Genomic DNA, 57,671 nt, shown 5'->3' with positions numbered 1-57,671 from the left:
CCTAAGTTGCTGTTCAGAATGATTTATCATGCGAGAGAGCATCAAAGGAACCAGCGTAACAACTTCAATCTGATATTTCGCAATCATATGACAGGCAATTTGCGTTTGAAAACGCTTGGTAATAAATATCGTTGCCCCTAATAACGTAGAGAAACATAACGTTGCCAGACCAAAGCCATGATATATAGGCGTTGCTATATACACTTTATTGTAATGGCTAAGTTTGAGTTTAATCAATAACTGACAAAAAGGAGTGATAAAATTTTGCGCATGGCTTTTTCGTGTGGCTAGCTTAAAGCGTTGTGTCGTACCACTGGTTAGGACGGTAATTTTTGAAAAGTGCGTCACTTTAAGTTTTATTGTTTGATTAAGCAATGGGCTCTTTAAAAGTGAACTGATACAAACTTGATTATCTTGTAATGTTGCTATCTTGCTGATTGCCAGTGAAGAGGCAATTTCTGATACTTCTGGATCATATATTATTAAATCAAAATCGATATTATGATTGATATTTTTAAGCTGCTCGGACGATAATTCAGTGTTAATTAGATAGATATCTGCACCTAATCTTGCCAACGCAAAAAGCGTTTGTATTAGAAGTGAATGATTATTAGCCATCATGGCAATTTTTTGACCTGGTTGGATATTACAGTAAGCTGCCAATTGCTTTGCTAGATGTTGAACTTGATTATAGAGCGTCTGATAATCAAGTTCGTTACCATTTTCGTTAATAGCTATCTGTTGCGGACATAGTTGGTGACGAATATAAAGTAAAGCCATTAAATTCATGCCGACAGTTGGTATACTTTTTAATAGCAACCATATTCCTTTAAAGGTTAATAATTTCGTTTTAATAAGTGCTAGAATAATATTAATCATTTCTTATGCTTTATATAGTATGTAGTTAATTTAAGCCAGATTCCAGAAAACAACACTGATGTTATTTGTCCTATAATTATCCACCATGGTTTATACTGGCGTTTTTTAGTTTGTAGTAAACGACAGATGATGGTTGCGGCTTGAACTGGTGTTAATGCTGGAAAATTTTGATAAGCCTTTGTTGGCAAAATCATACGCGTTTTAACTAACGGTAAATAGACTGTTGAGACATGGATATTTTGATTTCTAAGTTCTGGTGTTGCACATTGTAACCACTGATCAAACGCTGTTTTTGACGCTTGATAAGCCGCCCAATTTACGGTTGGAGCTAACAAAACATTAATCGCCGAAACATTTATAATTTGTCCGTGTGATTGTGCCAATTTAGGTATCAATGCTAAGCATAAGCTCACTGGTGCCAAATAGTTTAATTTGATCGTTCTCTCAAAATCATGCCGACGATCAAGCGATTGCATAATTGATCGACAAATCGATATCCCGGCATTATTAACAAAAATATCAATGTGATAGGATTGAATAAAATTTAAAAAGTTATCTAATTGGTTAACATCACGCAGATCAGCTGCATAGAGTTGAATGGTTGCTTTTTGGCTAGATAAAGATATTTGGATCTCTTCTAATTTCTCTTTTGTTCTGGCGACTAAAATAAGATGGCAATCAATGTTAGCGATGAGTTTGCAAAGTGATTCACCTATTCCATAGCTTGCTCCAGTAATAATAATCGTTTTTTTAGATAACTGTTCTTCGAGTTTTTGAAAATCTGGTTTAATTATCGGAAAAAGAATTTTATTAAGGAAATTAGTTAAGACAGCCATTTATTGTTCGATTAAAACTAAATATTCTACTAGTTTAAAACAGTTATCAAAAAAAACAACATATTAAGCTTAATCGATGGTGTTGTATGTTTTGTTCGCAATTAACCAATTTTGAGTATCTCATCGGTAAGTTCCATTTGGGCATCTTCTTTGGCTTGGTTAATGATAGCTTTAGCTATCCATTGCACCAGTGTGATGACTTGCTGGTTTTCTAAGTTCCAAATATCTTTCAATACCATAAAAATTTCAGAACCATATATAATCGAGATTGAGTATATAACATTATTATAGATCTCTTCAGGTAATTGCTGCTTGAGTGGCTGTAATAATCTAGACAGAATCTCTTTACGATTACCACGAACAAGTTTTTGTGATTGTTCGACAATTTTTGAGCGTTCCATCGCCCATTGTTGCAATGAAAGTCTTAGTGCCGCACGTAATACTCCTTCATGTTTTAACATTTGCGGAAATGCAAATACTAAAAAGTCATTTATTCGATCTTCAACTTTTTCTTTATCGGATGTCCAGAAAAATATAGGGCCAAGAGATTGTTCCACCACTGCTGATATCAAATCACTTTTGGTTGGAAAGTAACGATAAGCTGTTGCTCTGGAAATACCACATATGTCTGATAATTGAGTAATGGATATATCTTTACCGTGTTCTAAAGCCTCGATAGCAACATTAATTAGCTTATCATAAGTGCGTTTTTTTGCACCAGTGTACTTTTTCACGCTTGATGAATTATTTATATTCATAGTGTTATTTTTTATATAAATGTCTGTATATTATACATCTTTTATGAAAATAACTAAATTTTTAAAAAAACTTAAAAATAATGAGACTTAAATCTCATTTTTAGCATATAATTAACAATGTAGTTGTTTACAATTTAAATTAGAGTATTAGTTCTATTTTATCTGTTAAGGAAAAATGAATGGTATCGCATAAATTGATTTACTTGGTCGCTACACTAGACACAAAAGGAGAGGAAGTTGTTTTTATCAAACATTTACTGAATCGACAAAATCTTAACAGTAAAATAGTTGATATCTCTACTAAACAACCACATTCTTTTAATCACATTGCTGATATTAGCGCCAGCACTGTTGCTAAATATCATCCCGAGGGTGAAATAGCTGTTTTTGCCACCGATAGAGGAACGGCTATCGTTGCAATGGCTAATGCATTTAAACAATTTTTAATAGCGCAAAATGATGTTGACGCTATCCTCGGTTTAGGTGGCTCAGGTGGTACCGCATTAATCACTCCAGCTATGCAAGCACTGCCTATTGGCGTACCAAAGTTGATGGTTTCAACCATGGCTTCAGGTGATATATCAGGATATATCGGTGCAAGCGATATTGCGATGCTCTATTCCGTTACCGATATTGCTGGCGTAAATGTTATATCAAGAAAAGTACTCTCCAATGCAGCTAATGCTATTGCAGGTTCAGTGTTATTTAAAACCCAAGAACAAGTCGAAGATAAACCAGCAATTGGATTAACCATGTTCGGTGTTACTACTCCGTGTGTTCAATCACTTTCAGCAAAATTAAATGATAAATATGATTGTTTAGTTTTTCATGCAACGGGTAGTGGCGGTAAAGCAATGGAAAAATTAGCTGATAGCCATCTCTTAAAAGGTGTACTTGATATTACTACAACGGAAGTTTGTGATCATCTGTTTGATGGAGTACTTGCTTGTGACGATGACCGATTTGAAGCCATCGCAAGAAGTCAAGTTCCATATATCGGATCATGTGGCGCCCTTGATATGGTTAATTTCGGTAGTCCGGATACTATTCCAGAAAAATATCGAGATCGTCTGTTTTATCCTCATAATCCACAAGTTACTTTAATGAGAACCACGCCAGAAGAAAATAAAATCATGGCAAATTGGATCGCTACTAAACTAAATAAATGTCAAGGTGAAGTAGTTTTTATTATTCCTGAAAGTGGATTTTCTGCACTTGATATTGAAAATGGGCCTTTTTGGTCACCACAAGCAGATCAAGCTTTCATAGATGAGTTTGAAAAAGTCTTTATTCAAACTGAAAAACGACGATTAATAAAAACTTCGCATCATATTAATTCACCAGAATTTTGTAATTTAGTTATTAACGAATTTAAAAATATAATTAAATAAAGTAATGGAGAAAATTATGAGTAGTAAACGTGCTCAATTATTAAAAAAATTCCATGATATGATTGCTAAAGGTCAACCAATCATAGGTGGAGGAGCTGGTACAGGATTATCGGCGAAATGTGAGGAAGCTGGTGGTATTGATCTGATTGTAATTTACAATTCTGGTCGCTATCGTATGGCGGGTCGTGGATCATTAGCCGGCTTATTAGCTTATGGCAATGCCAATGAAATTGTTATGGATATGGCAAAAGAAGTATTACCGGTTGTAAAACATACCCCTGTGTTAGCTGGCGTTAATGGCACCGACCCCTTCTGCCAATTCGATCAGTTTTTAGATCAAATTAAAGCTACCGGATTTGCTGGCGTACAAAACTTCCCTACTGTCGGTTTAATTGATGGTAATTTTAGAGCTAATCTTGAAGAAACGGGTATGGGCTATGCGTTAGAAGTTGAGATGATTCGCAAAGCACATGAAAAAGATCTGCTAACGACACCATATGTATTTAGTGAACAAGATGCTATTGACATGACCAAAGCAGGTGCGGATATTTTAGTTCCACATATGGGCTTAACCACTGGCGGTAGCATTGGCGCTCAAACTGCTTTGAAACTTACAGATTGTGTTCCTTTAATCAATCAATGGGCCAAAGCAGCGAAAGCGATTCGTCCAGATATTATTATACTTTGCCATGGCGGACCTATTTCAACACCAGAAGACGCAGAATATATTTTACAAAATTGTCCTGATTGTAATGGTTTCTATGGTGCAAGTTCAATGGAACGTTTGCCAACCGAAACTGCTCTTAAACAAACGACAGAAAAATTTAAATCTATCAAACACCAACAATAAGTAAGCAATAACAGTGCGACAATTCAATGTCGTACTGCTATTTTTTAACCTATCTTCAATTAGCTGTACCATTTAGTAAATAAATATCGTTATAAAACTGAAGTTAATTTTATGTTACTTTACTATTAATTGCTAATTGTGAGACAATCGCACACGCAATATCCTATGTTTCAAATAAGTAATAGCTTTTGTAATAGATCTATATGATTTTTTTATAATTAGTATTTTGCTAACATAATATAGGAAACACAATATGAAAGAATATCAAACTGATGTAGCTTCATTTGTATTACGTATTGCTTTAGGTATGATGTTTTTGGCCCATGGTTTTACCAAATTACTTGTTTTAACCCCTGAAGGAACTGCTGAGTATTTTCATACTCTTGGTTTTCCTGGTTTCTTTTCTTATATTGTTATCACTTTTGAAATTGGCGGTGGTGCACTGTTATTATTAGGTATTTTAACCCGTGCGGTTGCATTAATTGCTTTCTTTCAACTAGCAATAATAACCATTGTACATTGGGCTAATGGTTGGTCATTTACTAATCCGGGGGGTGGTTGGGAGTATCCAGCTTTTATGTCTTTAACCGCATTTAGTCTTGCACTCTTAGATACCGGTCGATTTTCTGTTTTATCAGACAAAAAGTATCAACACTCATTAGATCATTAATAGGTTAAATTTTAGGGAAGGTAAAAGCGAACGATGAATTACCTTTCCTAAAACTTTGATATTATAACTATTTGATAATATGAAAATTAGTTATTAATTTCAATGACTAGAAGATCACCTTTATCTTTTAAGAAATATTCGTCATCTTGTGGGGCTCGCAGTGACATCATACGATTATCACCCATCTCCATCGTATCACCAGGTTTCATTGTCGCTTGACTTTGGCGTAAATAATTTAAAATATTATTAAACATATCAAAATAATAGCCACTTTCCTCATAACTATTGGCTAATGCAGCAAAATTAGGTAAACCAAATATATGCGCGCCATAAGTACGCATCCAAATCCCTTTAGTATTTTCTATTTCATATTTTACAAAACCACAAAACAATATAGGTAAACATTGCCCTAAAGTGGTTAAACCATCTTTTTCCGTAACCATTCCATGAATAGCGCTAACTGGCAATGAAGTATGTGCACTCTCATTAATTACCGCTAATGCATTAAATTGTTCAAAGCATGCCGCTAAACGTGTTAAAGCTAAGTACTGCTCTAATACATCTTGGTCATAGCCGACATAATATAATAACAAATGACTATCACTTTCATAAACTTGTTGTTTTATTTCCTGACTATAACTAGCTGGAGCAACACATAATTCTAATACATCTTTAGGATAAGGCGCATTGAGACCAATTATTCTAATAATATGTTTTCCCCAACTCACTAAAATACAGATGCCCGCTTCAAGTTGTCCATACGGTATTTCATATCGGATATCCTTTATAGTCGGATCAATCGATTTAAGTTTGGTTAATAATTTATCATTATCAATATTAAGTTCACCTTTAAACACAATACTTAAGCTAGCGGCACTATCAATATCAGGATTTGGAACAATCGAACTATCCATCTGTTTTGCTTCTGTTTTTTTGCCAAAAAAACGAGAAAATAAACCCATTTTATATTCCTTATTACAACTATTTTAAATTAAATCAAATTTAGTGCATTTTATAGTAATTGAAACTATAAAACTGAACCAATAATATCTACTTACCTATATTAAGTAAATATTTTATTTATTATTTTTTACCATTGTAAACTTTTTAATTCAATAATTAAAAAATCAATTAAACATCGATTCCTAAGTGGTAATAATTTGCGACTTGGGTAAATAGCATAAATATTTAAATACTCTTAACTAATAAATATTACAACATCAATGGTTTAATCAAATGCTAATAATGGTTTATTATTTCTATAGGGTTGTCGATAAGTTTTTATCGCCGCTTGCCAATCATTAAATGCAAATAAATTTGCTACATTTAAATCATTTGTATCTAGTAAGGGCCATATATCATCAAACATCTTTAGCCATTGATGTTGACTTATTTGCTTTAAATAGTGGCGAATATGAAACCAATGAACTTTAGGTAATCGCTTTTTAGGTTGAAAAAAAGTACCAGAAAGCAGACCATAAGAGACAAATTCACTTGAATCAGGCATATGATCCAAAATTGTTTCCGCAAGCTTGCCACCAACAGCGTCAAAAACAATATCAGCTTGTCTAGCAAAATATTCGATAGTTTGCTTATCATCTTGCTTTATATGTTTGATTGCATATTTATTATAATATTGCGCATGATTATCAGAACGACAGATAACTGTAACAGATAAAGCTGCAAATTTTATTGCCAATTTGCATAGTAATTTTGCACAATCACTACCTGCCGCTGTAACAAGAATATGCTTTCCTTTGGGTGAAAACTGTTTAATCATCAGCCATGCTGCAACAGGGTTAATATATGCTCGTGCTGCAATCTTATCTTCAATATAATCGGGAACGGGTATAGCATACTCGGCTGGTGAATCAACCAAAGATTGCCAAGTACCCTCACCTCTTAACGGTAAAACTCGTTTGCCAATAAGTTGCTGGTAAGATTTTGGCGCTTGAATGACTTTACCTATCCCTTCATAACCCGCAATTTGTGGCAGAGTGATACGATGCTGATAAGCGCCAGTAATTGGAATAAGATCGGAAGCATTGATGGGTGCATATAACATTTGAACTCTAATACAGTTCTCTTTTATAGTTAATTTATTTAAACATTCAAGCGTCAATACTTGTTCTGGCCGTCCAAATTTTCTATAAAATAATGCTCGATTCAATTATCTATATCCCTATTCAAGGTCGTTTTTCATTGAAGTTTTTATCATTTGGTCATTTTATTTTGCTGATTTTAATGACAAAAAAATGACTTTTTCAAATTTGATTTAAATAAAATGCACATTTTATTAGTTAACTTAATATTCATTAATTACCAACAAACTCCTATATAAGCCAAACTTAAAATATATGATAACTATTCCTTACCATTAAAAATGGCATAATTTCAATCTTCAAAAAATCCAATAATTAGAAAACTGATTAGTTTCAATCAGCATTTATTATACGCTTTATTGAATCGGGTAAAGGATAAACTTTTTCAATAGGCAGCATTTCGCTTGCTTTTTCTATTTGATTATTGAGAATAAATTGATGAATTGTCTTTGCATAGTCAGTAATGTCGTCAATTTGAATAATCCAATCTTCAACATACTTTTTAACCGCTTCATTTTTTAAACCAATTTGTATAGATTTGAAATCCAAGTTTTCAAGTCGAATATTTTTTTCTGGATCCCATTGTACACGCACAGGAGTCTGGCTTAATTGTTCTTGCCAACTTGTATAATCGCGATAAACAGAATCGTTGAAAGTGGATAAACATGCCCGCTTTAAAGCCCATTCAAAACCTTCACGTTTTAATTTAATAGCTAAAATATGCTCTTGTTCCTCTTTTTGTGCCCATCCTGATCGATACATCATCCAAAGAAAAGAAGGTTTAATCCATGTCATTCTCTCTATTTTAAATGGTGGCACAAATGTTTGAGCTTTTATTGCCGATAAAGCTATCTCTTTTCTGTATGCTTGATAAACTGTTATTGTTTCTTCATCAAATACTGCTCTTATTTCTCTCTCTTTCATGCAATTCCTCGCAAAACATTTCCATCATCCTACTTCTCTATGACCTGCACAACAGGCTAGCGAAGCAAACGGTGCTATTAGATACCAATAATCGGCATAGAAGCAAAGCTATGATTTGATACCTAAAATATTCGAACGCTAATATAATTCTCTTTTTAAGAGGATTTGATTGAATATTTAAGTATCAATACTCGTTCCGATATACCAAATTTTCTATAATTTATAACCGCGCTCCGTTCAATTTTACTTATTACCATTTTCCATATTAATGATGACTTAAAAATTATAATATTAATTCATTTCACACTCAGACCTTCAATAAAATCTTCAACTATTTGATGAGCTTTTTGTGCGCCTTCTAAATTCATATTAATGAAAGCTTGATCATAAATTGGCATATTATCATCATCGTCATTTTCATTTTCGATACTGTCGCCAATATTGAATATATAGAAAACTGATACATTCCAATCTTGATTATACTCATAATTATAACTACACCTTAAAACACTTTTACGATAGCAATTAATTTCTAAAGCTTCTGTTTGCGGTGGCAACCAATCTACTTGAGGAATGATTAGTGTGTTTTCATGTTTATAAAATCTATGTAATTCTATGCCATTGTTGAATTGTTTTGTCTCAAGCCAATCTCCATAACTCCAATCTTTTGAATTTCTACTTCTCTTCATCTCCTTTACATCTTCTAATCTTTTTTGAAATGATTCAAGTCGAATACCACTAACTTCATCTTTATTTTTTTTCACAAATTCGATATCTAATCTATCCAATTTTAAAAGTTCATTTTTTATATTACTGCAATAAGCCATTATTGCTTTAGATGTTGGATGAATGCATAAATTTCTTGAATTAATTCTAATTTCACTGATTTCGTCAATTTGATAGGCTTGAGCATGAGAAAAATGTTCACAAAATTTTTTTTCAGAAGTATTTACAAGAGTAGAATCAACTAATTTTCTAATCCAAAATGGTGAATATGTCGAATTAGGATAAATACGCAACATGGTATCTTTAGACAATTCAATTAAACGTCCATTTTCCCTACATTCACTACTTGGTCTACTTTCTACATATTCGATAACTACAGGTGCTATTATATAGGCAGGCCAAAAGAAAGTACAAAATAATGGTAATAATACATAACTGAATGTATAAGCAAATTTACGTTTTATACCATGAGATTTTTTCACTTGTGATTGACATAGTCGCAGTATTATTGGAAAAACAGCACCGGTTAACGAAAATAAAAAAATAATAATGTTAGTAGAATCAATAGACATTAAGCAGAAAATTAGCCAAATAATCACTGGAACTGTGAAAATTGCTTTAATAATCCAATGCATCGGTACAAAAACAAATATGAACGAATACCCATAAATGCCATAAAAAAATATTATCATAAAGAGCAAGTCAAAAACGTAACTATCAACATGATGCATATAAAATCCTAATTACTAAGTTGTTTATAATTAAATTCCTTTTAATTAGGATTATCACGAATAGCTACTTCTGTCAAAAAATGAGGATTTTTTATTCATCTTCAAAGGTTAAGAAAAGTGCTCAAACATGTTAAATTGTTTCAATAAATGATTCAAAACTCATCACTGTCGCAAACCGCATCAATGCTGACATAAAACTATTATGAACCAGTTGTGATGGGATAATATTGCCATTAAAATCAAGATCCCGCGTGGTGCAAGCATCATGGATAAGAATTGGTTGATAATTAAGTTCGCAGGCACAGCGGGTAGTAGAATCAACACACATATGACTCATCATGCCACAAATCACTAATTGTGTTATCCCTTCCTGTTGTAACCTTTGTTGTAATTGTGTTTGATAAAAACTATTTGGATAAGCCTTTTCAATTACAAATTCATTATGTTGCTCAACAGGAAGCAATTTGGGATGTAACTGACAACCCGCACTGTTCTTAACAAAAAAGAGAGCATTAGCATCTTGGTTAACATGTTGGATATAAATAATCGGTAATTGCTGTTGTCGGAAATAATTTTGGAGCTTTAAGGTACATTGCAATGTCTGTTCGGTATTGTTTAATGGGTATTTGCCATTGGGGAAATAATCATTTTGTACATCAATAATCATCAATGCTTGAGTCATTTTGCTCTCCTTTGTAATGTTTCGTGTTATTATTTTCAAATAATCAACCTTTAAATGACATAGCAAATTGAAGTAATAAACCTCAGTCTGCTTTCAAATTGAAACTATGGATAAAAAAGATCGCGCTATATTAAATGAATTAAGAAATAACAGCCGACAATCTTGGCGAGAGATCGGCGAAAAAGTATTTTTGTCTAGCCAAGCTGTTGGGCAACGTGTGCAAGAATTACTCAACAATCATATTATACAAAGATTCACTATTAAAGAACAAAGGGATCAATTACAATTTATTACTATTTATATGAACACAAATCAATTTGAATCATTTGAAAAGTTAGTAAAATCTTTTACTGAGGTAGCCGAATTTTATAAGATTACTGGTGATGGTTGTTACCTGATCGTTAGTCAATTTGATAGTAATGCTTTAAAATTATTCTTAAATAAAATTGAAAATTTTGCCCGTTATAAAGTCAACCATCAATTGCAATAAATTTTATAATCCTGCTGATTTGCAGTGCTTATCTAAATATCAATTAAGCAAAAATCATTCAGTTGAAAATTAACTTATTTACAATTTTTTAATAAATCATCAAAAAATAGTTGCTCATTAATCATTTATGTTATATTTTGTACAACAGTTAAATTTAAAGGTTTTATTTTTTATGAATTGTTTTTGTGTTTTCGTTACTAAACATCATCATCACCATCATTCCTGAATAGTCTTCGGGCGATTGGTGCTGGAAGACAAATGGTCTTCCGGTGATATCGCAAAAGCAAATAGAGAACCCTCGGAAGATCAGACTTCCGAGGGTTTTTTGTTTGTGGTTAATAATTTTATTTGGATAAGTTGGAGAATAATATGTTGGATAATTCACGTTTACGTATAGCAATGCAAAAATCAGGACGCTTAAGCGATGAGTCAAAAAAATTACTAGCTCAATGTGGAATCAAAATCAATTTGCAAGAGCAACGTTTAATTGCTTTTGCCGAAAATATGCCAATTGATATTTTACGCGTTCGCGATGATGATATACCCGGACTAGTCATTGATGGCGTTGTTGATATTGGTATTGTCGGTGAAAATGTTTTAGAAGAAGAAGTGCTAGATAGACAAGCTGAAGGCGAAAATCCACAATACAAAAAATTACGTCGACTTGATTTTGGCGGATGTCGTTTATCGATTGCCGCCCCTCGTGATTTTAATTACACCGGTCCTGAGTGTTTAAATGATTTACGTGTCGCCACCACTTATCCTCACCTGCTCCGCCGTTATCTTTCTCAATATAATGTAAGTTTTAAAACGTGTTTACTCAATGGTTCAGTTGAAGTCGCTCCTCGAGCAGGTCTAGCCGATGTAATTTGTGATTTAGTCTCAAGTGGTGCAACCCTTGAAGCTAATGGGTTACAAGAGATTGAGGTCATATATAAATCTAAAGCTTGCTTAATTCAACGTGAAGGCGAAATGTCTGCCACCAAACAGGCGTTAATCGATAAAGTAATGACTCGTATTCAAGGAGTGATTCAAGCTCGCGAATCTAAATACATTATGTTGCACGCGCCAACCGCAGTTTTAGATCAAGTCGTATCTTTATTACCAGGCGCTGAAAACCCAACCATTTTACCATTAACCGGCGAACAAAATCGGGTAGCACTACATATGGTTAGTACTGAGTCATTATTCTGGGAAACTATGGAAAAACTAAAAGCATTAGGTGCAAGTTCAATCCTTGTATTACCAATTGAAAAAATGATGGAGTAAGCAAAATGAAGCTTTCATATTGGCAACAATGTTCTAAAGAAAAACAAGCAGAATTATTAACTCGCCCGGCAATTGCAGCTTCCGATACTATTAGTCAAGCGGTTAACGATATCTTGGTGCAAGTTAAACAAAATGGCGACGAAGCACTTAAAATGTTAAGTAATAAATTTGATAAAGTGCAAATCGATCAAATTAAATTATCCCAAGATGCGATAAAAACAGCCACGAGTCGCGTTAAACCTGATTTAAAACAGGCAATGCAATTAGCGGTAAGCAATATTGAAAAATTTCATCAAGCTCAAGTTAAGCAGACCATAACAGTTGAAACCATGCCTGGCATTCAATGCCAGTCAGTAACAAGACCGATAGACTCTGTAGGCCTGTATATACCGGGTGGTTCAGCCCCATTGCTATCAACCGTATTAATGTTAGCCATTCCAGCTAAAATTGCCGGTTGTCGTAAAGTGATTTTATGTTCACCTCCACCAATTGCTGACGAAATTTTATATGCAGCAGAACTTTGTGGTGTAACAGAAATTTATCAATTGGGTGGCGCACAAGCGATTGCGGCAATGGCATTAGGTACTCAATCAGTTCCTAAAGTCGATAAAATATTTGGTCCCGGCAATGCTTATGTTACCGAGGCGAAACGCCAAGTTAGCCAACGATTGGATGGCGCAGCAATAGATATGCCAGCCGGCCCATCAGAAGTTCTGGTCATTGCCGATAGTTCCGCTAATCCGGCGTTTATTGCAGCGGATTTACTTTCTCAAGCTGAACATGGTCCTGACTCTCAAGTGGTACTACTGACACCCGATGAGAAGATCGCCCAAGCAGTTTCAGTCGAAGTTGATAAGCAACTTGCTCAACTTGCACGTCAAGGAATTGCTGAAAAAGCGTTACAAGAGAGCCGACTTATCGTTACCAAAGATTTAGATGAATGTGTAACTATCAGCAATCGTTATGGTCCTGAACACTTAATTATTCAAACCGAAAATGCCGATCAACTGGTTGATAAAATTAATAGTGCTGGTTCGATATTCTTAGGGGATTGGTCACCAGAATCTGCTGGAGATTATGCCTCTGGTACAAATCATGTATTACCAACTTATGGTTATACCGCAACTTATTCAAGCCTAGGATTACCTGATTTCCAAAAACGTATGACAGTGCAAAAATTATCGGCTGAAGGGTTAAAAGCAATAGGTAATGCAGTTGAACTAATGGCACAAGCAGAACAACTCACTGCCCACAAAAATGCCGTGACTATTCGCTTAGCTAAACTTAACGCTGATACTAAACAATAGGTGGTTAAAATGGATATTAATCAATTAGTCAGAAAGAACGTACAAAAATTGACACCCTATCAATCCGCTAGACGCATTGGCGGCAACGGTGATGTGTGGCTAAATGCCAATGAATACCCAGTGGCACCCAATTATCAGTTAACCGAGCAAACGTTAAACCGCTATCCAGAAGCACAACCTCAGCAAGTTATAGATAGTTATGCGCAATATGCTGGTGTCACTCCAGAGCAAGTGATTGTCAGTCGTGGTGCCGATGAAGCTATAGAGCTGTTAATGCGTGCTTTTTGTGAGCCAGATACCGATACGGTGCTTTACTGCCCTCCAACTTATGGTATGTATCATGTCAGCGCTGAAACTTTAGGAATAAAAACTAAAACCGTACCAACAAAATCTGATTGGCAACTTGATTTAGAGGGTATTAAACAAAATCTCGATAATGTTAAGTTAATCTATGTCTGTTCACCAAACAATCCAACTGGGAATTTAATCAATCCCGAGGATATTAAAGCATTACTTAATTTAGTCAAAGATCGCGCATTAGTTATTATTGATGAAGCCTATATTGAGTTCTCTCCAAACTCAACCGTGGTCAGTTGGCTTAATGATTATCCTCACTTAGTCATTTTACGTACCTTATCAAAAGCATTTGCCCTAGCCGGATTGCGTTGTGGATTTACTTTAGCTAATAAACCGATAATTGATGCTTTACAAAAAGTGATCGCTCCATACCCTCTTGCTACCCCGGTAGCAGACATTGCCACTCAGGCATTGAGTAAAAAAGGTATCGAAACGATGAGATTGCATGTCATCAATCTAAATAATCAAAAAGAGAAGTTTGCTAAACAACTTTCTGCTTTACCAATTGTCGAAAAAGTTTATCCTAGTGAATCAAATTATTTATGTGTTAAATTTCAAAGTAATAAAGAGGTATTTAGTAAACTTTGGCATGAAGGTATTATTCTACGCGATCAAAGTAAATCAATTGGACAAAATGGTTTTGTGCGAATTTCGATTGGTACCGAAGATGAGTGTGATGCCGTAATAACCGCACTTAAAGCGATAAAATAGGAGCAAATATGTTACAAAAATATTTATTTATCGACCGTGATGGAACGTTAATCGTTGAACCGCCTATCGATTTTCAAGTTGACAGTTTTGCAAAACTTGCGTTTGAACCTAATGTGATCCCGGCACTGCTTAAACTACAAGCAGCTGGTTATAAATTAGTGATGGTAACCAATCAAGATGGATTAGGTACCAGTAGTTATCCGCAAGCTGATTTTGATGGTCCACACAATTTAATGATGCAAATATTTGCCTCACAAGGTGTAATATTTGAAGATGTACTTATTTGCCCACATTTCCCTGAGGACAATTGTGAGTGTCGTAAACCTAAAATAAAATTAGTGCTCCCTTATTTAACCAGTGGCAACTTAGACAAACAAAACAGCTACGTTATAGGTGACCGACAAACTGATATGCAGCTTGCTGAAAACATGCAAATAAAAGGCTTACGTTATGATCCAGTTAATCTTAATTGGAATGAAATAGCCCAACGTTTAACCACCGCTGATCGTTATGCCAAAGTTGAACGCAATACTAAAGAAACTAAGATATTGGTTGAAGTATGGTTAGACCGGCAAGGTGGTAGTCAAATCAATACCGGTATTGGCTTTTTTGATCATATGTTAGATCAGATCGCCACTCACGGAGGTATTAAACTCAATATTCAAGTTACAGGCGATCTTCATGTTGATGATCATCACACCATAGAAGATACAGGTCTTGCTTTAGGCGAAGCATTAAAACATGCACTTGGTGATAAACGGGGAATTACACGTTATGCCTCTGTTATTCCAATGGATGAGTGTTTAGCGAAATGTGCAATGGATATTTCAGGCCGCCCTTACCTAGTGTTCTCTGCGCAATTTAGTGATCCGAAAGTTGGTGATATGAGCACACAAATGGTCGAGCATTTCTTCTATTCTTTAAGTTATGCGATGGCAATTACTTTACATATTGAAACAACTGGCGACAACGACCATCACCGAATCGAAAGTTTGTTTAAAGCTTTTGCGCGTACACTTAAACAAGCGATTAAAATTGAAAGTGACAGACTACCTAGCTCGAAAGGAGTGTTATAGATGAAAATTGTCATTCTCGATACTGGCTGCGCCAATCTTTCATCGGTTAAATACGCGATACAGCGACTAGGTTATAATCCAATCATTAGCCTTGATCCTGATACTGTGCTTGAATCTGACAAACTCTTGTTACCTGGAGTTGGATCTGCATCAGCTGCGATGCAAAAATTAAAGGAGCGCAATTTAATTGAGCTAATTAAAGTCTGCACTCAACCAGTATTAGGTATCTGTCTTGGCATGCAACTTTTAGCCGATTATAGTAATGAAGGGCATGTCGACACTCTAGGTATTATCCATGAAAAAGTCATCGAAATTCCTGATTGTGGACTACCACTACCGCATATGGGTTGGAATCAAGTCACCCCAAAAGCCGGACACCATCTATTTCGAGATATTCCTGAAGGTGCTTACTTTTACTTTGTACATGGATACGCCTTACCATTATGCTCATCAACTATCGCAGAAACCAATTACGGCGAAAGCTTTACCGCTGCCGTGCAAAAAGACAATTTTTACGGTGTGCAATTTCATCCCGAGCGTTCTGGCTCAGCCGGTGCAAAATTGCTCAAGAACTTTTTGGAGATGTAACTATGGCAGTTTACCCTATTATCATTCCCGCGCTTGATTTAATTGATGGTACTGTTGTTCGGTTACATCAAGGTGATTATGACCAAAAACGTGATTATGGCAAGGATCCCTTAATTCGTCTGCAAGATTATCAAAAACAAGGTGCAAAACAACTACATCTTGTTGATTTAACTGGAGCCAAAGATCCACAAGCTCGACAAATCTCATTGATAAAATCACTGATTAACGGCGTACAAGTTCCGGTACAAATTGGTGGAGGAATTCGTACAGAAGATGACGTTAAAACATTATTATCCGCAGGGGCAACACGGGTAGTTATTGGCTCTACCGCCATCAAACAACCTGATTTGGTTAAAAAATGGTTTAATACTTATGGTCCTGAATCTTTGGTATTAGCCTTAGATGTTCGTATTGATCAACAAGGTAATAAAAATGTCGCTATTCATGGTTGGCAAGAGGATTCTAAACAAACCTTAGAACAAGTTATTGATGATTATCTAGCTTATGGTTTGAAGCATGTGTTATGTACTGATATCTCCAAAGATGGTACGTTAAGTGGTTCTAATGTGAAGTTATATCAAGAGATCAGCCAAAAATACCCAACTATTGCTTTTCAAGCTTCTGGCGGAATTGGACAATTGGACGATGTTAAAGCGTTACAAGAGAGCGGTGTTGCAGGTATCATCGTCGGTCGAGCATTACTCGATGGTAAATTTACAGTTCAGGAGGCAATTGCATGTTGGCAAAAAGGATAATACCTTGTTTGGACGTTCGTAATGGGCAAGTTGTTAAAGGTGTACAATTCCGTAATCACGAAATCATAGGTGATATAGTACCGCTAGCCAAACGCTATGCCGAAGAAGGGGCTGACGAATTGGTATTTTATGATATCACAGCCTCATCCGACGGTCGGGTAGTAGACAAAAGTTGGGTAGCAAAAGTCGCTGAAGTAATAGATATTCCATTTTGTGTCGCTGGTGGGATAAAAACGGTTAAAGATGCAGGAAGAATTCTCACTTATGGTGCGGATAAAATTTCAATTAACTCCCCTGCTTTATCTAATCCGGGCTTAATTACTGAATTAGCGGATTGTTACGGGGTGCAGTGTATCGTTGTGGGGATTGATACTTGGTATGATAAAGATTCAGATAGTTACCACGTTTATCAATTCACTGGCGATGAAAAACGCACAGTCGCCACCAAATGGAATACGATTGATTGGGTGCAAGAGGTACAAAAGCGAGGTGCCGGTGAAATTGTATTAAATATGATGAATCAAGATGGCGTTCGCAATGGTTACGATCTTAAGCAACTTAAAACGATTCGGCAAGTTTGCCAAGTACCACTGATTGCCTCTGGCGGCGCAGGTACGATGGAACACTTTTTACAAGCTTTTAAAGAGGCCAACGTTGATGGTGCTTTAGCCGCTTCAGTCTTTCATAAACAAATTATTAATATTGGTGAACTTAAACAATATTTAGCTCAACATGGAGTAGAAATACGATTATGCTAACTCAACATTCCCAAATACAAATAGATACCAAACAACTTGATTGGCAAAAAGTCGATAATTTAATGCCAGTGATTATTCAGCACTATGTATCTGGCGAAGTGCTGATGCTTGGTTATATGAATCAAGAGGCTTTAGCTCAAACCCAAAGCAGCGGAAAAGTCACCTTTTATTCTCGCACCAAACAACGTTTATGGACCAAAGGTGAAACCTCGGGTAACTTTTTAAATGTAGTTAGTATCTCATCCGATTGTGATAACGATACCCTGTTAATCTTAGTCAACCCGATCGGACCAACTTGTCATACCGGAGCAAATAGCTGCTTCACTAACAGTAAAACTGAGTGGGGCTTTCTATATGATTTAGAGCAATTATTGGGAGCTCGTAAACAAGCCGATCCGCAATCCTCTTATACCGCAAAACTCTACCATGACGGTACTAAACGTATTGCCCAAAAAGTTGGCGAAGAAGGCGTTGAAACGGCGCTTGCAGCCACGGTACACGATAAAGAAGAGTTAAAAAATGAATCAGCTGATTTAATCTATCACTTACTTGTCTTACTGCAAGATCAAAACCTTGCTCTACAAGATGTGATCGGTATTTTAAAAACTAGACATAAATAACCACTAAAAAACCAAGCACACCATTCGCTGCTTGGTTTACTAAACTTTATCAGCCGCAAATGACCAATACCTTTATCTAACTGGTAATTTGACGCCATTAAACATAGCTTGCACCGCGATATTATTTTCACAAAGACTAAGTTTATCGATGGTTTGTCTATTTAAATGCGGTGAAAATTGACTAATAAAATCATACATATAGTTACGCAAAAACAGAGAACGTGCAAATGCGATATAAGTGGTACTGTAGGGGAAGATATGGCCAGCATTAAGTACCACAAACTCACTATCAGAGTTCTCATTAACTGCCATTTTAGCAACAATGCCAACACCAACACCTAACTTAACATAGGTCTTAATCAAATCAGCATCAGTGGTGCTAAAAACAATATTAGGTACCTGATTAGCCTTAATAAATGCTTGATTTAGGTCGGAACCATCATTAGAAAAGTCGTAACTGACTAACGGATAGTTAGATAATTCTTCGATTGTGATTAGACTACTTTTGGCTAAAGGATGATCTTTCATAACAATCACCGCCTGGTTCCAGTGATAACAAGGTAAAGCAATCATATCATCACTAAGATCTGACAAATCAGTAACAATAGCAAAGTCCGCTTGTCCGGTTTGTGCTTGCAAGAGACATTGAGCGGATGAACCTTGCTCCATATGAAGGGTAATACTTGGATATTGCAGCATAAATTGCTGGATAACCAAGGGTAAAGTATACCGAGCTTGAGTATAAGTGGTGGTAATTGTTAATGAGCCTTGATTTGGTTGGCTAAACTCTTTAGCTAAAATTTTAATATCTTGTGCTTTATTTAAAATTTCACGGGCTAAAGCAATAATTTGCTCACCAACTGGCGTAACTTCTGAAAGATGTTTACCTACACGGGTAAAGATTTGCACATTGAGCTCATCTTCCAATAATTTAATCTGCTTACTAATCCCTGGTTGCGAGGTATACAGTTTTTCAGAGGTAAGAGAGACATTGAGATCGTTATTGACGACCTCAACAATATAACGCAGTTGTTGCAACTTCATGACAAAGGCTCCTTTGACCATATGTATTTCCCTCTTCTCAACAATAATTTAAGCAAGAGGGAAATTGCAAGGTAATTCCTTTCACACTTTAGCACAAGACAGTTTTTTATACTAAAACTGCTACTTAACCTGATCTATTCGTCAAAATTGACCTGGTGTTCTTACCTATTTTTTACTATCAACCCATTTACCATGAACATATTTCATCACCCAACCGGTAGATTTGCCGTTCACTTCAGATGTGACATATTGTTCCTTATTTTTACGACTAAAGCGAACAATACTCGGATTACCATTTGGATCATGACTTGGTGCTTCTGTTAAATAAATGAATTTTTCCGGTAAACGATATTTAAAACGTTGTAACTCTTCAATTAAAGGTGCACGAGTTTCCCGAGATTTAGGGAAATTATGTGCAGCTAAAAAGATACCTGATGCCCCATCTCTTAGCACAAAATGGGCATCTGATTTGCTACATTTTAGTTCCGGCAAATCAACTGGATCTTCTTTAGGAGGAGCCACGTCACCATTTTTTAAGATTTTACGCGTATTTTTACAATCTTGGTTAGTACACCCCATATACAGCCCAAAACGGCCTGACTTAAGATGCATTTCTGATCCACATTTTTCACATTCAATAATTGGACCATCGTAACTTTTTACTTTAAATGTGCCCTTTTCAACTAATGAGCCATCACAAATTGGGTTATTACCGCAAATATGTAACTTACGCTCATTATCTAGCAGATAACTATCCATCGCAGTATGACATTTAGGGCAACGTTTAAGTGCTCTTAAAGCATTAGTTTCAGCTGTTTCCGCTTCTTCCAAAATGTTCAAAGTTTCATGTTCAGGAATTAAGTTGATTGTCTGTTTACAACGCTCTTTAGGTGGCAACGCATAACCAGAACATGCTAAAAACACCCCAGTTCCAGCTGTTTTGATCCCCATTTCACGACCACAGTTAGGACATTTAATTTCCGGTGTTAAAACGAGTGGATTTAATTGCATTCCTCCACGATCAGGATCTTGTTCAGCAATTTCAAGATGCTGGCTAAAATCTTCAAAGAATTGATCTAAAACTTCGCGCCATTCTTGTTTTTTATTCGCAATCTCATCAAGTGCATGCTCCATACGTGCGGTAAAATCATAACTCATAAGATCATTAAAGTTTTCACTTAACCTGTCAGTTACAATCTCACCGATTTTTTCTGCATAAAAACGGCGATTATCTAATCGAACATATCCACGGTCTTGAATGGTTGAAATAATGGTAGCATAAGTAGAAGGACGACCAATTTCTCGTTTTTCCAATTCTTTTACCAATGAAGCTTCATTGTAACGAGCAGGAGGTTTAGTAAAGTGTTGATCTGGATTTAAACTGAGTAGTTCTAAAATATCTTCAACCGATACTGCTGGTAACATCTTATCTTCATTATTTTTACTTAACTGTGATTGTACTTTTGTCCAACCATCAAAACGTAAAGTACGACCTTTGGCTTTTAAAGTAAAATCACCCGCTTTAACAGTAACTGTAATAGAGTTATATTCAGCGGATGTCATCTGACAAGCAACAAATTGACGCCAAATTAATTGATATAGTTTAACCGCATCAACGTCGACATCACTAAGACTGGTTGCGGAAATATTGACATCTGACGGACGAATTGCTTCATGCGCTTCTTGTGAATTTTTCTTACTTGCATAAACATTCGGTGATTTCGGTAGGTATTTATCACCATAGTTTTTGCCAATATAATCGCGAACCATGTTTAATGCATCTTGACTCAAATTTGTTGAATCGGTACGCATATAAGTGATATAACCGGCTTCATATAAGCGCTGGGCTAACATCATTGTCTTCTTCACCCCAAAGCCAAGACGAGTGCTTGCCGCTTGTTGTAAAGTTGAAGTGATAAATGGTGCAGTTGGATTACTTTTAGTCGGTTTTTCTTCAATATTGGTAACTTGGTATTGCTTGTTATTTAGCTCGGCTAACGCAATATCAATCGCAACTTGATCTTTTGGTTCAAACGCATCATCTTTATAATGCGTAACTTGCATGGTTAATTTTTCTTGATTAGCAGTTTTTAAATCGGCATAAAGTTCCCAATACTCTTCAGGAATAAAAGCGTGGATTTCACGTTCACGTTCAACGACTAATCGTACCGCAACGGATTGAACGCGACCAGCCGACAAACCACGCGCCACTTTCTTCCAAAGTAACGGCGACACCATAAACCCCACCACACGGTCCATAAATCGGCGTGCTTGTTGAGCATTAACGCGATCCATATCCAACATAGCCGGATGTTTAAATGCGTTTTGAATGGCAGTTTTAGTGATTTCATTAAATACAACGCGGCGGTACTTATCATCATCACCACCAATAACATCTTTAAGATGCCAAGCTATGGCTTCCCCTTCTCTATCCAAGTCGGTTGCTAGATAGATCATATCCGCATCTTTGGCTAATTTTTTAAGTTCATCAACGACCCGCTCTTTGCCTGGCAAAATTTCATAATGAGCTTTCCAACCATTATAAGGATCGACACTCATACGGTCGACTAAGACCTGTTTCTCAGATCGTTTTACTTTCTTCTCAGCTTTATCTTTGCTGGCTTTATCTTTGCCGTTTTTTTCATTGCGGTGGCTACTACCACTTACTGGAAGATCGCGAATATGCCCCACGCTTGATTTAACCACGAAATCTTTGCCAAGGTATTTATTAATCGTTTTTGCTTTTGCTGGTGATTCCACAATAACAAGGGATTTTCCCATAATTAAACCTATTTATCCTGTAGTTTAAGTTATTTACCGTCTAAATTATCATCGAGTAATGACAGTAAATCATCTTTAATTGTCGATACTTTAGTGGCATATTGCTCTTTTTGCTCGGCATCTTCAATTAATTGCGTAATTGTTTGTGACAACGTGCATTTTCGGCGTTTAGCTAAATTAGCTAACCTTTGCCAGACTAGAAATTCCAAATCAATAGACTTTTTACGTGTATTTTGTTGCTCGGCATTAAAATGCCGTTTTCGCCTTGCCCGAATAGTTTGTTTCATGCGATTATCTAAATCGGGATTTAAATGCTGCTTAATCCAATCAACGACAGCTGTCGGCTTGTGTTCTAATAATAGTAGTTCATTTACAGCTTGCTCTGCTGCACTCCTTTCTATATAACGAGTAATTAGCTCACCTTCTAAATGTCTTTTTACTAGATAGTGCCACTTCCAACCGCATTCAAGGTTTTCTAATTGTTGGTATTTCATAAGCTCACCTTGTGACGCTGTAACTAAATATGATAGTTGTAGCATAAACTCATCACACAATAAAGAAAATTATTGCATTTGACAAATTTTTTATAAATCTGCTATCGTTCACCTTTAACTTCAATCTTCTAATTAAGGAATCACGTATAATGGCAAAAGCCGATGTTATTTATATTAATGGCCACATCTACACGGCTGACAAACACGATACAGTTTGTGAAGCTATTGCAATTCAAAACGGCTATATTATTGCAACTGGCACCACACAAGAGATAAATAACACTCAATATGTTGATAATTTTACGATAATTTATGATCTACAAAATAAAACCATGATGCCAGGCATTATTGATGCCCATTTACATACTTTTTGGGGCGGTATGCAATTATCTTCATGTAATTTAAATTATCAAAGTTTAACTGTTGATGCCACTCTGGCCATTATTCAAAAATATTTAGATAACGATTCCAGTAATAATAGCACAAATTGGTTACAAGTTCGTGGCTGGTTGCGTCAAGAAGTATTACCAATCGGCACTGACATTACCCGTTTTGATCTTGACAAGCTTAATACCACGCGTCCGGTTATTCTATTCTCAAATGATTGTCATACACTCGTTGCTAACAGTATTGCTTTAGAAAAATTTGGACTCGATCGTAATACGCCAGAGCCTTCTGATGGCAAAATTGGACGTACTGAAGATGGCGAATTAAACGGTATTTTAGAAGATGCTCCTGCAATGCGCGCATTTGACAGCATTTCTAAACTTACCGATGAACAAGCGGTAAACATTGCTAAATTATCACAAACAGAATTAAATAAGCAAGGGGTAACTTCAGTAATGGATGCGCGTATTACTGAAACCCAAGCCGATGCATTTTTACAATTACAACAGCAAGATGAACTTTCAATACGTTTATTTGGAGCGCGTGAATTACCCCCTGATGATGTCAATTCAATTGGAGACATTCCAGCGGTAATTGATCGGGTAAAACAGTTCGCTAAACGCTATGATGACCAAAATTGGCAACCTAAACCGGGAATAAAGGTATCGCATACGAAATTATTCGTTGATGGCGTAATGCAAGCGCCGTTAATGACAGCGCGTTTGCTAAAACCATATCAATTAGAAAATGAAAAAGATCGCTATGGTGATCTCTATTACTCTACAGAAATGCTAGATGCCTTAATCCTTGAATCATCGAAAGCAGGTTTTCACCCTCACATGCATACCGTTGGCGAAGGGGCGATCGAAGTGGTTCTTAACGCTATTGAAAAAATGCGAAAAGCACTTCCGGATGCGGATATTCGCCCAAGTACGGCCCATAATGAACTCAGTGCGATGCATCAATTTGCCCGTTATAAACAATTAAAAACCAGTGTGGTATTCTCATTCCAATGGGCGGGTTGTAGCTCGGCAATGGTTGAACAATACCAAACACTATTTGGTGCCGAACGTTATAATGGTTTAGAAGCCCATGGCCAATATATTGATGCCGGCGTAACCTGTGCTTTTGGTAGTGATTGGCCAATTGATCCACTTAATGAATGGTATGATTTCCAAATTGCTATGACTCGACAAATTGACGCCGAACACCCACGCTTAAACAGCGACCGCAATTTAACTGCCGTTGAAGTGCTACGTTGTGCAACTATTGGTGCAGCTTACGTGTTAAAACAAGATAAGTATATTGGCTCTATTGAAAAAGGTAAATTTGCTGATTTAATTATTTTAGATCGCAATCCATTTACCATTCCGGCAACAGATATGCAAAACGTCAAAGTACTAACGACAATTGTTGGCGGCAAAACGGTTTATCAACAAGCTTAATAAACTTTAAATAAATTCACTACCCCGCCAATAGGTCGGGGTAGTTTTTTATTACTAGTCCGCATCAACAACAACATCACCCTCAACTGCTGGTTTTCGAGTAAAGTGTAAAATCGCAGCAATAATAAATGCTCCGATAAACATATCAATCACATACCACAATGCACCTTTGGTTACACCACCAAGTGCCACTAAGCCACCAAAAGCAACTAAGGAATCAATACCATTAATCATACCTAGCATACCCGCAACTGCTGTACCAACAACGATAGCGATAATAACCCGTTTGGGGTCTTTAACGGCGAATGGAATCGCGCCTTCGGTAATACCAGCTAACGATAAAAAGAACGCAGTGATCCCAAACTCTTTTTCTTCTTTGGTGTATTTTGAACGAGATACCAGTAAAGAAGATATTGCTAATCCTAAAGGAGGAATTGCACAGCACATACGGAACACGCCATTAGGACCATAGACGTGTTCCGCCATAGCGGCTAAGGTGAAGGCTGTGGCGGCCTTACTACAAGGTCCCCCCATATCAAGCGCAGCAAGCACACCGATTCCTATACCTAAAACTGCCGCGTTAACTTCTGACATATCTTTTAAAGTTCCCACCATTACTTTTACAAACCAATCGAGCGGATATGACAAAATATAAATATAGATGGGCGCCATGATCAATAATGTCACAGTTGGAATGATCATCACAGGCATAACCGAAGCAATAACCGGATGGACTTTAACGGTTTTAAACCATTTAACAAAATAACCAATTAAAATCCCAAAAATCATTGCACCTATAAATCCAGTGCTAACTTGGTTAACACCAATTGGATTATTTACTACATAGCCCATAATAAAGGCTGGTGCCAAGGCGGCATTACCACCAATAGAGTAAGCCATATAAGCCGCAAGCACTGGCACCATCATTGCAAAGCCGTAGAAAGCCACTTGTTGCAAATTGGCAAAGAATTGATTACTAGGTAGAATGGTGCCACCAGTCACATGCCCAGTCATTAACACAATTGAAAAAAGAATACCGGAAGCAATGATAACAGGTAAAAATTTACTAATACCTGTATTTAATGCTCTAAATATCTCTTTACCAATACTCTCCTTCACTTCTTTTTTGGATGATAAGGCTTCGGCATTATTAAAAATACTAGCTGTATTTTTAACCGCTTCACCAGTACTAACCTTAATCACATTTTTAAAAGGTTCTAACCGTTCAGCATTATCGATTGAAATATCTGTCGCTAATAAAATTACATCAGCACTTATCAGATCTTGCTGAGTTAACACATTATCAATACCAGCTGCACCTTGGGTTTCAACCTTACAATCCCACCCACGTTTTTTAGCTTCGTTTTCAATTTTTTGTTTAGCAATATAGGTGTGCGCCATACCAGCTGTACAGGCACATATAGCGACAATCTTTTTATTTTTTAAGGATTCTTTACTCATATAAACCTCGGATTTTTTTTGCTACAGTTTGAATATCACTATTTAATAAAACCTCAATAAAATCGTCATCAGCCAAGTTTGCCGCCAATTTGGCAATAATTGTCAAATGCTCTTTATTAGCGTTTTGTGGTGCACCGATTAGCACCACTAACTTAACTTTATTGGCATTATTCCAGACTATTCCTTGATTATATTTTGCCACGACAATAAATGGTGTTTTCACTGCTTCGCTTTTAGAATGCGGTAATGCAATATTGGGCAAAACATCAGTTTCCATCTCTTGTTCATGTTGCATAACATCAGCAGAAAATTTATTTACATCCGTTAAATAAACTTCACTCTGTTCAGCCATCAATTTAATCACCGATGACTTATGCGTAATAACATCAGTTGTTAATTCAACAGGTAAAACGGGAATTGGTTCCATAATATATCCTCCTAATTAATCACTGTTCTGTGTACAATCTTTATACATGATTTTTAAGTAAAAATATAACTGTTTATAAAAAATCGAATAGTTAGCTGATCAACGAATAAATTTGCCAATCCAACCTAGTAATAACACTATTGAACCTATTATTTTTGATTTTTTATTTCGGAAAAGCCTACAAATCATCCGGATTTATAATCTTTACTAAAAATTAGCTTGCATAATTATGATAATGTGGCAGAATTCCCTGCCGCTTTAAGCGGGTAAAAAGGCAAAACTATACTTAGTAGTTTTTTATTGTTTTTTGGGACAGAGGAGCAAATTAAGTCATGTCCGCAATAAAAATGAAACGAGTTTTAACCACACCTGCATTGATTGCATTTGGTTTAGCTTATATGGTTCCTTTAGGGATCTTTACCACTTATGGGGAAGTTACCGTTGTCAGTAATGGGCACTTACCTATAGCCTACATTATCACCCTTGCCATGATCTTTTTCACAGCATTGAGTTATTGTCGAATGGCAAACAAACTTCCTATTGCTGGTTCGGCCTACACCTATGTACAAAGAACATTTGGTGGAAAAGCAGGCTTCTTAGTTGGGTGGGCACAAATTCTTGATTACCTATTTTTACCAATATTAAATTACTTGGTTTTAGGCATCTATCTACATGAACTTTATGATAGTATTCCGGCTTATGTATATGTATTGGCATCGATTGTAGGTGTAAGTGTATTAAATTACCTTGGAATCAAGTTAATTAATTGGGCCAATATTACTTTGAATTTATTTCAAGCGTTATTCATCGTATTGTTTATTATTTTAACCTTAACAAATGTCCATTTAACACCGGAAACAATGTTAAAACCAATATCAGTGACAAGCGATGATTTTAGTGGTTTATTTTCTGGAGCGGCCATATTATGTTTAGCATTCTTAGGCTTTGACGCCATTGCGACACTAGCTGAAGAATCAAACAACGCTAAAAAGACCTTACCACGAGCAATTATTGGTACCATATTGATTGCTGGTTGTATATTTTTAGTTGTCTCCTATTGTGCACATTTAGCCTATCCGCAATGGACTGATTTTGCTGATAATAAAGATACCGCAAGTTTGGATGTAATGCGTAGAGTGGATAACATAAGTCACTTAACCAATGTACTTGGTAAATATGGCAATGATTTTATGTATAACTTCTTCCAAACAGCCTATTTAACTGGTGTCTTTGCCTCAACTATGACAGCGCAAACAAGCGTGTCACGCATCTTTTATGCGATGGGGCGTGAAGGTGTGTTACCGAAAAGAATCTTCTATAAAATTCATCCACGTTTTAGAACACCTTATTTATCAATTATTTTTGTTTCCTGTTTTTCCCTATTCGCTTTAGTACTTGATTTAAGCTTAGTCGTATCAATGATCAGTTTTGGTGCCTTAGTTGCCTTTACCTTCGTTAATCTATGCGTAATCAAAAGCTACCTAAGTGGTACTAAAAAAACAGTACCAATGCTTTTAAAATATGGATTATTGCCTGCAATTGGCGTATCACTTTCGTTGTGGCTATGGACCAGTCTTGAAACGACAGCGATGACGGTGGGTTTAATTTGGTTAGCTTTTGGATTTTGTTATCTACTTTATCTAACACGAGGTTTTACCAAATTATTGCCTTCAATTGATCATTCAGAATTGAATTCAATTATTAAAGATTAGATTAATCTATTAGGTCTACTTGAAAGTATTTAGTTAATGCCCTTTTAAAAAATAATCCCGTCGACCTTTGGTCGACGGGATTTTCATTTTTAAGTCAATAAAATAAGCTAGTAAAATTGCTTAAGATTATTCACCAAAGCCAGTAGCAAATAATTCGCGGATTTCATCCATTGCTGCTTGTTCATCTTCACCATCACAGATGATTTCAACAGTTGAACCACCTTTAACACCAGCACCAAGTAACCCCATCATACTTTTTAATTTAATGGCTTTATCGTTATAAACAAGTTCAATTGATGATTTATAACGGCCAGCTAATTTAACAAGCGTCGTTACCGGGCGTGCATGTAAACCAGTTGCATTTTTTACTACCATTTGCTCTTTTAACATATTATAGTCCTTACTTATATCTAATGTTAATACAATACCCGTATTTATATCATAAATTCATTTTTTTTGCTCTTTTTTAGCATTATTTTTTAAAATTTATTCATATCACACTGTTTTTTAATAACTATCGATTAATAATACTAAAACTACTCCACCCAAAAATATCTCACCACATGAAAAAATATTGGTGCAGCAAAGCAGATAGAATCAAAGCGATCGAGTATGCCACCATGGCCATCGATAAGCCTTCCCCAATCTTTTACTCCGCGATCACGTTTAATGGCCGACATCACTAATCCACCAAAAAAGCCCAAAAGCGTAATCATTAATGAAATTAATCCCGATTGCAGAAAAGTAAAAGGGGTGATCCAACACATGCAGGCGCCAATAAAACTGGCGGATAAAATGCCACCTATGAAACCTTCAATCGTTTTTGATGGTGAGATATTCGGGCTGATTTTATGTTTACCAAACAATTTTCCAAAAACATATTGCAACACATCTGATAATTGAACGATTAACACCAAATAAGCAATTAACAACAAATTACGACCTTGATAATGTTCGATATCCAACACTAATAACGCCGGTACACACGAAATACAATAAACCGTAATCATCAATCCCCATTGTACATCGGCAATTCTCTCCAAAAAATTGCGAGTTGAAATCGTGGCGAATATCGCAAGCAACAAAAAGGCATATACAGGAATAAAAATACTGAATAAACCATACCATGCATAGGCGACTAAAATATATTGCATTGGTAAAGCAATTCCAAAAGCAAAAATTAACACGAAATAATCGTAGCGATTGATTGGTGTTAAAATGAGAAATTCACGTAACGCCACACCTGAAATAACAAAAAATAAAAAGATCACCGCGAGTTGCCCAAACCAAAAAGCAACCCCAATTATGGCAACCATTACCCACCATGCATTTATCCGAGTATTTAAATTATCGATAACACTATTGGGGGATTTACAGCGAAATTTTAAAATTTGGCCAATCATTGTCGCGACTAATAAAAACAGGCCTATGCCCAAAAACAATAAACACGTATCATATTGATATTGGGACATTTAAATTCTCCTAGGTGCAGTATTACTAGTTAATAAAGGATTAATTATTGATAATAACATTAATAACCGCAAAAATGATTAAACAATTTTGCGCTAAAAATAAGATTAACTGCCTTTTAAACAACGATAAAACCCCTTTTTGGCGATCTGTAATGGTTCTTGAGGTAAATTGACTCGGCTTGATTAATTTTAAATTGGTTAACGCCCTATCCATCGCTAATAGTTCATCATGCAAATGATCCACATGATTAGTTAAGTGCTTGAACAATTTCCTATCAAATTCGATTCTTATAGCATAATACTTACTGATTAAACCGAGAATAAAGATCATCAAACAAATAATGGTTAATGGTATTGCCGAAGAACTCAGCAAGGCAACAAAAACAACTAACAGCGATAATAGCATTGAAAAAATATCAATCTGTTTACTTAGCGACAAAAAACTACAAAACGCCACTAAATCTATTTTAGTCATAGAATTTGTTGGTGACCGATTATTGTTACTACTTAACATGTCTTTGTCCCATCTTTAATGTTTGCCAACCAGTTAGTTAAAATTAGTTGTTGCTGATTAGAGATCACAATTGAATGCCGATGTTTTTTTACTTTGTTGATAGCTTGTTGCAGATTGTCGACTTTTTTTGTCCATAACAACCAAGCAATAACAGCGGTTGCACTTCTGGAATATCCCAAAGCACAGCAAACGAGTAATTTACCTTGTTGCCGATATTGTTCAATAATTTGGGCAGCTTGCTGACACTCTTTTGGCGAAAGTGGTGTCATATCTAAAACTGGAATAAATGTATAAACGCCGTTAAAATGACCAATTGGCAACTCGGCACACAAATCAACCACTGAGGTAAAGCGATGTTGGTTTAATGCGTTAGTTGACGGAATACGACCTAAATAGACGTTATCGGCTATCAAGTCATCGGCTTGATGTTTAATCGTCCATATTCGCGAGTTTAGCCACATAATAATAAAGTATGGTAAATAAAGCAGATTTACGGCTAACTTAAAACGGCCATTTTGCTGTTTTTGAAAACCTAAGGCACCAAAAAATAGATAATTAGTGGCAACCAATACCAATGCGCCAGCTAACCATAATAACCAAAGCGCCCATCCGGAGAGATAGATAGCCATAGTAAGGGATAACAGAGATAGGCTCAGATAGATCATCGTCCAACAATAATTTAATGGCCGATATATTGATGGTATCTGCCTATTATCAGGCCATAACCAAATGCACAAACAGCCTACCCATAATCCAGTTGGAATATCAAAAAAATGATGCTGCCAAGTGGTTAAAACAGAAAGAGCAATTAACAAACACCAAAAATGTAATATATAACGCCCTAATCCCCGAAAATATTGAGCATAAAATTGCCATAAAATAACTAATAACGTGATATGTAATGATGGTGCTTGATTAAATGGTTTATCAAAACCCATTAAAATATCAAACAGTAAACCAAAAAAGCCATCCAAAACGGGACGGTCAAAATAGAATTTAAGCGGAAAAACTAAGAAGCAAATAATACAAATCACTTGCGCGGTTAACAATCGTAAACCAAGGGTTTTCAAAGATTGCCAAGAAGTTGTCAATAAAATGGCAAGACCATACATCAGATCGATAGACCAATAAGGCACAATCGTCCATGGCCAAAGTGGAATAGAATGTTCCCAACTAAAAAATAGACTCGGCACATCCTGACGTTGCGAAGTTAGCCAGTTAGTAAAATTATAACTGGCAAAAAAGAACAACGACAAACCGGCTAACCACACACATTTATAAACATTTAGACGGTTGAATAGTTTTGGCATAATCAATGGGAATTTCGTTGAGCGACAGAAACCGTAAAAATGCCCCACTGATCGACCAACATGGTTACTTTACTAAATCCCGCTTCCTCAACTAATTGATCCATCTCAAGTTGTGTTCGTCGTCGCATAATCCACGGTTGTCCTTGTCGATGTGAAGTTAACGCTCTGGCTATAAATTCTAATTGCGGATGCCAAGGTTGATTGGTATAAATTAGATACCCGCCATGTGGAATCACATCGGCCAATCCTAATAAAGACTGGCGCAACAATTGATTATCACCAAATAATTCATATAATCCTGATACTACCGCTAAATTAGGTTTAGGTGATAATTGTGAAAGCTCTTCACGACTAAAAGCATCGCCTTTTTCAAAACGGACAATATCACTTAACCCTTGTTGCGCAATTAGTGCTTGTCCATCACGGATATTAATATCACTATAATCACGTAATAAAACCGAATTGGGTTTATCGGCAATTTGATTAATGGTTTCTAGAATGTAGCGACCATGTCCTGCAGCAATATCAACAATGTTAACTTGCTCTGATTGTTGAAACTGTTCAATGGTCTGTTTTAATAGTTGCTCTAGATGAGTCTTACGTTGTCGAATTCCTCGCCAACCAATTGATTGTAAATAGAGATAATCAAAAAAACGCCCAAGTTTAGAGGTTCCAGACGGTTCATTTCGATAGACATAATCAAGCGTACTGCCAGAATCAAACCCCGTTTCAAAACCTAGCTTAATACCATCCGACATTTTACTGGCATATTTTAAGGTTGATCTAACAAACTGCCAATACCATGGTTTGATCCAACCAGATGGAGGTAAAGCTAATCTATCGGTTTCCATTCGGGTATAACCAACCCGATCGGCATTAGTTAACAGCGGAACATTCGGTTGATTCGCAAAACAGCCTTGAATAAACTGTCGAGCTCTGGCGATAGCCATGTTTCGATCTTTCTCACCAAAGGTATCATGATAGAATTTTGGTAAAATATGGAACTCTTTTTGGATTGTTCCTAAATTATCATAAAAGGCTTTTTGTGGTTTACGTCGCACTACAAAATCAGAGCCAGAAACTAATAACTGAGTAGGTACAGTGATAGCATTGGCATCTTTGACAATACGATCCGCTACCGCATAAAGGTCAAGTAGTAATCTGACAGAAATAGGTCGCGTAATTAAAGGATCTTTATTAAAAGAGTCTGCGCGATTAGCATCATGGGTTAACAAGTTCGGTTTAACATAACTATTTACAAAGAAATTGCCTTTCAAGTTATACAACAAATTAAGCCCAGATACGGCAAATGGAACATATAATTTAACGCTAAATGCTGGTGAACCTAATACTAATGCACGAATATTTGGCACATAATCATGCACCCAAGCGCTGGCAATTACCGCGCCAACACTCTGAGCAATAATGGCAATATCTTGCATATTTAATGAATATTCTTCAATGATATGTTCAATAAAACAGTTAGCATCTTTGATTAACGTAGCAAAATTAGGGGCATCACCGCGTTCACCTTCTGATTGACCATTTCCTCTCGCATCCCATGCAAAAATATGAAAATCGGGTAACTCAAGTTCATCGGCTAAATGCGCCATTCGTCCAGAATGTTCATGACCACGATGAAAAAGTACAATTGCTTTTGAAGATGATTGGCTGGCGACAGCAGGCCAGTAGCGATAAAATAATTGACAGCCATCATGGCTAATAAACATCTTTTGTTGTTCTTCTCGCATAGCTTATTCCTTTTATTCCCTTTTATTTTTTGATTCTTGTAATCCTTTTTTAACTCTATTAATTACCGTAATTAATAGCAAAAAGATAATAAGCCACAGTAGTGTATTGAGCCAATCAACTGGCAACAGAGAGGTAGCGATACCTAAACTTATTACACTAAAAATAAAAGCCCGATCGCTTTTACCCATAGGACCATCATAACGCCGTGAACTACCAATCATCATACCGAGTACACCGGCATACTCAGTTAAAAATGATAACAAAATGACTAAAATCACTAGACTAACATGGATCTGATTTAATTGAGTAAAGATTAATAGTAATGCCGAATCTGAAACCACATCACAGATCTCATTTAAATAAGCACCAAGATTCGATTTTTGGTTATATTCTCGGGCTAGCATGCCATCAATAGCATTGAGCGCCATCCGAATAAACATCCAGAACGGTATTAAGCCAAACAACCATTGATGATCAGCAAAATAGCCAACTAACAAAGCAACCAATATCGAACCTACACAAGCGGTTAGCGTGATCTGATTCGCGGTAATGTGTGATGCATATAACGATGTTACATAAGGACGAAGCAGTGCTTGAAAGCGCGATTTTAATTGATAGATTGAAAACACGGTCCTTCCTTTTATATGTTATATGCAATTAAACAATACGTTGTAACTGGGCATACTTTAATGAACTTACCATAAAATGCAAACGGTTGAGAACATTAACCTCACCAGCACCATCATCAAAATCCAAATAGAGCAGATTCAGTTTTGGATTAAGATCGCGCATACGCTTCTCTACCCCTTTAGACACAACATGATTAGCAATACAACCAAATGGCTGCAAACTAATAACATTATTAATGCCATGCTCAGCAAAGGTCATAATACCCGCAGGTATTAACCAACCTTCACCATATTGATTGGCCAAATTCAAAATTTCCTCTGCTTTTTTCGCCATATCACGAATATTGTGAAATGGTTGATAATATTTAAAGCCAGACAATATTTCATTTGTTTTATTAATATACCTTTGGGCTACTGTTTCAAAAAAATAAAGCAGATAAGCCACATAACTTTTATTAACAATATTATTATTTACATTGGAATCATAGTTAACAAAAGTTTGGGCAAAAAATTCAATCATGGGCGGGATGACTGGTTCAATTCCCTGATCGATTAACCACTCCACACTATGTTGATTACCAAAACTATTATATTTAACATAAATTTCGCCAACGATCCCAATTTGCGGGCAATCCTTATTTAACGTCTCGATTTGATTAAAATGATCGACCGCTTCTTTTAACAGTGCAAAAATCGCTTTTTTGCCTTTATGTTGATTGATGAGTTGTTGTAACTTTCTGATATAAAGCTCTTTCAATTGGTTTGCTTGTTGCTTAAATTTTGCTCTAGGCGCAATCGAATAGAACATTTTCGAGATAGAATCAGTAAACAACATAGCAAAAAAAGTTGTTGGCAATGTTTTTAACCAATTAATTTTAAAACCAGGTTGTTCAATTTCGTTAATATTACCAAGACTAAGAGAGACTATCGGGATATCTTCAAACCCATTACTAATCATTGCTTTTTTAATCAAGGAAAGATAACTACTCGCTCGACACTGACCACCCGTTTGGGTAATACCGATTGCCACTTCATCACGCTGATATTTACCAGAATTTAGCGCCTTAATAATGTCACCCACAATAATCGTTGCTGGATAACAAATCTCATTGTTACAATACTTTAATCCCCATTCAACCGAACTTTTATCTGGTTTTGGCAAAGTCTCAAGCTTATAACCTGACAAAGCAAAAATTGGCGGTAATAATGGTGAATAAAAATCGGAGATATAAGGCGCTAAAATAGTCCGTCGTTGTTTATCTTGTTTAGCAAAAATAGCCGTCTTTTTACGCTCAACCACTTTTAATGGTTGTTGGTGATTCATACGGATTGACTCAATAATCGAACGTAAACGCAAACGCACCGAACCAGTTGCGGTGATCTCATCGACCCGAATTATTGTACAGGTCTTACCTTTTGACTCTAAAATCGCCTTACACTCATCGGTGACAATCGCATCAGGACCGCAACCAAATGAATTAAGTTGTACAAACTGAATATTTTTCGGTTGTTCAGCAACAAAACTCGCTGCGGCATATAAACGGTTTGGATAACTCCATTGCGAACAGATTTGCAACTCAGGGGATAATTGATTAATCGCCCCTAATACTGAATCCTCGGTTATCACATCACACCCCAAGGCATTTAAAATCTCTGGGGTTTTATGATTAATTAAACTATCGCTATGGTAAGGGCGACCAGCTAAAATAAACACATATCGTCCCGTCTCTTTAGCATTATTCAACACTTCAACTGCCTTGTTATACAGTGACTGTTTATATTCGGCTTGAGCAACTAATGCATCAGCAAAAGCCTGATTGGCTACCTTTTTTGTAATTCCCAGCGATGTTAAATAATTGATACAGCCCTTTTTTAATAATTTCTGGTCGCTAAAATTAATTACCGGATAATCCAAGGGTACATTGTATTTGGTTTGCGGATTGATGGCACTATTTACCACCTCAGCATAACTACTGACAATCGGGCAGTTATAACTATTAACGGCATTATCAAAATGGTCAGCCTCAAACACCACCATCGGCATAAAAATACGATCAACCTTCTGTTCGATCAGTTCCATAATATGCCCATGTACCAGTTTGGCAGGAAAACAGATACTATCCGACATCACCGTACCTGCCCCTTTCTCGTAGATATCGTGGGTAGAATATGGCGAAAGTGTCACATTAATTCCACTATTGGTTAACAAGGTATGCCAGAACGGAAAATTTTCATATTGACCTAACACCCGAGGAATGCCAACATTAAGCTTAGCTTGAGCATTATGAATATTGGTTCGCTCAAATAACAACGCATTTTTATAATCAAACATATTAAATGCATTTTTATCTTGATATTGATTATTACTTAAAAAGCGCTCGCACTTATTACCCGAATAATAGCGCTGCCCATTAGCAAAGCGATAAATCATAATGTCGCATTTATTCTCACATCCCTTACAGCGTGAAGGCTTGGCCTTATTATCTTCGGCTTTTTGTAGATTATCTAAACCAATAAATTGTGATGGAGTTTGATCTTGCTGATAGTGATTTTTCGCCACTAACGCCGCACCATAAGCCCCCATCAACTCAGGAATATTAGAACTGGCAATCTGTGCACCAGTCAACTGCTCTAAAGCTCGAAATACCGCCGGATTTTTAAAAGTTCCGCCTTGCACCACAATATGATCGCCCAATTTACGCATATCATGTAATTTCAGTACTTTATGAATAGCATTCTTAATCACCGAAAAAGCTAGCCCAGCTGAAATATCACCCATAGTGGCATTTTCACGCAGAGCCTGTTTCACTTTAGAGTTCATAAACACTGTACAGCGTGTGCCCAAATCACAAGGGTTATTAGATTTACACGCTGCATCAGCAAAATCGATGGTATTGGAATTAAGGGATTTAGCGAAAGTCTCAATAAACGAACCACAACCCGATGAACAAGCTTCATTTAACTCAATGTGATTTACCACGCCATTAGCGATAAAAATAGCCTTCATATCTTGGCCGCCAATATCCATGATAAAACTCACTTTAGGATCGATATGTTTAGCCGCGGCAAAGTGAGCCATCGTCTCAACTAAACCATCATCGATGGCAAAAGCAGCTTTCAACAACTCCTCACCATAACCGGTAACACCACTGCGAGCAATCACAATGTCCTTACCAGATGCTGCAATCTCATCCTTAAGTACGGTTAAACCTTTAATAAGTGCGGTAATTGAGTGACCGTTATTTGGTGCATAATAAGTAAAAAGTAGTTCATCATCTTCATTAATCAAAGTAATCTTAGTGGTAGTTGAACCACTGTCGATACCTAAATAAGCATTTTGCTTTTGATAAGCACTTAAAGCTAAGCGAGGAATTTCAATATATTTGCGTTTTTGTTGCCAATCAGCAAAAGATAACGACTGATTAAATAATGGTTTTAAGCGAAAAGATTGATTAACTTGAATTTTAGTTGACGCATTTAACCTATCGATAAAATCATTTAGCTTGAGCTCACTACGCTCAATAGCATGAATTGCCGCCCCCCAAGCTGACAACAAAGTAGGATGCTCGGTGGTAACTATCTGATCTTCATTTAACTTTAGTGTTTCTAAAGCCGCTCTGCCTAACGTTGGAATAAACGAAAACGGTCCGCCAATCAACATTACTTTGGGAACAATATCATAACCACGGGCTAAGGTATTAACCAATTGAATACAAACCGCATGTAATACAGAATAAGCAATATTTTCTTTGGAGACATTACGACTAATTAAATTTTGCACATCGGTTTTGGCAAACACTCCACAGCGTGAAGCGATCGGATAGACTTTATCATGTTTAGTTGCCAGCAGATCAAACTCCTGTACTGGAGTATTAAGCAAGGTTGCCATCTGATCTATAAAGGCACCTGTACCACCGGCACAACTACCATTCATACGAATATCTGGTGGGCGATCAGGAAAAAAGAAGATCATTTTACTATCTTCTCCGCCGATATCGATTAATGTGCGTACTTCAGGATATTTACGTTGTACTACTTCCGATGCTGCAACTACTTCCTGAATAAAAGCGATATCAGCCTTCTCAGAAATTCCCATTCCAGCAGAACCTGTTACCTTCACTGATAACGTAACATCATCACCAGTCTGCTGTTTAATTTCATCTAAAAGGGATAAAACGGTAGGTACAATATGGGTGTTATGACGAACATAATTGGTATAAATAAAATTATCCTGTTCATCAAGCACGACACACTTAGCTGTCGTAGAACCAACATCCAATCCAAGTCTATACATTTTTGGCATAACAAACTCACATTTTGCAAATTAGACTTAACCTATAAAAGGATCACAAAAATCTAGAAATAATTATCATTTTTTATGAATTTATTATAGCGAAATCTTTCAAATTTTTAATCAATTTGTTTGGAAAATGATATTTTTGGATATTTTTTAACTAGCAGAAACTAAAGAAAATAAATCTTATTGGCGCTAATCCTGCGCCAAACCTTGCTTAGCCGTAGCAATAACATTCTTTAAATCGATCCCTTGTGCTTTTGCAGCAAAAATACAACCGCAATAACATTGACGATAAACATCGTACTCCTTACAAAGTTCGATAGAACGCTTATAACCATTATTCTTTTTGAAATCAGAAGGCAGATAATTTACCGAAAAAAGCTCTTGAATTTCAAAACCAAGTTGGTTAATTTTTTGACTATTCTTTTTCGGACTTAGCGTTAAAGCACTAGCGAAATAATCAAAACCTAACTCTTGAGCTTTAATCGCTGCCAAATCTAAGCGCATCTTATAACAAAGATGACAACGTTCACCACCTTCTGGTGCATCACGTAGATGCTCGACCTTTTTAATAAATTCTGCTGGTTGATACGGGGCTTCTAAAAACTGTACATGGTTATTGGTCTTTTGATTAAAGTCGGCAATAAACTTCTGCTGAACCTTACTACGATATTCATATTCCACGCGGGGGTGAATATTGGAATTAGCAAAATAAATCGTAATATCGGCATACTGCGCCAAATACTCCAGTACATAAGTACTACATGGTGCACAGCAACTATGAATCAACAATTTTGGTCGCGCTGATGCTAACTGCCAATCAGCAATCACCTCTTGCAAAACTGAATCATAATTTACTTTATTATGTGGATTTAATTTTTCGAGAATATCTTTGGCATTAATTAACATTGGGATTCTTTCAGTATCAGGCTGATTGATGAATTTTAAGGCGCGTATAATATAGCGATCTGCTAAAGCGTTCAAGTTTAAGTTACAATTTTGTTTTTCGGGATTAACATTTAATTTTTTCGCTAAATTTGCGGTGATTAAAAACCCTTTTCCTCAAATTTTTAAATGCCAATTTCACCATTTTGCAGCAGTCAAAAAGTGACAAATGCCTAAATCATGAGTTAGACATTTTTAATAAAGTGTTTCAACAGAATTTTTTGACTAACTATGCGGCGGTGAACTAGTCACAGACGATATCATTATCACCGCTAACTTTCTAAACTAACACTTAGGCAGTTTGTAATATTTTTTTATTTTTATCCCTTTATGTATAGGGAACTCGGATTGGATTTATTTCTCAATAATATCGGATCCGGTTTATCACTATGCATATAGGGAACATGTTATAAAACCCTTTTAGAGGGTTTGATTATAAGTGTGTAGCTATTTCTCTAGCCACGTCTAAAGCTATCTGATCCCACGCATACTCAATAACCGAAGTAACTTTTGCATCTTTTACTCCGCTATCATTCTGTTTAGTAGAAAATTCTTTAGTCCATCTATTGCCTGATAATTCAAATGTTACATTTAAAATTACGCTCGCACTATCAATATTCGTTACTCCATAAGTGAATTTTGTTTTAGCATTATTAACTATTAATGTTAACTTTCTACCGCCAGAATTTAAATCTGCGTACGTGCTAATTGCTTCTTCAATTCTTGATGAAAGACCTATTCCAATCGGAATTCTAGTACGAGTCCCACCACCAACAAATCCTGAGGCCCCTTGTATATCAATTCGTGACGTAAAATCACTAGGGATCCATGTAATATCTAAGCTTTGTTTTTTAGTAATATGTATCTCTGATTTTATTTGCTTTAATGATTGATAAGACAACCTATCATTAAATTGATGATGAACACTACAACCAGAGAAAACAAAACCTAAACACGTTAATAATAATAATTTTTTCACCCCATTCTCCTATAAATAATTTTGATAGATAGTATAAAATTTGTTAGCCAAGTGCAATAAAAGTTATTAATTCAATCATTCTCATAATAGAGGAAATTATTTTTATCAATCTGGTACGATATTTTATCGACAATACTTATTTTTCCAATATCAAATAAAGAAGAATGAAAATGTTCTATTGATGTCATTAAATCAATATAACTATATATTTTATTTGAGATCGCCATTTTATCAAAATCTGGGAACATAAAATAATCATTTCTTATTAAAATAGAATAAAAATAACATATTGAAGTGTTTTTTAAATCAACACCAAAATCATTTTTAGCTTCATAATCAACAAACAAGGTCACTCAATATTGAGACAAATTTCCATTCTCATAATCATCTTTAAAATAATCCTTACCTACAATTTTTACGTAGCTTATCGTTGCTTTTTTGTACATCAATGATAATTTTAGCTCTTTGTAAAAGTTTGGTTACTTCATCTGCTGAGTGGTCGAATGACAGGCATAAAAAAACCGGCTACACGGCAGTGAACCGTGTTCTGCAATTTGAGGAATTGTAACTCGATTTCTAAACTACCTACACGGTAGTGAACAAGCTGATGGTAGCCAAAGCTAATAACGCGATTTTCTAAACTACCTACACGGTAGTGAACCCAAATACGTTAACTACAATAAATCATCAATGTTTCTAAACTACCTACACGGTAGTGAACATTTATTTTTCATATAGATACATCATTCCAATTTTCTAAACTACCTACACGGTAGTGAACCGATCCTTACCTGTCCCAATGGGACGTGTTGATTTCTAAACTACCTACACGGTAGTGAACTAGAATCCAATATACTATAAATGCAGTTGGCAAAAAGAAAAAGCGTAATTTTACTATTAAAAACCCTTTTTTTGAGCCATTTTACAACATATTGATTTTTAACTATTTTATTTTAAGTCAAAAAAAAGGGTTAGCAATAAGTAGGAATTTAAGGTTCAAAAACCCCGTTCCGCAAATTTTTTTGGTTGTTTGAGTTTCGGACGTTTGTTGTTTTGCGGTTGTTTCTATACGGTGATTACGTCCGAGTTAAGAGGGTTGGCGCGAACCCTCTTTACAATCTCCCGCGGCGACCACGCAAGTGGTCACGATGTGACTGCCTTCCGCCTTCGTTCGCTTTTAACGCTCCTTGCCAAACATCCCTGTTTGCCATGCTAACCTCACTCAGTTGTCAGCACATTGCGAAAGTCGCTAAATTAAATACACCAAACTTATTTGCCAAAATAAACTCTTATGTTTATAGCAAGCTAATTTTAGTTTTAAAACCGATTTCGGGGAAACTTGGGCGGGATTTTGGCTTTAAAAACCCCGTTCCTCAACTTTTTTTGGTTGTTTGAGTTTCGGACGTTTGTTGTTTTGTGGTTGTTTCTATACGGTGATTACGTCCGAGTTAAGAGGGTTGGCGCCAACCCTCTTTACCATCTCCCGCGGCGACCACGCAAGTGGTCACGATGTGACTGCCTGCCGCCTTCGTTCGCTTTTAACGCACCGGCGGTGATTTGTTCCTGACAAAACACAGCCTTACCAAACATCCCTGTTTGCCATGCTAACATCAATCAGTTGTCAGCACATTGCTAATGTCGCACCACAAAATCGTTGTTTATCGCCCTAACGTTATTTTTCTTATCCTCAACTTCAATACCTAAGAACTAAAAAATAATAGCTAAGGATAGACACAGATTCCGAGGGCTTTGTGGGAGGTGTCCCTCGCGGAACGTACATAAATTGGAGTGTTTACCCACATAACTAAATAGTTATATAGGTTATCACTCGTCTGCTCACTCGTCCAATAGACTGTGTGATAGATGTCGAAGCCAATATACCGGTTCAGCTGAATCCCCCATTCCGGAATAAATCCTTCACCAATGCTACGAACATACGTATTATTAGGGTTTGTCCCTACTATTTCATCATAACCTTTACAAAACTCTGAATTTCTTCCCTGACAAGACGCATTAGTAAAATCCCTGACCTTTGTAACACGGTATCCAAAACTATTACACTTAGATGATATAATAGAACGGGTATTGCTATAAGTACCACTATGAATAAACCATTGCTTTAACACAAACCCATATTTGACGATGGCATTACCATGACTATCACGACCGACTAACTCAAATACCTGAGGTAAAGATGGTCTGTCGATTTTACCTGGATTATCTGAACTCCATTGCGATGGTGTAGCAGCAGGACCAGTCAGGGTGACTCGAACACTGGTACTTGTTGAATTGGTCATAGTAGCAGTAATCTTTTCATGAGAAACCGGCGCCCAAGATAAGGCCTGAATATTACCACCAATTTCTAAATCAAAATACAAATTATCAGCACCAGTAGTCGGGAAGTTTGAACCATAAGACGATGGCGTAGCTGACTGTGGTAGAAAACCATGATCCTTGACCCAAACGGCATCAGAAAGACCAACACTACCATCGTTGTAAGGTGTTGCATAACAAATCACTGGCGATGCCTTAGGATTAATATAATAAGTGGCATTACCTGCCGTAAAACGACTTTCATTAGGTACTCCATAACGTGTTGTTAATCTACCTTCAGTATTTGATAAGGTTAATTTATATGGCGCTTTACAAATAGTCAGTACTTCACTACGGGTAACAGCTTGATTATTTTTATCGACAATAGATAACCTTAAACTACCGGTAGCGGTGACACCATTAACCCCCTGACCATCACCATCATCATCCCTCCAATAATTATAAGGAGTGCCAATAAGTGAACTTAATGCAATAGAATTAGTATCCGTTGGTACTAACATACCAATATCATTAAAACTCTGACCAGCAACAGGTAAAACGATAGGATTGTCACTTGAATTATTGGTTGTCGGAGTAAATCTTTTACCATCAGAAAGGGATATTCCGAGTAGCGCTTCGGTATTGGTTACCCGGGTACGGCCACCATCAAAGGTAAAATAAGGTGCTGAGCCATAAATAATATTGGTCGTTTTAGTGGTTAATGCATAATTAGAAAAAGAGATAGACTGTAAAACAACCACAGTCAATATGAAAACCATCTGCTGAGATAAAAAGGCTAAACTAAGAAATTTTGAAAAATTTTGCTGAAATTGCGGAAATAATAAACTGCAGTGAAGTAATAAACGGTGTGAGCTAAACTTTAGAAAGGTGAAATTATAGGTTGGGCAGGTTGCGTGTTGCGTGTTGCGTGTTGAAAATTATAATCCATACCAGATATCCTTGTCAATCTAATTAAATGATTTATTTGAAATTTCAAGCTTAATGGCATGAAATTTATCCATTCGTATAAATATGCTATAAAAGTATAGTGATTGGAAAAAACCATGCAACTTATTTTGACTGTTTAATTGTTAACTTTTGTAAAGTTCAATGAAAAATTATAATTCAAAACCAACTTGTTAACGATAAAAACACCAACAAATTAAAAATTTGCTCCCTCAATTTTTAGCCCTATTTTGAATTGTTTTTACTATTTCTTGGTATTTTTATCAATTAAGAACATTTTAATCATTGAGCATTTTAAGTTCAAAAACCCGCTCCGCACATTTGGGCTTATTTAGTATCGGATGTTTGTTATTTTTAGCGATTTTGTGACTATTTCTATATAACGTTTACGACCGAGTAAAGAGTGGGTTGCACGAACCCGCTTTACCAACACCCGCAGCGACTATACAAGTGGCCACGATGTAACTACCTTCCGTCTTCGTTCGCTCTTAACGCATCGGTTTGATTTGTTCCTTAACAAACTACAGCCTTACCAAACATCCCTGTTTGCCATGCTAACCTCACTCAGTTGTCAGTACATTGCTGACGTAACACCACAAAATCGCTTTTATCGCCCTAACGTTATTTTTCTTATCCTCAGCTTCAATACCTAAGAACTAAGAAATAATAGCTAAGGATAGGTACAGATTCCGTAGCCGGAATATTCCCAATTACTGAGATCCAATTTACCACCACCGTCAACCACAAAAGACGCTTGACTACTACCCACCCTATCTTGCGTCCAATAGCCTAGGATGTTGGGGTCGATATAAGGAGGGGAATTAATAAGGTAAGAGTTCACATCCCCCCATTCAGAGAACAATCCTGCATCTATGTAACGCCCGCCATAACGATCAGGTGCCGAAGGCGTTGCCCCTACAAATTCATTTGCATAATTTCGACAAAAATCTGAATTGTCGTTCCGACAAGACGAATTAGTTAAATCACTGACCGTTGGGAGACGGTATCCAATATTATTACACCAAGATGATAGACTAGAATAGTCGCGCGGATAACCAATACCTCGGTTGATAAACCACTGCTTTAACTTAAAACCATACTTAATCACCGCATTACCACTGCTATCACGACCAACTAACTCAAATAGCTGAGGTAAAGATGGTCTGTCGATTTCACCTGGATTATCTGTTTGTTGTTGCGATGGTGTAGCAACAGGACCCGTTAGGGTGACTCGAACACTGTTCCTTGTTGAATTGGTCATAGTAGCAGTAATACCACCATGAGAAACCGGAGCCCAAGATAAGGCCTGATTAGTGCCGTCAATAATTAAATCAAAATACAACTTATCAGCACCAGTAGTCGGAAAGTTTGAATCATAAACTAACTGTGGTATAAACCCCCTAGAAGAGTCATAAATGGTATGATCAAAACCTCGCCCCATTAGTAAAGGGCTTGCACCACAAATCAGTGGCGATACTTTAGGATTAATATAATAAGTGGTCTTACCTGCCGTAAAACGAATTTGATTAGGTACCCCATAACGTGTTTTTAATGTACCTTGAGTATTTGATAAGGTTAATTTATATGGCGCTATACAAGTAGTCAGCACATCATTACGGGCAACAGCTCGACCCCATCTATCAACAATAGATAAATTTAAACTACCGGTAGCGGTGACACCATTAACTCCCTGACCATCACCATCATCATCCCTCCAATAATTATAAGGAGTGCCAATAAGTGAACTTAATGCAATAGAATTAGTATCCCTTGGTACTAACATACCAATATCATTAAAACTCTGACCAGCAACAGGTAAAACGATAGGATTGTCTCTTGAATTATTGGTTGTGGGAGTAAATGTTCTACCATCAGAAAGGGATATTCCGAGTAGCGCTGCGGTATTTGTTATCCGGGTACGGCCACCATCAAAGGTAAAATAAGGTGCTGAGCCATAAATAATATTGGTCGTTTTAGTGGTTAATGCATAATTAGAAAAAGAGATAGACTGTAAAACAACCACAGTCAATATGAAAACCATCTGCCGAGATAAAAAGGCTAAACTAAGAAATTTTGAAAAATTTTGCTGAAATTGCGGAAATAATAAACTGCAGTGAAGTAATAAACGGTGTGAGCTAAACTTTAGAAAGGTGAAATTATAGGTTGGGCAGGTTGCGTGTTGCGTGTTGCGTGTTGAAAATTATAATCCATATCAGATATCCTTGTCAATCTAATTAAATGATTTATTTGAAATTTAAAGCTTAATGGCATGAAATTTATCCATCCGTATAAATATGCTATAAAAGTATAGTGATTGGAAAAAACCATGCAACTTATTTTGACTGTTTAATTGTTAACTTTTGTAAAGGTTAATGTAATATTACGTCTTAATTACTCCCTTAAAACCTATTTCGAAGAAACTTAAGGGGGATTTTTGGGCTTTAAAAACCCCGTTCCTCAAAATTTTTTTGTTCTTTGAGTTTCGGACGTTTGCTGTTTTGCGGTTATTTCTATTCGGCGATTACGTCCGAGTAAAGAGGATTGGCAAGAACCCTCTTTACCATCTCCCGCGGCGACCACTCAAGTGGTCACGATGTGACTGACTTCCACCTTCGTTCGCTCTTAACGCATCGGCGGTGATTTGTTCCTAACAAAACACAGCCTTACCAAACATCCCTGTTTGCCATGCTAACCTCACTCAGTTGTCAGTACATTGCTAATGTCGCACCACAAAATCGTTGTTTATCGCCCTCTTCGTCAGCGCCATTGCCTTAGCAAGGCAATGATTCTTTAATGTCCTAACGTTATTTTTCTTATCCTCAGCTTCAATACCTAAGAACTAAGAACTAAGAAATAATGGCTAAGGATAGGTACACATTCCTTGACCATTGCTGCCTCTTATCGGTTTACCTTGAATCACAACACCCGTGTCCGCTCTAACTTTAAGGACATATTGGTTATCACTCAGCTGCTCACTCGTCCAATAGCCGTTGCCGTTGTCGATGTTGGCACCAGTGTAATCGCGCATACGCCCCCATTCCGTGAAAAATCCTGCACCAATGTGACGCGAGGCATAATTACCACGAGACGAAGGTGTTGCCCCTACTATTTCATTTCTATAATTTTGACAAACCGCGTCTTTACTCCTTTCATAACAAGTCGCATTAGTTAAATCCATGACCTTTACGAGACGGTATCCAATCCTATTACACCAAGGTGACATACCAAAATAGTAATCATCCCTACCACGAACAACAAACCACTGCTTTAACTCAAATCCATATTTGACGACCGCATTACCACTGCTATCACGACCGACTAACTCAAATACCTGAGGTAAAGATGGTCTGTCGATTTCACCTGGATTATCTGATTGCTGTTGCGATGGTGTAGCAACAGGACCCGTTAGGGTGACTCGAACGCTGCTATTTGTTGAATCTGTCATAGTAGCAGTAATACCACCATGAGAAACCGGCGCCCAAGATAAGGCCTGAGTACTACCACTAATATCTAAATCAAAATACAACTTATTAGCACCAGTAGTTGGGAAGTTTAAACCATAAGACGACGGCGTAACTGACTGGGTTAGAAAACCCTTATATTCGTCCCAAACGGCAGTAGAAATAACCCCCCAATAAAATAAGCTAGATCTTGCATAACAAATCGCTGGCGTTTCCTTAGGATTAATATAATAAGTGGCATTACTTGCACTAAAACGACTTTCATTAGGTACCCCATAACGTGTTGTTAATCTACCTTCACTATTAGATAAGGTTAATTTATATGGTGCTTTACAAATCGTAAGTACCTCATTACGCGCAACTCGTCGATTCCATTTATCAACAATAGATAAATTTAAACTACCGGTAGCGGTGATACTATCAATCCCCTGACCATCGCCATCATCATCCTCCCAATAATTATTGGGCGGACCAATAAGTGAACTTAAATCAATAGAATCAGTATCCGTTGGTATAAACATACCAATATCTGCAAAACTCTGACCAGCAACAGATAAAATGATAGGATTGTCTCTTGAATTATTGGTTGTGGGAGTAAATGTTGTACCATCAGAAAGGGATATCCCAAGTAGCGCTTCGGTATTTGTTACTCGGGTACGACCACCATCGAAGGTTAAATAAGGCGCTGAACCTTGAATAACATTAGTCGTTTGAGCGGTTAATGCATAATTAGGAAAAGAGATAGACTGTAAAACAACCACGGTTAATGCGAAAACTATCTGCCGAGATAAAAAGGCTAACCCAAGAAATTTTAAAAAATTTTGCCGAATTTGTTGGAAAAATAAACTGCGGTTAAATAATAAACGATGTGAGCTTAACTTTAGAAAGGCAAAATTATAGGTTGAGCAGGTTGGGTGTTGAGTGTTGAGTGTTGAAAATTATAATACATATTCGACATTCCTGTCAATTAATTTAATGATTAATTTACAATTTCACACCAATAAGTATGAAATTTATCCATTCGTATAAATATGCTATAAAAGTATAGTGATTGGAAAAAACTATGCAACTTTTTTTTTACGGTTTAATTGTTAACTTTTGTAAAGAAGAATACTGATAGCCCGAAAACAGCATCGGTTATTTGTTGTTTATTAGAAATAATATCCCCTTTATCCCCTCTTAAAAAATCACCATTTTTAATATTAATAATTTGCAGATTAGGCTTTTGATTTTGACAATTTTATAATCGTTTTTAGAAGGTATTTTGGCTTTAAAAACCCCGTTCCTCAAATTTTTTTGGTTCGATGAGTTTCGGACGTTTGCTGTTTTGCGGTTGTTTCTATACGGCGATTACGTCCGAGTTAAGAGGGTTGGCGCGAACCCTCTTTACCATCTCCCGCGGCGACCACTCAAGTGGTCATGATATGACTGCCTTCCACCTTCGTTCGCTTTTAACGCACAGGCGGTGATTTGTTCCTGACAAAACATAGCCTTGCCAAACATCCCTGTTTGCCATGCTAATGTCACTAAACAAGACTCATCATACTGATTTGTATTAAAGTAATATACTTTTATCTGATTTGATTATTTAAATTTTGATTTACTTATAATAATTTAAAAAATAAAAGAACCTGCAATACAAGTTCTTTTTAAACTTTTGAATCATTGATATAAAGTTGTTGGAATTATGTCAGTGTTTCCATTTTGGTCTATAAATAATCTAAAGATTTTTTTCTCATTGTTATTTAAATTAAAATCACGTTCACGACGGGGAGCATTAAAACTACACAATCCGTGACCTTGTATAGATGCACCAATAATAACTTCACCAGCTGGCAGATAAAAAGTTGCTCTTTCTTTAGTTTCAAACTTAGCGACTTCTTGCCCATTTAAAAATAAATTAATGTAACATCCACTTCCAGTCAATCCTTTATCTCTAATAAACACTAATGTCGCATTATTATCTAGTTTAGCTTGATGATTAAATATTCTTGCATCTGGTACTTGATTTATTTCATGTTCAGCTGGTGGTCTAGTAGAACATCCAATTAAAACTAAGGTTAAAAAGCCTCCAATCAATAATTTCTTCATACCTCTCCTCCAAAAATTTTTAGTAATGGTATTTTATTTTTTTAATTTTGACAATAAAACTCCATTCCTCAATTTATTTATAATTTATAAGCCTTGAAATAGAGATATCCTCTATTGATGATGATAATTATTAATTTTGAGTTTTTTATAAAACTTAATTTCATTTTTAGCAAATAAAGGCGTTATAATATACTAAATTTTCTAAATAAATTTTTAGGCCTGAAATTGGATTTTCAACTTGTTAGTCGATTGAAGAATCTTCAACTTTATAAAAAGCGACGTTCTAATAATGTGCTGTTTTGGCGCGAAATTTACCCTTTAGCAATGCCAATTTTAATTGAGAATTTATCCGTCATTTTGATGGGTATTTTCAGTACGTTTTTAGTGAGTTGGATTGGTAAGGCCGAGATGGCGGCCGTCGGTTTGGCGGAAAGCTTTAATATGATTGTAATGTCATTTTTTATGGCTGTTGCGCTGGGAACGTCGGTGGTAGTGGCGTTCAGTTTGGGGCGACACAATCGTAAAAAAGCCGTGGTGGCAGCAAGGCAGTCGATTACGTTATTAGTTATAATTTCGATTTTACTGTTTTTGTTTGTTGAGTTTTCCGGATATTGGATTGTCGAAATTATTGCCGGTAAGGCCGATCCTGAAGTTAAGGAATTAACGCTCACCTTTCTAAGATTAACCGTTTTAGGTTACCCTGCTCTTGCCTTTATCTTAGTTGGCTGTGGTGCCTTGCGCGGCGCTGGTAATACTAAGTTACCAATGTATTTAAACATCATTATGAACATTTTGAATCTGTCGATTAGCTATGTTCTAATTTATGGCGCTTTTGGTTGGCATGGTCTTGGATTTATTGGAGCGGGTATTGGCTTAACGATGTCTCGCTATTGTGGGATGTTTTTTATTTTATTGGTGTTAACCATCAAACCAAGTCGAGCGTTATTTATTCCTTTCCGCAGTTACTTCCATGCGTTTAATGGCAAGATTTTAATCGATATTTTAGGAATCGGAATTCCGGCTAGTGTTGAATCGGTAATGTTTAACATTGGAAAATTGTTAACGCAAACTTTTGTTGCCGGTATGGGAACGTCAACGATTGCAGCTAATTTTATCGCATTCTCTATTGCTGGATTACTTAATTTGCCAGGCGGTACACTCGGTGCCACCTCTACTATTATTGTTGGTAAACGTATTGGTATGGGGCAAATCTATCAACCTACAAGGCAACTGAAGTTTATCTTTCATTTAACCAGTTTGTTACTCTGCTTTTTAGCGTTTTTATCGATTCCATTTGCCGGGCTCTTAAGTTCACTGTATACCGATGATCAGGAGGTTATCGAGATTTCCAAACATTTGTTATGGTTTAATGCGTTGTTTACCCCTTTCTGGGCTTCCTCTTTTGTTTTGCCATATGGCTTTAAAGGTGCTAAAGATGCCAGTTATACCATGTGGGTCGCCATCGGTAGTATGTGGATGTGTCGGATTGTAGTTGGCTATATTTTTGGCGTCTATTTTGACTTTGGGGTGATTGGGGTTTGGTTTGGTATGTTCTTAGATTGGATCATTCGAAGCTTCTTCTTTTATCATCGACTTATTAGCGGTAAGTGGCTTTGGCGTCATCAAAAGCGGATTTGAGTTAAATTGAACACTTGACTCTTAATCAAGAGGTCAATAAACCTGCAATTATTTCATCAGTAAATCCTTATTACACCATATCATTGCTAATGTTATGGTGCTAAAATATTTATCGATAACTTTTTGATTATTGTTACCTCAATCCTTTAGCACTTTATATTCAAAACGGTCTGTTAATCACCCCCTCTGGTTGCCATCAGTTAACAGTTTATATAAGTATAATAAGGAGTCCAAAATGAGAGTATCGTCAATTGCTATGCTAATCACCTTTGGATTAGCTAGCTCAACCGCTTTGGCACATAGTGCCGACCAAATTATTATTCGCGGTGGTCCTGTCTATGTTCATCCTCAAGATAAAAGTGATCATGTTAAAGTTGGCGGTGCAAAGAGTGATCTTAAAGCTAAAACCGATAATGACACACAACTTGGGCTTAATTTTCAATATATGATTACCGATAATTTTGCTATTGAATTATTAGGCGCAACGCCTTTTAGTCATCAACTGAAACTTAGTGGCGGCAACTCAACTGTATTGGCTGGTGCTCATTTAGGCAAGATTAAACATCTACCACCGACATTAAGTGCTCTCTGGTATCCTCTTGATAGTAGTTACGAGTTCCAACCTTATGTTGGTCTTGGCGTAAATTACACCTTCTTTTTTGATGAAAAATTTAGTGGTGAAGCTAAAAAAGCCGGTTTTCATGGTTTAGATTTGGATAATTCTTGGGGTTGGGCTGCACAAGTGGGCGCTGATTACTCACTTGATGAAAATTGGTTAATTAATGCTCAGGTCCGTTATATCGATATTGAAACTAAAGCGAAAACGCATTTAGCTAATACTAAAGTCACAGCAAAATATGATCTTGACCCATGGGTGGTAATGTTTGGGGTTGGTTATAAGTTTTAATGGTACTAAAAACCTCTCCACAGTGAAGTGAGCCCCAGTAATTGGTTGTCCAACTATTGGAGGTCACTTCAGTTTTTATTATGTTATTTAATCTCTATCCACAATAGAGTTATATTAACTAAATAATCCACAACAATTCACGGCAATTTGCCTATAAAAGCCTATCAAATATCATCTTACCATACATTATGATGTCAAATATGCCTTATAAATTTGTGATATCTATCACATTAACCATATAACGTAATTAAGGTATGCAAAATCATAATACTGTTTTAAAAATGAATTTTATAAACTCTATTTATTGTTATTTTCCTATAAGTTGTTAAAGCAACTGATAATTAAATAATAACCGTTTTATCTACATCATATTTTGATAATTAAAAGGAGTTTATGATGGATAATAATAGAAAATTATCAATCATGGAAAAAATTGGTTTTGGAATGGGGGATGCTGCCTGTGGTATTGTCTATTCCTCAGTGACGATGTTTTTGACCTATTTTTATACTGATATTTATGGCCTTTCTGCTGCTGCGGTTGGCATAATGTTCCTCGCTACGCGAATTTTTGATGCTATTATCGATCCGATTACAGGTATGGTTGCCGATCGTACTAAAACAAGATGGGGGCGATTTAGACCATGGTTAATCTGGTTTGCCATTCCTTATGCTGTACTGGCTGTTATGACCTATACAACACCAGATTTTGGTTATTCAGGTAAACTTTTATACGCATACGTTACCTATGCATTATTAATGCTTTGTTATACATTTATTAATATTCCTTATTGTGCTCTAGGTGGTGTTATTGCTCGTGATGAAAAAGATCGCCTATCCGCTCAATCCTATCGGTTTACTATTTCATCGGCATCAGGACTTATGGTATCAATCGGTACGTTATTTTTAGTCGATTGGTTAGGAAAAGAAAATAAGCAACTCGGATTTCAGTTAACCATGGCGGTTATGGGCGTTATTGCGATTGGTATGTTAGTGTTCTGTTTTGCAACCACTGAAGAAAGAGTAGTACCAATTGAAGATAAAAATGTCAGTGTTAAAAAAGATTTAAAATGCTTATTAGGCAATGATCAGTGGTGTATTGTGGCGCTTATTACCTTCTTTTCAAGTATGGCTGGCGTTATGCGTAGTTCAGCAACGCTTTACTATGCAACTTACTTGATGATGGGTGGCGTTAGCTCAGCAGCAGGTACAGCGATGAAATCAGCCTTTGTGTCAACATCGGTGGTCGGTACTATATTAGGCGCAATGGCTGCTGGTTATTTTGCTAAACGTTTTACTGCTATTCAACTTTTTAAAAATATTAATTTAACGTTATTTGTTATTGGCGTAGTAATGTTTTTTGTTCCACCGGTGTGGTTAGCGGTTATTTTCCCACTCTATTTTTTAATTGGCTTTTTCCACTCCATGTATCAACCATTTAAATGGAATATGATGGCCAATGCGGCTGATTATGGTGAATGGAAATTTGGCCGCCGAGCAACTGGTCTATCTTTCTCAGGTAATTTATTTGCCTTAAAACTCGGCATGGCAATCGCTGGGGCTTTAGTCGGAATCTGTTTAGGTTTATTAGGCTATCAAGCAGGTGTAAATGAACAAACACCATTAGCCACAATGGGCATTATTGGTCTTTTAACTATTGGACCAGCATTTTCCTATTTATTACTTTGGTGGTTAATGCGTTTTTATAAATTAGATGACAAAATGATGGAAAAAATTCAAAGTGATTTACTTGCTAGACAACAAAATAAAGATAGTGATGACTAAGATAGTATGTCGATAAGTAATAGTTACAATTAAAGGTTAATTATATGAGTTTAGATTATTATCACAATCCTATTATCTGCGGTGATTATTCCGATCCGGATATTGTCAAAGTAAATGATGATTTCTTTATGGTTTCATCTAGCTTTAACCATATGCCAGCATTACCGATCCTCCACTCAAAAGACTTGGTAAATTGGCAGATTATCAATCATGTTTTTGATGCCCTTGACTTACCCGGTTATGATGCAGTCCAACCCGGTAAAGGGGTTTGGGCGCCATCGATTCGCTATCATGATGAAAAACTTTGGGTGTTTTTTAGTACTCCTGACGAAGGTATTTTTATGTCTAATACCTCTGATCCTTGGGGTAAATGGAGCAAACCGCACTGCTTACAACCAGCACTCGGTTGGATTGATCCTTGTCCATTTTGGGATGATGATGGTCGAGCATGGTTAGTACATGCCTTTGCGCAAAGTCGTTGTGGTGTTAAACATAAGTTGCAGCTATTTGAAATGGCTAATGATGGATCAACATTGATTGGCGAAGGTCAAATTATTTATGATGGCACTGCCGATTTACCGACACTTGAAGGACCAAAACTTTATAAGCGCAATGGTTGGTATTACATTTTTGCACCAGCTGGCGGTGTTGAAAACGGTTGGCAATCGGTGTTACGTAGCCATGACTTAACGGGTCCTTGGACTGCACGCAATGTGCTATTTCAAGGCAATACCACCATTAACGGCCCTCATCAAGGTGGATGGGTCGAATTGGACAATAATGAGTGCTGGTTTGTACACTTTCAAGATGCCCATTTATATGGCCGTATTGTTCATTTACAGCCAATGTATTGGGGTGATGATGATTGGCCTCGCATTGGTGAGAGTATCAATAATGACTTTACAGGACAACCAGTATTATCATATAAAAAACCAACTGTGTCCCATCACTCAGAAGAGTATAAAATCCAAACCAGTGACGATTTCCAGCATGGTAAATTAGGTTTACAGTGGCAATGGCAGGCAAATCCTAATCCTGATTGGCTAATAGCAAGTGATCAAGGATTAAACTTAAGTTGTTATCCATTACCTATGCATAATACACAGAGTACACTCTATTTTGCAGCTAACTTATTGCTGCAAAAATTTTCAGCATGGCAATTTACGGCGCAAACTCAACTTAAATTGAATGCTAAGCAAACAGGTGATTTAGGTGGTTTAATCGTTTATGGTGAACGTTATGCAGCAATTATGGTCGGTTATGATAATGGGCAGTATAAGCTGTATTATCGATATGGCTGGATGAAAGATTCAGGTCAAGTTGACGAATATCAACAAATTGTCGGTCAATTATCTTCACAGCATTGCCAACTTAAAGTCGAAGTTGGTTTGAATGGTATCTGTCAATTTCACTATAAAGATCATAAGACAGATTGGATTTTAATTGAACCTAGCTTCGCAGCTGGAAAAGGCAAATGGGTGGGGGCTAAAGTAGGAATTTTTGCCGCAACTGAAGCAGATAATGCCATTGGCCATTGCCATTTTGATTACTTCAAGATTAGTTAACGGTTTAATAAGATAAAAAACCCTCTCATATGAGAGGGTTTTTATTCAAGTTGTTAAAGACTTTTTATGGCTGCATGCTGCTCTTGCAATTTGGCTTTATCAGCAATATAGCCTTGTTGTTTTTCTTTCTCTTTGGCAACGACTGCTGCGGGAGCTTTATCGACAAAGCTAGCATTAGATAATTTATTATCAATACGCGCAATTTCGCCATCAATACGAGCGATCTCTTTTTCAAGACGAGCTAGCTCATCTTCTTTATTAATAAGCCCAGCCATTGGGATAAGGAGTTCGGCACCATCAACCAATTTAGTGACTGATAATGGTCCTGCTTCACCTTCATCTAACAAGACAATTTCTGATAATCTTGCTAATGATTCGACAAAGGTGACATTGTCACTAATTACGCGATGAACTGCTGGTGATGCTTTTCTAATCAATAACTGTAATGGTTTGCTTGGTGCGATATTCATTTCAGCACGGATATTACGAACCGCAATGACAGCGTCTTTAATCCAATTGATATCAGCAACTGCTTTATCATCAACTAATTGGCTATCAAATGCTGGCATTGGTTGTAACATAATGGTATCCGCTTTGATTGCCATTAGTGGTTTGACACTTTGCCAAATAGCTTCAGTAATAAATGGAATGATTGGATGCGCCAAACGTAATAAGGCTTCAAGTACCGTGACTAAAGTGTGACGAGCAGCACGTTGCTGATTCTGTTCACCATTTGCCAATACTGATTTAGTTAACTCTAAATACCAGTCACAGAACTGATTCCAAGTGAATTCATATAAGATATTAGCAGCTAAATCAAAACGGTAAGTATCGAATGCTTCTCGATAGGTTTTCACAGTTTGGTTAAATTCCGCTAAGATCCATTTATCCGCTAATGAATAATCTAACTCCCCACCTTTAAAACCACAATCGTGATCTTGGGTATTCATCAATACATAACGGCTGGCATTCCATAGTTTATTACAGAAGTTACGATAACCTTCTAAACGTTTTAAATCCCAATTGATATCACGACCAGTTGATGCCAGCGCCGCTAAAGTAAAACGTAAGGCATCAGTACCATGCGCTTCAATACCATTTGGGAACTGTTTTTCTGTACGTTTGGCAATCTTTTCCGCTAATTGTGGCTGCATCATATTACCAGTACGTTTTTCTAATAAATCGGCAAGTGAAATACCATCTATCATATCTAAAGGATCGATAACATTACCTTTAGATTTCGACATTTTTTGCCCTTCTTCATCGCGAATTAGCCCTGTCACATATACCGTTTTAAACGGTACTTGTGGTTTACCATGCTCATCTTTAATGAAATGCATGGTCATCATAATCATTCGAGCAACCCAGAAGAAGATAATATCAAAACCTGTCACTAGTACATTAGTTGGATGGAAAGTAGCTAAATCATCAGTATTTTCTGGCCAACCTAAAGTTGAAAATGTCCATAGTGCTGATGAGAACCAAGTATCAAGAACATCGTCATCTTGAGACAATTCGACATCTGCTGCCAGATTATTATCACGGCGAACCTCAGCCTCATCACGACCAACATAGACGTTGCCTTGATTATCATACCAAGCTGGAATTCGGTGTCCCCACCATAATTGTCGCGAAATACACCAATCTTGAATATCATTCATCCATGAAAAATACATATTTTCATACTGTTTAGGTACAAATTGGATATCACCATTTTTTACCGCCGCAATAGCTGGTTCCGCTAATACTTTAGCTCTTACATACCATTGATCGGTTAACATAGGTTCGATTACCACACCACCACGATCGCCATACGGGATAGTTAAGTCATGCGGTTCAATTTTTTCTAAAATACCTTGAGCTTCACACTGCGCAACAACTAATTTACGCGCCGCAAAGCGTTCTAAATTTTGGAATTGTGCCGGAATATCGGTTGCGTATGCAGTACTTGGCTCACCATTAGTATCAAACACTTCAGCTTGAGCACGAATATCGCCATCAAAAGTTAAGATGTTGATCATTGGTAATTGATGACGACGCCCTACTTCATAGTCATTAAAGTCATGCGCAGGAGTAATTTTTACGCAGCCAGTACCTTTTGTCATATCCGCATGTTCATCGCCAACAATCGGAATTCGACGATTAACAAATGGTAATATGACAAATTTACCAATCAAATCTTTATAACGAGGATCTTCTGGATTAACGGCAACACCTGTATCACCAAATAGTGTTTCAGGGCGAGTTGTAGCGACAACTAGATAATCTTTGCCTTCTGCAGTTTTAACACCATCCGCTAATGGATAGCGCAAATGCCACATTGAACCTTTTACTTCACGATTCTCTACTTCAAGATCAGAAATTGCGGTACGTAATTTTGGATCCCAGTTAACTAAGCGTTTACCACGATAAATCAGATCTTCTTGGTAGAGTCTTACAAAAACTTCTTTAACCGCATTTGAAAGCCCTTCATCCATAGTAAAACGTTCGCGATCCCAATCAACCGAATCACCTAAACGTCGCATCTGTTTAGTGATGTTACCACCTGATTCTGCTTTCCATTGCCAAATTTTTTCGATAAACGCTTCACGACCATAATCATGGCGAGTTTTGTTTTCTTCAGCAGCAATTTTACGTTCTACCACCATTTGCGTTGCAATACCGGCATGATCACTACCTGATTGCCATAGCGTGTTATTGCCTTGCATGCGATGATAACGAATTAGCGCATCCATAATAGTTTGTTGGAAAGCATGTCCCATATGCAAACTACCAGTTACATTTGGTGGTGGAATAGCAATACAATAACTAGGCTGAGA

46 protein-coding genes, 1 CRISPR repeat array and 1 other annotated feature (2 of these 48 cut by a window edge) are annotated in these 57,671 nt (G+C 36.6%); of the genes, 18 read left to right on the top strand and 28 right to left on the bottom strand.

Annotation, left to right across the window (positions count from 1 at the left end; translation table 11 throughout):
• From AC5LXV_RS09390 to AC5LXV_RS09380, 3 genes are all read right to left on the bottom strand, one after another.
• A protein-coding gene (locus tag AC5LXV_RS09390) for an AMP-binding protein (RefSeq protein ID WP_493466252.1) crosses the window boundary here: on the bottom strand, positions 1 to 879 show its 5' portion. The gene continues 645 nt to the left of window position 1, outside the view; the window shows 879 of its 1,524 coding nt (coding positions 1-879); its start codon is at positions 877 to 879; its stop codon lies beyond the left edge, outside the window.
• Complete coding sequence (locus tag AC5LXV_RS09385) at positions 876 to 1,715, bottom strand: SDR family NAD(P)-dependent oxidoreductase (RefSeq protein WP_493466251.1); 840 nt, start codon at positions 1,713 to 1,715, stop codon at positions 876 to 878. Before AC5LXV_RS09385 ends, AC5LXV_RS09390 begins: the two co-directional genes overlap by 4 nt.
• A 101-nt stretch (positions 1,716 to 1,816) precedes the next feature.
• A complete protein-coding gene (locus AC5LXV_RS09380; protein ID WP_110433634.1) occupies positions 1,817 to 2,473 on the bottom strand; it encodes a TetR/AcrR family transcriptional regulator in 657 nt (218 codons plus the stop codon).
• A gap of 179 nt (positions 2,474 to 2,652) precedes the next feature.
• On the opposite strand from AC5LXV_RS09380, the gene AC5LXV_RS09375 reads away from it, so the two are divergent.
• The 3 genes from AC5LXV_RS09375 (at position 2,653) to AC5LXV_RS09365 (ending at position 5,384) form a co-directional block, all read left to right on the top strand.
• Positions 2,653 to 3,864: a Tm-1-like ATP-binding domain-containing protein gene (locus AC5LXV_RS09375; RefSeq protein ID WP_493466250.1), complete on the top strand. Its 1,212-nt coding sequence runs from the start codon at positions 2,653 to 2,655 to the stop codon at positions 3,862 to 3,864.
• 16 nt (positions 3,865 to 3,880) lie between these two features.
• On the top strand, positions 3,881 to 4,714 hold the full coding sequence (locus tag AC5LXV_RS09370; protein WP_110433636.1) for a phosphoenolpyruvate hydrolase family protein: 834 nt from the start codon (positions 3,881 to 3,883) through the stop codon (positions 4,712 to 4,714).
• 253 nt (positions 4,715 to 4,967) lie between these two features.
• A complete protein-coding gene (locus AC5LXV_RS09365) occupies positions 4,968 to 5,384 on the top strand; it encodes a DoxX family protein (protein WP_110433637.1) in 417 nt (138 codons plus the stop codon).
• Positions 5,385 to 5,470: 86 nt separating this feature from the next.
• Here AC5LXV_RS09365 and AC5LXV_RS09360 read toward each other — a convergent pair whose 3' ends face one another.
• From AC5LXV_RS09360 to AC5LXV_RS09340, 5 genes are all read right to left on the bottom strand, one after another.
• Positions 5,471 to 6,346 carry a DUF4261 domain-containing protein gene (locus tag AC5LXV_RS09360; RefSeq protein ID WP_493466249.1) on the bottom strand — a complete coding sequence of 292 codons (876 nt, stop codon included), beginning with the start codon at positions 6,344 to 6,346 and terminating at the stop codon, positions 5,471 to 5,473.
• A gap of 266 nt (positions 6,347 to 6,612) precedes the next feature.
• On the bottom strand, positions 6,613 to 7,554 hold the full coding sequence (locus tag AC5LXV_RS09355; RefSeq protein ID WP_493466248.1) for a zinc-dependent alcohol dehydrogenase family protein: 942 nt from the start codon (positions 7,552 to 7,554) through the stop codon (positions 6,613 to 6,615).
• Between the two features lie 265 nt (positions 7,555 to 7,819).
• A complete protein-coding gene (locus AC5LXV_RS09350) occupies positions 7,820 to 8,410 on the bottom strand; it encodes a DUF4291 domain-containing protein (protein ID WP_493466247.1) in 591 nt (196 codons plus the stop codon).
• Between the two features lie 296 nt (positions 8,411 to 8,706).
• Positions 8,707 to 9,708, bottom strand: coding sequence for a hypothetical protein (locus tag AC5LXV_RS09345; RefSeq protein WP_493466246.1), 1,002 nt, complete (start codon positions 9,706 to 9,708; stop codon positions 8,707 to 8,709).
• A gap of 289 nt (positions 9,709 to 9,997) precedes the next feature.
• Positions 9,998 to 10,549: a cysteine hydrolase family protein gene (locus tag AC5LXV_RS09340; protein WP_493444623.1), complete on the bottom strand. Its 552-nt coding sequence runs from the start codon at positions 10,547 to 10,549 to the stop codon at positions 9,998 to 10,000.
• Between the two features lie 106 nt (positions 10,550 to 10,655).
• Here AC5LXV_RS09340 and AC5LXV_RS09335 point away from each other — a divergent pair, with 106 nt between their 5' ends.
• The 9 genes from AC5LXV_RS09335 (at position 10,656) to hisIE (ending at position 18,480) form a co-directional block, all read left to right on the top strand.
• Complete coding sequence (locus tag AC5LXV_RS09335) at positions 10,656 to 11,039, top strand: Lrp/AsnC family transcriptional regulator (protein ID WP_144187956.1); 384 nt, start codon at positions 10,656 to 10,658, stop codon at positions 11,037 to 11,039.
• Between the two features lie 204 nt (positions 11,040 to 11,243).
• Positions 11,244 to 11,369 (top strand) — a sequence feature (His leader region).
• Between the two features lie 39 nt (positions 11,370 to 11,408).
• Positions 11,409 to 12,308: an ATP phosphoribosyltransferase gene (gene hisG, locus AC5LXV_RS09330; protein ID WP_110433644.1), complete on the top strand. Its 900-nt coding sequence runs from the start codon at positions 11,409 to 11,411 to the stop codon at positions 12,306 to 12,308.
• A gap of 5 nt (positions 12,309 to 12,313) precedes the next feature.
• On the top strand, positions 12,314 to 13,615 hold the full coding sequence (gene hisD / locus AC5LXV_RS09325) for a histidinol dehydrogenase (RefSeq protein ID WP_493466245.1): 1,302 nt from the start codon (positions 12,314 to 12,316) through the stop codon (positions 13,613 to 13,615).
• Positions 13,616 to 13,624: 9 nt separating this feature from the next.
• Positions 13,625 to 14,683: a histidinol-phosphate transaminase gene (gene hisC / locus AC5LXV_RS09320; RefSeq protein WP_493466244.1), complete on the top strand. Its 1,059-nt coding sequence runs from the start codon at positions 13,625 to 13,627 to the stop codon at positions 14,681 to 14,683.
• An 8-nt stretch (positions 14,684 to 14,691) separates the two neighbouring features.
• Positions 14,692 to 15,759 carry a bifunctional histidinol-phosphatase/imidazoleglycerol-phosphate dehydratase HisB gene (hisB, locus tag AC5LXV_RS09315; protein WP_493466243.1) on the top strand — a complete coding sequence of 356 codons (1,068 nt, stop codon included), beginning with the start codon at positions 14,692 to 14,694 and terminating at the stop codon, positions 15,757 to 15,759.
• A complete protein-coding gene (gene hisH / locus AC5LXV_RS09310; RefSeq protein WP_110433648.1) occupies positions 15,760 to 16,347 on the top strand; it encodes an imidazole glycerol phosphate synthase subunit HisH in 588 nt (195 codons plus the stop codon).
• Positions 16,348 to 16,364: 17 nt separating this feature from the next.
• Complete coding sequence (gene hisA, locus AC5LXV_RS09305) at positions 16,365 to 17,102, top strand: 1-(5-phosphoribosyl)-5-[(5-phosphoribosylamino)methylideneamino]imidazole-4-carboxamide isomerase (protein ID WP_493452166.1); 738 nt, start codon at positions 16,365 to 16,367, stop codon at positions 17,100 to 17,102.
• Complete coding sequence (gene hisF, locus AC5LXV_RS09300) at positions 17,084 to 17,860, top strand: imidazole glycerol phosphate synthase subunit HisF (protein ID WP_493466242.1); 777 nt, start codon at positions 17,084 to 17,086, stop codon at positions 17,858 to 17,860. Before hisA ends, hisF begins: the two co-directional genes overlap by 19 nt.
• Positions 17,854 to 18,480 carry a bifunctional phosphoribosyl-AMP cyclohydrolase/phosphoribosyl-ATP diphosphatase HisIE gene (gene hisIE / locus AC5LXV_RS09295; RefSeq protein ID WP_110423575.1) on the top strand — a complete coding sequence of 209 codons (627 nt, stop codon included), beginning with the start codon at positions 17,854 to 17,856 and terminating at the stop codon, positions 18,478 to 18,480. The genes hisF and hisIE overlap by 7 nt, the downstream gene beginning before the upstream one ends.
• Before the next feature lie 72 nt (positions 18,481 to 18,552).
• Here hisIE and cysB read toward each other — a convergent pair whose 3' ends face one another.
• The 3 genes from cysB to matP all read right to left on the bottom strand — a co-directional run bounded on the left by cysB (position 18,553) and on the right by matP (position 22,799).
• Positions 18,553 to 19,524 (bottom strand): HTH-type transcriptional regulator CysB, encoded by a 972-nt coding sequence (cysB, locus tag AC5LXV_RS09290; RefSeq protein ID WP_493466241.1) that lies wholly within the window; start codon positions 19,522 to 19,524, stop codon positions 18,553 to 18,555.
• 165 nt (positions 19,525 to 19,689) lie between these two features.
• Positions 19,690 to 22,305, bottom strand: coding sequence for a type I DNA topoisomerase (gene topA, locus AC5LXV_RS09285; RefSeq protein ID WP_493466240.1), 2,616 nt, complete (start codon positions 22,303 to 22,305; stop codon positions 19,690 to 19,692).
• Between the two features lie 29 nt (positions 22,306 to 22,334).
• Positions 22,335 to 22,799: a macrodomain Ter protein MatP gene (gene matP / locus AC5LXV_RS09280; protein ID WP_144187968.1), complete on the bottom strand. Its 465-nt coding sequence runs from the start codon at positions 22,797 to 22,799 to the stop codon at positions 22,335 to 22,337.
• 149 nt (positions 22,800 to 22,948) lie between these two features.
• Between matP and AC5LXV_RS09275 the strand changes: the two genes are divergently transcribed.
• Positions 22,949 to 24,631, top strand: coding sequence for an amidohydrolase (locus tag AC5LXV_RS09275; RefSeq protein ID WP_493466239.1), 1,683 nt, complete (start codon positions 22,949 to 22,951; stop codon positions 24,629 to 24,631).
• Positions 24,632 to 24,685: 54 nt separating this feature from the next.
• Here AC5LXV_RS09275 and AC5LXV_RS09270 read toward each other — a convergent pair whose 3' ends face one another.
• Together AC5LXV_RS09270 and AC5LXV_RS09265 are read right to left on the bottom strand one after the other, a co-directional pair.
• A complete protein-coding gene (locus AC5LXV_RS09270; RefSeq protein WP_493466238.1) occupies positions 24,686 to 26,092 on the bottom strand; it encodes a PTS fructose transporter subunit IIC in 1,407 nt (468 codons plus the stop codon).
• A complete protein-coding gene (locus AC5LXV_RS09265; RefSeq protein ID WP_110433654.1) occupies positions 26,085 to 26,519 on the bottom strand; it encodes a PTS sugar transporter subunit IIA in 435 nt (144 codons plus the stop codon). Before AC5LXV_RS09265 ends, AC5LXV_RS09270 begins: the two co-directional genes overlap by 8 nt.
• 332 nt (positions 26,520 to 26,851) lie before the next feature.
• Here AC5LXV_RS09265 and AC5LXV_RS09260 point away from each other — a divergent pair, with 332 nt between their 5' ends.
• The gene (locus AC5LXV_RS09260; RefSeq protein WP_493466237.1) at positions 26,852 to 28,231 is read left to right on the top strand and encodes an APC family permease; all 1,380 of its coding nucleotides are present in this window, start codon (positions 26,852 to 26,854) and stop codon (positions 28,229 to 28,231) included.
• Between the two features lie 126 nt (positions 28,232 to 28,357).
• Here the strand turns inward: AC5LXV_RS09260 and AC5LXV_RS09255 are convergent, their stop codons facing one another.
• The 14 genes from AC5LXV_RS09255 to AC5LXV_RS09190 all read right to left on the bottom strand — a co-directional run bounded on the left by AC5LXV_RS09255 (position 28,358) and on the right by AC5LXV_RS09190 (position 48,960).
• Positions 28,358 to 28,621 carry an HPr family phosphocarrier protein gene (locus AC5LXV_RS09255; RefSeq protein WP_110423585.1) on the bottom strand — a complete coding sequence of 88 codons (264 nt, stop codon included), beginning with the start codon at positions 28,619 to 28,621 and terminating at the stop codon, positions 28,358 to 28,360.
• Between the two features lie 146 nt (positions 28,622 to 28,767).
• Entirely contained in the window at positions 28,768 to 29,703 is a 936-nt protein-coding gene (locus AC5LXV_RS09250; protein ID WP_493466236.1) for a phosphatidate cytidylyltransferase, read from the bottom strand.
• Positions 29,704 to 29,743: 40 nt separating this feature from the next.
• Positions 29,744 to 30,178 (bottom strand): hypothetical protein, encoded by a 435-nt coding sequence (locus AC5LXV_RS09245; protein WP_493466235.1) that lies wholly within the window; start codon positions 30,176 to 30,178, stop codon positions 29,744 to 29,746.
• A gap of 32 nt (positions 30,179 to 30,210) precedes the next feature.
• A complete protein-coding gene (locus AC5LXV_RS09240) occupies positions 30,211 to 31,527 on the bottom strand; it encodes a phosphatase PAP2/dual specificity phosphatase family protein (RefSeq protein ID WP_493466234.1) in 1,317 nt (438 codons plus the stop codon).
• A 2-nt stretch (positions 31,528 to 31,529) separates the two neighbouring features.
• The gene (locus AC5LXV_RS09235) at positions 31,530 to 33,278 is read right to left on the bottom strand and encodes a bifunctional alpha/beta hydrolase/class I SAM-dependent methyltransferase (RefSeq protein ID WP_493466233.1); all 1,749 of its coding nucleotides are present in this window, start codon (positions 33,276 to 33,278) and stop codon (positions 31,530 to 31,532) included.
• Positions 33,279 to 33,290: 12 nt separating this feature from the next.
• Complete coding sequence (locus tag AC5LXV_RS09230; RefSeq protein ID WP_493466232.1) at positions 33,291 to 33,908, bottom strand: CDP-alcohol phosphatidyltransferase family protein; 618 nt, start codon at positions 33,906 to 33,908, stop codon at positions 33,291 to 33,293.
• Positions 33,909 to 33,936: 28 nt separating this feature from the next.
• Positions 33,937 to 38,211, bottom strand: a complete 4,275-nt coding sequence (locus tag AC5LXV_RS09225; protein WP_493466231.1) for an acyl-CoA dehydratase activase-related protein — start codon at positions 38,209 to 38,211, stop codon at positions 33,937 to 33,939.
• 186 nt (positions 38,212 to 38,397) lie between these two features.
• Complete coding sequence (locus AC5LXV_RS09220) at positions 38,398 to 39,114, bottom strand: epoxyqueuosine reductase QueH (protein ID WP_065613062.1); 717 nt, start codon at positions 39,112 to 39,114, stop codon at positions 38,398 to 38,400.
• Between the two features lie 469 nt (positions 39,115 to 39,583).
• Positions 39,584 to 40,129: a hypothetical protein gene (locus AC5LXV_RS09215; RefSeq protein WP_065578649.1), complete on the bottom strand. Its 546-nt coding sequence runs from the start codon at positions 40,127 to 40,129 to the stop codon at positions 39,584 to 39,586.
• Between the two features lie 71 nt (positions 40,130 to 40,200).
• On the bottom strand, positions 40,201 to 40,476 hold the full coding sequence (locus AC5LXV_RS09210; protein ID WP_198191967.1) for a hypothetical protein: 276 nt from the start codon (positions 40,474 to 40,476) through the stop codon (positions 40,201 to 40,203).
• A 226-nt stretch (positions 40,477 to 40,702) separates the two neighbouring features.
• Positions 40,703 to 40,970: a CRISPR direct-repeat array (repeat unit 28 nt; unit sequence TTTCTAAACTACCTACACGGTAGTGAAC).
• An 880-nt stretch (positions 40,971 to 41,850) separates the two neighbouring features.
• On the bottom strand, positions 41,851 to 43,209 hold the full coding sequence (locus AC5LXV_RS09205) for a hypothetical protein (RefSeq protein ID WP_493466230.1): 1,359 nt from the start codon (positions 43,207 to 43,209) through the stop codon (positions 41,851 to 41,853).
• An 869-nt stretch (positions 43,210 to 44,078) separates the two neighbouring features.
• Entirely contained in the window at positions 44,079 to 45,437 is a 1,359-nt protein-coding gene (locus tag AC5LXV_RS09200; protein ID WP_493466229.1) for a hypothetical protein, read from the bottom strand.
• Between the two features lie 831 nt (positions 45,438 to 46,268).
• Positions 46,269 to 47,630 carry a hypothetical protein gene (locus tag AC5LXV_RS09195; RefSeq protein ID WP_493466228.1) on the bottom strand — a complete coding sequence of 454 codons (1,362 nt, stop codon included), beginning with the start codon at positions 47,628 to 47,630 and terminating at the stop codon, positions 46,269 to 46,271.
• A gap of 901 nt (positions 47,631 to 48,531) precedes the next feature.
• Positions 48,532 to 48,960 carry a hypothetical protein gene (locus tag AC5LXV_RS09190; RefSeq protein WP_493466227.1) on the bottom strand — a complete coding sequence of 143 codons (429 nt, stop codon included), beginning with the start codon at positions 48,958 to 48,960 and terminating at the stop codon, positions 48,532 to 48,534.
• Positions 48,961 to 49,185: 225 nt separating this feature from the next.
• On the opposite strand from AC5LXV_RS09190, the gene AC5LXV_RS09185 reads away from it, so the two are divergent.
• The 4 genes from AC5LXV_RS09185 to AC5LXV_RS09170 all read left to right on the top strand — a co-directional run bounded on the left by AC5LXV_RS09185 (position 49,186) and on the right by AC5LXV_RS09170 (position 54,852).
• On the top strand, positions 49,186 to 50,598 hold the full coding sequence (locus AC5LXV_RS09185; protein WP_493466226.1) for an EmmdR/YeeO family multidrug/toxin efflux MATE transporter: 1,413 nt from the start codon (positions 49,186 to 49,188) through the stop codon (positions 50,596 to 50,598).
• Between the two features lie 235 nt (positions 50,599 to 50,833).
• Positions 50,834 to 51,505 carry an OmpW/AlkL family protein gene (locus AC5LXV_RS09180; RefSeq protein ID WP_493466225.1) on the top strand — a complete coding sequence of 224 codons (672 nt, stop codon included), beginning with the start codon at positions 50,834 to 50,836 and terminating at the stop codon, positions 51,503 to 51,505.
• 396 nt (positions 51,506 to 51,901) lie between these two features.
• Positions 51,902 to 53,287, top strand: coding sequence for a glycoside-pentoside-hexuronide (GPH):cation symporter (locus AC5LXV_RS09175; RefSeq protein ID WP_493466224.1), 1,386 nt, complete (start codon positions 51,902 to 51,904; stop codon positions 53,285 to 53,287).
• A 44-nt stretch (positions 53,288 to 53,331) separates the two neighbouring features.
• Positions 53,332 to 54,852 (top strand): glycoside hydrolase family 43 protein, encoded by a 1,521-nt coding sequence (locus AC5LXV_RS09170; RefSeq protein ID WP_493466223.1) that lies wholly within the window; start codon positions 53,332 to 53,334, stop codon positions 54,850 to 54,852.
• Positions 54,853 to 54,905: 53 nt separating this feature from the next.
• Here AC5LXV_RS09170 and AC5LXV_RS09165 read toward each other — a convergent pair whose 3' ends face one another.
• On the bottom strand, positions 54,906 to 57,671 hold the 3' portion of the coding sequence (locus AC5LXV_RS09165; protein WP_493466222.1) for a valine--tRNA ligase. It continues 93 nt past the right edge of the window; the window shows 2,766 of its 2,859 coding nt (coding positions 94-2,859); its start codon lies off the right edge, out of view; its stop codon occupies positions 54,906 to 54,908.

Source organism: Gilliamella sp. LMG 34359, from assembly GCF_984569085.1.
This window is presented reverse-complemented; position numbering and strand designations above follow the sequence as displayed.

Excerpts from the sequence above, each read along its gene's own strand:
- AC5LXV_RS09385 (WP_493466251.1), bottom strand. The coding sequence starts at position 1,715 with ATGGCTGTCTTAACTAATTTCCTTAATAAAATTCTTTTTCCGATAATT.
- AC5LXV_RS09380 (WP_110433634.1), bottom strand. The coding sequence starts at position 2,473 with ATGAATATAAATAATTCATCAAGCGTGAAAAAGTACACTGGTGCAAAA.
- AC5LXV_RS09375 (WP_493466250.1), top strand. The coding sequence starts at position 2,653 with ATGGTATCGCATAAATTGATTTACTTGGTCGCTACACTAGACACAAAA.
- AC5LXV_RS09370 (WP_110433636.1), top strand. The coding sequence starts at position 3,881 with ATGAGTAGTAAACGTGCTCAATTATTAAAAAAATTCCATGATATGATT.
- AC5LXV_RS09365 (WP_110433637.1), top strand. The coding sequence starts at position 4,968 with ATGAAAGAATATCAAACTGATGTAGCTTCATTTGTATTACGTATTGCT.
- AC5LXV_RS09360 (WP_493466249.1), bottom strand. The coding sequence starts at position 6,346 with ATGGGTTTATTTTCTCGTTTTTTTGGCAAAAAAACAGAAGCAAAACAG.
- AC5LXV_RS09350 (WP_493466247.1), bottom strand. The coding sequence starts at position 8,410 with ATGAAAGAGAGAGAAATAAGAGCAGTATTTGATGAAGAAACAATAACA.
- AC5LXV_RS09345 (WP_493466246.1), bottom strand. The coding sequence starts at position 9,708 with ATGTCTATTGATTCTACTAACATTATTATTTTTTTATTTTCGTTAACC.
- AC5LXV_RS09340 (WP_493444623.1), bottom strand. The coding sequence starts at position 10,549 with ATGACTCAAGCATTGATGATTATTGATGTACAAAATGATTATTTCCCC.
- AC5LXV_RS09335 (WP_144187956.1), top strand. The coding sequence starts at position 10,656 with ATGGATAAAAAAGATCGCGCTATATTAAATGAATTAAGAAATAACAGC.
- hisG (WP_110433644.1), top strand. The coding sequence starts at position 11,409 with ATGTTGGATAATTCACGTTTACGTATAGCAATGCAAAAATCAGGACGC.
- hisD (WP_493466245.1), top strand. The coding sequence starts at position 12,314 with ATGAAGCTTTCATATTGGCAACAATGTTCTAAAGAAAAACAAGCAGAA.
- hisC (WP_493466244.1), top strand. The coding sequence starts at position 13,625 with ATGGATATTAATCAATTAGTCAGAAAGAACGTACAAAAATTGACACCC.
- hisB (WP_493466243.1), top strand. The coding sequence starts at position 14,692 with ATGTTACAAAAATATTTATTTATCGACCGTGATGGAACGTTAATCGTT.
- hisH (WP_110433648.1), top strand. The coding sequence starts at position 15,760 with ATGAAAATTGTCATTCTCGATACTGGCTGCGCCAATCTTTCATCGGTT.
- hisF (WP_493466242.1), top strand. The coding sequence starts at position 17,084 with ATGTTGGCAAAAAGGATAATACCTTGTTTGGACGTTCGTAATGGGCAA.
- hisIE (WP_110423575.1), top strand. The coding sequence starts at position 17,854 with ATGCTAACTCAACATTCCCAAATACAAATAGATACCAAACAACTTGAT.
- cysB (WP_493466241.1), bottom strand. The coding sequence starts at position 19,524 with ATGAAGTTGCAACAACTGCGTTATATTGTTGAGGTCGTCAATAACGAT.
- topA (WP_493466240.1), bottom strand. The coding sequence starts at position 22,305 with ATGGGAAAATCCCTTGTTATTGTGGAATCACCAGCAAAAGCAAAAACG.
- matP (WP_144187968.1), bottom strand. The coding sequence starts at position 22,799 with ATGAAATACCAACAATTAGAAAACCTTGAATGCGGTTGGAAGTGGCAC.
- AC5LXV_RS09275 (WP_493466239.1), top strand. The coding sequence starts at position 22,949 with ATGGCAAAAGCCGATGTTATTTATATTAATGGCCACATCTACACGGCT.
- AC5LXV_RS09270 (WP_493466238.1), bottom strand. The coding sequence starts at position 26,092 with ATGAGTAAAGAATCCTTAAAAAATAAAAAGATTGTCGCTATATGTGCC.
- AC5LXV_RS09265 (WP_110433654.1), bottom strand. The coding sequence starts at position 26,519 with ATGGAACCAATTCCCGTTTTACCTGTTGAATTAACAACTGATGTTATT.
- AC5LXV_RS09260 (WP_493466237.1), top strand. The coding sequence starts at position 26,852 with ATGTCCGCAATAAAAATGAAACGAGTTTTAACCACACCTGCATTGATT.
- AC5LXV_RS09255 (WP_110423585.1), bottom strand. The coding sequence starts at position 28,621 with ATGTTAAAAGAGCAAATGGTAGTAAAAAATGCAACTGGTTTACATGCA.
- AC5LXV_RS09250 (WP_493466236.1), bottom strand. The coding sequence starts at position 29,703 with ATGTCCCAATATCAATATGATACGTGTTTATTGTTTTTGGGCATAGGC.
- AC5LXV_RS09245 (WP_493466235.1), bottom strand. The coding sequence starts at position 30,178 with ATGACTAAAATAGATTTAGTGGCGTTTTGTAGTTTTTTGTCGCTAAGT.
- AC5LXV_RS09240 (WP_493466234.1), bottom strand. The coding sequence starts at position 31,527 with ATGCCAAAACTATTCAACCGTCTAAATGTTTATAAATGTGTGTGGTTA.
- AC5LXV_RS09235 (WP_493466233.1), bottom strand. The coding sequence starts at position 33,278 with ATGCGAGAAGAACAACAAAAGATGTTTATTAGCCATGATGGCTGTCAA.
- AC5LXV_RS09225 (WP_493466231.1), bottom strand. The coding sequence starts at position 38,211 with ATGCCAAAAATGTATAGACTTGGATTGGATGTTGGTTCTACGACAGCT.
- AC5LXV_RS09220 (WP_065613062.1), bottom strand. The coding sequence starts at position 39,114 with ATGTTAATTAATGCCAAAGATATTCTCGAAAAATTAAATCCACATAAT.
- AC5LXV_RS09190 (WP_493466227.1), bottom strand. The coding sequence starts at position 48,960 with ATGAAGAAATTATTGATTGGAGGCTTTTTAACCTTAGTTTTAATTGGA.
- AC5LXV_RS09180 (WP_493466225.1), top strand. The coding sequence starts at position 50,834 with ATGAGAGTATCGTCAATTGCTATGCTAATCACCTTTGGATTAGCTAGC.
- AC5LXV_RS09175 (WP_493466224.1), top strand. The coding sequence starts at position 51,902 with ATGGATAATAATAGAAAATTATCAATCATGGAAAAAATTGGTTTTGGA.
- AC5LXV_RS09170 (WP_493466223.1), top strand. The coding sequence starts at position 53,332 with ATGAGTTTAGATTATTATCACAATCCTATTATCTGCGGTGATTATTCC.